Source organism: Streptomyces prunicolor, from assembly GCF_045162825.1.
Classification (GTDB): Bacteria; Actinomycetota; Actinomycetes; order Streptomycetales; family Streptomycetaceae; genus Streptomyces; species Streptomyces prunicolor.
In genome coordinates, this window is the sequence record NZ_CP108676.1 from 10908084 (window position 1) to 10948847 (window position 40764).

The window sequence follows — 40764 nt, forward strand, 5'->3', positions numbered from 1 at the left end:
AGGGCACCGTGCTGCCCGTGCCGGCCGAGCGGGTACGGCTGCGGGAGGCGGCCGGCCTGACGCCGGCCGCCGTTGCTCAGGTGCTCGGCGTGCGCGTGGCGAGCATCACCGCGTGGGAGGCGGGCCGGGCCGAGCCGAGAGGGGAGCGGTTGGAGGGCTACCGCAGGCTGCTTGAAGGCCTCGCACACCGCTACCCTGCGCCCGCCGCGCCTTCCGGCAGCGAGCCCGGCTCCCTGCCGGGGCCGCCCACACCGCAGCAGCCTGCCACTCCTGCGCCGGGGCCGTCGCCGTCCCGGGCTGCTTCCACAGCCCCCACATCCGACGCTGCGGCCACGGCCACCGAACACAACACCCCGCCCCGCCCCAGCCTTGCCCCGGCCGCCGCATCGAGACCGGCCACCACCGCCGGGCCGTCGTCTGCGTCGAGGCGCCCGGCCGTGAGGAAGACCGCCCCGGCGACCACCGCGGCCGCCGTCGACCCGCGGTTCGCCAACGGGCCGCTCGCGGTCGTCGACATCGACGACGACGGTGAGGTCCTCGCGTACTGCGTCGGCGGCCTGGTCCTGGACGTACCCGCCAAATCGGTTCCGGCCCTGGTCGACTGGACCCTGGCCGAGGCGAAGCTGGGGCAGCCCAAGCTCAGCGGTCCGGGCAAGGACGCCGACCCGCTGCTCGTGCTCACGAAGGCCGCGTGCGAGCGCTACGGTCTGCCCGCCGCCCTCACCGACGAGGAGCGGCTGGCCGGACGGCTCCCTGAGGGCCACAAGGTCATCAAGCAACTGGTGCGCGCCGGCTGGAAGCTGACCAAGCGGGGGTTCGGGCCGTGGGCGCGGATCTACCGCCCAGCGCAGGGTTCGGAGCGGGCCTGCGTGCAGCTGTGTATCCCGTCGTGGAACGCGCTCGATCCCCGCAGTTGGGGCCACGCCGCACAGCTCGCGCCGGCGGACCTCGCCCGGCTCCTGGGCGTGTACGCGACCCGGGTGATGACGCCGCGCGGTTCCACCGCCGTCACCGGGCTGGAGCTGATGACCGCGCTGCACCCGCCGACCCGTGCCTCCGCGCCGGACGCCGACGGCAAGCGGCACTCCGAGCACAACCCCGGCTCGCTGGGCAAGGACCCCGTCGACCCGGCGCCGTGCGAGGTTCCCGACGGGCACCCGCTGCTGGCGGACCTGCCCCGGTTCCACGTGCGCGGTCCGGCGGAGAAGCTGTTCGAGGAGGCCTACGACTGGGCGCGGCCGTTCACCGACGCCGAATACACCCGGCGGCACCTGGTGGGCATCGACGTGAACATGGCCTTCGCCGCCGGAGCCAACGGCCTGACCGTCGGCCTCTGTGCACCGACCCACGTCACGAACCCTGTTTTCGACGCGAAACTGCCCGGTTCGTGGCTGGTTGACCTGTCCCATGTCGACCTGTCCAGGGTGAAGGTCGGCAAGGACACGTGGGTGGACCTGGACGGCGGTCTGCTGCCGAGCCCGTTCACGCCGTCGGGTGAGCGTCCGACGGGTCCGGCCTGGTACGCGACGCCGACGGTGGCGTACGCGGTGGAGCTCGGCTACGACGTCACGCCGGTCGAGGCGTGGGTGCGCTACGAGAGCGGGCGTTACCTGGACTCCTGGTACAACCGGCTGCGCGACGCCTTCCTCGCCACGATGGCCGATCTCGGTGTCGACGCGGACCTGGCGCCAGCCGATTTCCTGACGGCGATGGACGGCTACCAGCAGCGTGACCCGGACCTGGCGATCGTCGTCTCCGCGATCAAGGCGACGGTGAAGGGCGGTCTGGGTAAGCTGCGTGAACGCCCGCGCGGGGAGGGCTGGAAGCCGGGCGAGCCGTGGCGGGCCCTGTCCCGCCCGACGTGGAATCCGCACATCCGCGCGGGGGTCATCTCCCGCACCCGCATCAACTTCCACCGGAAGATCATCAGGCATGCGGCGTTCACCAGGCAGTACCCCGTCGCGATCCTCTCCGACTGCGTCGTGTACGCGGTCGACGGCGCCAGCCCGCTGGACTTCCTCCCGTACAGGGACGGCAAGCCGCTGCCGGGCGGCTTCAAGCTCGGCATCAACCCCGGCCTGGTCAAGTGGGAGGGCACCCAGGAACTGCTGTGGGGTGAAGGCGTCCGCGAGCAGTTCGACGCCCCCGCACTCAACCTGGCCCGGTACATCAAGGACGGCACCGTCACCGGCGTCGACAACGGAGAGTAGGAGATGGCCATGTTCGGGGAGGGCCTGGACGCCGCGGTGCAGAAGGCGTTCACCCGCCCCGCGCCCAAGAGCGCGGGCGCGCGGATGCGGTACCTGGTCAAGCAGTTGGGGGGCACCAAGGCGGTCGCCCAGATGCTGCGGGTCTCCCAGCGCACCGTGGAGCGGTACGTGAAGGACCAGATCAAGAAGCCGCGCCCCGACCTCGCCGCCCGGCTGGAGCGTGAGGTGAAGGCCCGGTGGCAGCCGCAGATCCGGGCGAAGGCCCGCGCGAAGGCGGCGAGCACCGGCGGCATCGTCATCGACACCCGCGCCCGCCTCGGCTACACCGCACCGATCGGGACGACGGACCAGGACCGCATCCGGCACCTGACCGTCGCCCTGCCACCGCAGTACGCGGCTCGTCTCTTCGACGCCCAGGAGGCCGGCGCCACCGACCAGGAACTCAAGGAGATCGCGGCCGACGCGCTCAAGGAGGTGTACTTCCAGGACAACGGCCGCCGCGCCGGCAGCCTCGAGGAGGTCCGCTTCACCGACATCGAGCACCTGGAGTTCGACCTGTAGGCGCATCCTGAGCAGCCTGCAAGCACCGGCGAGGGCGACGGGGCGCTGGTGGTGATGGGATCTCCTTGATCCCGGCGGGCTCCCAGACGACCACTGTGTCGTGCATGTACGGCTTGACCGAGGCGATCGGCGGTCATGATGGCGGCATGAACGACGCACCCCGGGACACACCGCCCGCCCGGCCTGAGACAGCAGATCCCGGCCTGTCCGGAGAGGCGGTGGCGGGTGTACTGCGCCTCGCTGCTTCGCGCGAGCGCACTGTGGACGACCACATGTTCCGTGCGGGGCGGACCTCGTTTCGGCTGCAGTTGTTCACCGCCCCCGGGCAGCGGGCAGTGGCGGTGGCAACCCAGGCCGAGGATGAGAGTCCTAGCCTGACCAACGAGGCCGAGTTGTGCGCAGCGGAGGTATGGCAGCAGCACTGCCCCGGCCAGGAACTTCCGCCGGTGTGGATCGAGCGGCAGTTCCCGGGCGCGTTCGGTCAAGAACCCGCCTTCCAGCTGGTCACCTTCGGCGAGAGCGAGCAGTACCAGGTGCACCAGCCGCACTGGTGCACGATCAGCACCGAGCAGATCGTGCACCTGGTCGGCGGACCGGTCGCTGAAGACCGAGGCGAGGGATACCTGCCGCCCGAGCCGGAAGCAGAGCCGGAGCTGCGGTTCGAGGCGATCGAGTTGCGGCGCTTGGCGCAGCCCCTCCCGTTCCGCGAAGAATGCATGTCCGGTGGTTCGGGCGCTACATCCCGGGCGCGGAGCTGGACGGACCGTCTCTTGCGGCGGCGCTGCTGCTGGTACCACTCAGGCGACTGGCACCGCGTCAACGACATGGCGCTCACCGCGCTCTCGCGTGCGCGAGACGAGGATGTGAAAGCGGACGACATGAGGCGCTACGCCGATGCGTACGCTGCTGTGGCCGGCGCGAGCAAGTGGGAACGAGCAGCGCTCTATTCCCTGTACTGTCCGCCCGTCGCCATCCAGCCTTCTGGTGACGACTACATCAGCAACGGCTTCATTAACGGCCAGCACCGGGTTCAGGCGATGCGGGATGCCGGAGTAGGACGGACGGTCGTCCTGCGCCTCGTGTGGCCGGATAACCCTGCTGAATAGAACCCCGGTGTCTGTACCTCAAGCAGCGAGGGCGTCCTGCAACTCCTTTGCGGCGCGTTCGTGGTGGTGTTGGGCGGGGATCGCTTCGTGCAGGTCCAGGGCGCGGCGGCGGACCAGGCCGGTGCGGTAGCCGTCCGGGAGCGCGGTCAGCGCGGCGGCGGCGCGGCGGCAGGCCTGCTGGGTGTCGCCGTCGTGGTGGGAGCAGGCGGCGGTGTCGATGTTGAGCAGGGTCCGGGGCGTGCTGCTGGTCGGCGCGGACAGTTCCAGCGCCCGCTGCTGGCTCTCGAAGGCGCGGCGGGTGTCTCCGAGCGTGGTGAAGGCGTGGCTGAGGTGCACGTGGTGCTTCTGTTCGCCGTACGTCAGCCACGTGTCCGACCGCTCGCCTTCGGGGAGCCGGTTCATCAGGGCGTCGGCGGCCGCGAGCGCGGTGCGGGCCTGCTCGCTCTGGTGGTTGAGGGCGTAGGCGCGGGCGGCGACCGCGGCCGCCAACGTTGCCGCGGCGGTCGGCCGGGTGCCGGCGGCGCGGCGGGCCTGTTCGGCGAGTTCGACCGCCGCCTTCGGAGCGCCGTAGTTGAGCGGCACCATCGCCTCGCGTGCCCGGACCCAGGCGTACAGCTGATTGTCGCCGGATTCGGCGGCGGCCCGGGCGGCGGTGGCGAACCAGGCGCGGGACTCCGCTCGGTTGCCGACGTCGTGCAGGACGATCGCGGTCATCCCGGCCATTTGCCCGGCCGTCCGGCACAGCCTGGCCCGGACCGGTGCGGGCTGCGGGACGGCGAGCAGGGGGCGCAGAGTGGTGAAGTCGACGACCGTGTCGGCCAGGACGCGGGTGGGCTGCTGGTCGTGGTAGCCGTACCCGTAGCTCTCGGCAGCGGCCTCCAGGTCGGCCAGGTCCTGGGGCACGTTGGGGGAGAGGGTCTGGTCGACGTCGGTCCGGGCGGCGGTGAGCGCGGCGAGGGCCGGAGCGGTGAGGTTGGCGGCCAGTGCGCCGCGCAGCAGGTTGCGGCGCTTCATCGGATCATCTTCTCCATGGTCGGGCTCCGTCGTTTCGGCATCCTGTCTGTACCCGTCTACCTCAGCAGCGCTATCTGCGTGTGCCGCCGACCCGCGTAGCGCGCAAGTGCCTGATCCATGTCCTCGGGCGAAGTCTTGATTCGGTATTTCTCCAGGGTCAGGATGCGTAGTCCTCCGTGACGCCGGCGGAAGGGCAACCACGCCGATCGGGGTATGACAACGCCTGGACGCGGCCACAGGACAAGGGCGTTTTCCTCTGGATTGGAGAGGGTCACGACGCCGACACGATCCATGTCGCCCCATGGAATGTGCAGTCGGGCCCTGCCGAAGGCACTGAGTGTTATCCCTGTTGGGCCGACATGGAAAGACACATGGTGTCTGCCAGTGAGGAAGTAGGCGAGAAGTCCCAAGAAGAAGAGCGGACTCAGCAGCAGTCCGTCGACGACTTGGCCCCAGTCGGCCTTCGAGGGCAGGTGCGTGCTGATCATCGGAGGGGCGACGAAAAGTACCATGCCTATAAAAGCGGAGACTTTCGCTGGCTGGCGACCGCGGAGTGTTACCCCAACCCCGGGAGCTTTCGGTGCTTTGGCTGATATCCGCAGCCATGCTTCGGCAGGCATGGCGAGCTGTTCCTTATCCGCGAACCGCGACAGCGCGGCCTGCAAACTCTGTTGGTGATGCGTCACTTCTGGAAGCAGGCACAGCGTCAGGCATCCAGGCGCCAGCTTCGGGAGCAGCATGTTTGTACGGTCGACTCTCCCCTCCGCACTGGCAGAAGGACGGATCGCCAGCAGCCCAAGGTGCCGGGCGCCGCGCGGCCAGTTCACGATGCCGATTCGCTCGATCTCCGTCCACGCGTATGAGATCTCTAACTCGCCGCGGGTCAGGGTCAAACCAGCTGCTCCGACCACCAGCCTTGCCGGCCGTATGAACCGTGACGTGGCGAACCAGGCCGCAGTAAGGGAGAGCGCAAAGATGACCAGTGGCAGAAGAGCCACCGAGGTCTCAAAGGGCCGGACGAACAAGTGAGGAACTTGCCAACACAGGACCGTCGTGCCGAGCACCCCCACGGTCGCAAGGACGCGGCGGTCAGCGGTGAAGACCCGCTCCGCCTCCGAGATCGAAGTTTGGTGTACAGCGATGTTGGGGCTGGGGGTCCAAGCCGCGCCAGCGTAGGTGGCGAGCGCAGTTTCGACGGCTTCCGGTGTCGTCGCGAGTCTGCGTAGGTCGGCGAAGCGGAGTGTGTCCTCGGTGTCGTCCTGGCGGGGTCCCGGGGTGTTCGGGAGCGCGGTATGCGGGAATACGCCGGGCAGGGAGCGGACCATTAGGTCGTACCGGGGGCCGTGCAGCCGGGTTGCGGGCTTTCGGCGTAGCCAGCATCGGCTGACCCGGTGCCACGGATAGGAGAAGTGCTCGGAGGCCCCGTACCGCACCTCGAGACCGCCCGGTCTCAATACCAGCGAATAGTCAGTCGGGTTCCTTTTTCCAAGAGCCCAGTCCACCGCGATGAAGCTCAGGAATGACAGGCCCGCAACCCAATGGTGAGGGTTCGTCAGATCGAGGTGATCGTTACTTTTATCTTGGGTATCGCCTTTTTGAAGATTCAGCGCGATAGTCACCAGCAGGGTCAGATAGATCGGCAGTCCGATGCCCCACTTGCGCACACGAGCGAAGGTACGGTTCGGCCCGAAACGTATCTCTTCGCCCCTGGTGTCGCGAGAGGCCGTGTCCGTCTGGGCCTCCCCCGTATGGCTCTCGGGCACGGTTCCGACTCGCCTGTCTGCCGCCCGGTTGCGGACCAGCCCCAACCGGGCGTACCCGTCAGAGCCCTGCTGGCGCGGTTCTGGGTAGCCGTTGAGTGCCAAAGCCTTCGACAGGGGACCGTACAACTCGCTGAGCGTCAACAGCTCCGGTCTGCCTGGTAGACCGTCGCGGAGCAGACGGATGAGCTCACCACTGAAGGCGGTGTAGCGCTCGCCGGGAGGAGCGTACGAAGGGAGGTCACGTGCCGAAGACGTCAGAATGTGGGTTCCTCGGATGCGCCACGCCTCACCTGCCGTGGCCCGGATGCCCATCAGCGAGTCCAGCACTTGGCCGCTGTTGCAGCAATCCAGAATCAGCACCTTGTTGGGGCAGGGAGACGTCTCGAAGATTTCCCTCACGGCCTGGAACGGTATGGACGTCCACCGCAGATCACTCTCGTCCGTGTCAGTGAGTGCGAGGTGCAGTTCCGTCAGGTCCTCGTTGAGGACGCCATGCCCGGAAAAGTAGACGAGCAAGGTGTCGGTGGCGGTCATCGCGGCCTCGCGGATTGTGCCGCAGACCGAGCGCGGGTCCGTGGCATCCTGTACCACCGTGCACCGCTGGGGCGAGAAACTGCCGGAGGCGTCGGCGGTCAGCAGCTCCTGCAAGACCTCCAAGTTGTTGCGCACGGCGAGAAGGTCCGGCAATTTGCCGTCGATGTACCGGGACGTCCCAATGAGCACCGCACGGGAGCCTCGCGGGTCCGGTAGTCGGAGAGTCATAGCTGTTGCTGATCACGCAGCGCGGCGTCCAGGAGGGAACGGGCGTCATCGGCGGAGTCTGCGGTGACTTTCACGCTGCGGCCGTCGGGAAGCGAGAGCTCCACCGAGGCCGCCGACCGTCGGGCCCTGAGTAGCGCAGGAAGCGAGCGAATGAGTGCAGTGACGGCGCCGCTGCTCCCGATGGCGATGGCCAGCAGCTCGATGCCCGCCCCCATTTGTCCCTCCGCTGGGGGCTTGGACACCAGACGCACGTGACCACGCAGATCGGGTTCCGCATTTAGCTGGCGGCGCAGCCGGACCAGGTCAGCGCTGCTGATGCTGGCATGATCGGTGTCGCCCTCAAGTAGTTTGAGCGTCACGTCTAGCATGTCGTCCCCCGCCTGTCGGACCTCGATCATGTGCAGGACAGTGTGTAGTACGAGGCCTGAGCTGGCCCAGACCCCTGCCGCTTGATTGGCATTCCAGCTCTGGCCGAACAATCCGGGGCGCGTAGGCTGCCGGGACGTCATGTCGCAGAGGGGCAACGGTGTTGGCCAGCGCGACTCACGAGATCACCCTGTACTTCGAGGCGACCCACGCCATGCCGAGGCTTCCGCGGTGGCATTGGCCGGCCACGTCCCACCAGCACCGACGCACGACCCACCTGTTTCGCTGAGTCGCACAGCGGGCGCCGGTGAAACTCGCAGCGCTTGACGGTCCAGCGGTCTTATCGTTTCGGACATGGATGCAGAGCAGTTGAAAGGTTCATCCCACAGGTGGATGAATGCCGCACTGGCCGCCTTTGTCGAGGGCCCCGAGAGTTACGACTTCGCCGTCCACCACGCTGGAGTCGCTACGGAGCACCTACTCAAGGCATACCTCGCAGGGATGCATCCCGCTCTGATCGTCGACGGCAAGCACTTCGACTCGTTGCTCCATGCCACAGGCCTAGGCTCCCATGCAGGCCCATTGACCAAGATCAAGACCATCGGCCTTGTCGACGCCTACCTGAGGGTGGACAAACTCCTTCCCAAGAAGATTCCGATCAGTAAAGTGGATCTCGAACCCCTCGCGGACGCTCGCAACGGAGTTGCCCACAGTGCGATACACGACTCGGCGCAAGCCGAAGCAGTGTTCACACTCTGTCTGCGCTTGGTTGACCCAGTTCTCGAAGAACTGAAAGTTGATCCGAACAGCTACTGGGGCCCCTACCTGCTCCTGCACGACAAGCTGGTCGAAGAGCAGGTGCGACAGGAACGCGTCGCGGCGGAAGCTCTCCTGATTAAGGCACGTTCATTGTTCGAACAGCGCTTCGGGCACATGTCACGCAAGGAGCACGACGTAGTTCTGGCCGCGATCACCAGTAAGCCGCTGATCACTATGAGCCGGGAAGCCCCGATGGAGTGCCCGGCCTGCGGTTCTCAGGGGTGGGTGGCTGGCGAGGTGGAGGCCGTCCACCTCCACGACGAGGACGGCGGCCTCATGATTTCACAGGAGGAGGTCTTCCTCCACCCCCATAGGTTTCACTGCGCAGCGTGCGACCTCGATGTGGGCACGAAGCTTCTCTCGCACGTGGGCATCGCCTACGGCATCTTCTTGGATGCTGGCCCTGAGGACCACATCGACAACGAACCGCCAGTGGACGAAGACATCTGAGGGCGTTCAGGCCAGCCACTCTCATTCCGCAGGTTCCGTTAGTCGTAGTTACCAATAAACTGTGTGGCGTTTAACTAAGGCAGGGCGCATTGCCAAAGAAAAAGAAGCATGTGCGGCCGTCCAACGAGATCCCTTCCCGCAGCGGGCGCATCACCGCCCAGGAACTAGCGGACATTGGTTGGACGGCAGAGATGATCGCCTACCTGCGCAAGCGGCATCAGCAGCAGCAACCGCAGCCGATGCCGTCCTTCTTGCAGCGCGCCCCACAGGCGTTCGACGCTGCATGGCTCCGCCGAACAGCCACCGAGCCATCCGTGCGGCGCATGGTCGAGGAAGCCACCGCCAGACAGCGCGAACAGCGACGGCGTCAGGCGCAGAAGGACGAACAGCGAAGGGAGGAGCATCGCAGAAGGCAGGGGGAGAAAGCAGCGCGCCAAGCTGTGCAGCAGCCCCAAGCGGTCCGCGTCTACATTCCGCCGCCGGAGGAGCCCCGCGCACGGAAGAAGGAGCCCAAGCCCGCGCTGCCACCACAGCAGGATCGCCCCCGGGAAGACCCTGAACCCGTGCCCAGGCACCTGGCTGCCCCGCATCCGGCACCGGAAGCAAGCGAGACCCGCACACGCACGGAACTGCCCGGCCGTCTACGTGATACCGAGCCAGCATCTGCCTTACCGACTGCGCTCTCCACGCCGCCCCCAGCACCCGCACCTGAGCTTTCTGCGAAGCGAATTGCGACACTGGCTACGGCCAGTGCCACCAGCCGTAACTACCGGGAGCTCGTGAACGCCCTGGACTCCATGGGCAGCGTCAACGCCCGCCGGTCATCGACCATCAACCGGCGCCAGCGCTCGGCGCGGGCACGGGCTGCGGTACTGGCCCGCAGCGGAGGCTTGTGCGAGAACCCTGAGTGCACCTCGCCGGGCTTCCAGGCCGTCACCGATGTCGGGGAGCCCATCCTGGAGGTTGATCACGTGCACGATCTCGAGCTGGACGGCGCAGACCACCCGGTGAACATGGTGGCCCTGTGCCCCAACTGCCACGCCCTCAAGACCCGGGGCATGGATCGTGATGCGCTCCGGGAAGCGCTGGCGCGGGTGGCGCGGGAAAGGCACCTAGCGGCCTGGCAGACCTGAGCCGCCGGTACGTTCAAGGGCACGGAGCGCTATTCCGCAACTACTGATATCCGTCGTCCGGGCGTCCGGCGGAACGCGGGAGCCGCCACGTGGTCGGCAGCGTGGTCGCCCCGACCATGACCCCCACCACGCCTCCGGTCGTGCCGCGTCCAGCCCCGACCACGGCTGGTCAGCGCACCGCTGACGCCCCCAGGGCCGCGTCGCGGCTGGTTGCCTCTCGTATGGCCCCTCTTGGTGCCCCTCGTGTTGCTTCGACCGGTTGGCCGTTGGCGTTCGGACGCATGGCTGACCAGGTCGACAAGGGGCGGATACGCGCCGATGCGGTGGCCAACTACTTCGCTACGCAGGGTCTGCGGGTGCAGTGCAGACCCGTGCCGTCGTCTGCGGCGGCCGTGCGTCAGGTCTGCCGATGCCCGGACTCCGTCCAGCGGACTCGCCGACCGGGTTCATGGACGGGGCGCCACACGGGTGCGGAGGGGCCGTGCTGGAGCAGGTCGGCCAGCGGCGCCACGAGCACCTGGACCTCGTACGGGAAGCGGGCCAGCAGCCCGGCCCCGGCGCGCAGGGCGCTAATCCGGTTCTCGACACCGGCCGGTCCGGTGCCGTCCAGGACGAACAGGACGCGGGGGAAGAGCGGGTAGCGCCGCCGCCACTCCTCAACCGCCGGTTCCTGCAGGGTCGGCCGGCGCCCCGGGACCATGGGCACGTAGCGGTAGAGGCGCTCGTATGCGGTCAGCTTGGCGGCGAGGCGTTCGGGGCCCATGGTGGCCCGGTCGACTTCCACGAACGCCCGCAGCATCGCCCCGCCTGCGCCGTCGACGGGGCCGCGCCGGTAGTACAGGAGCGCGTCGGGGATGACCGCCTCGCCGCTCCCGATCGGATGGTGGACCTCGGGGAGCCAGTCCAACGGCTCGCACACGTCGCCGCGGCGACGGGCGTCCTCGAGGAAGGCGAGCGCGGTCTCGGTCACGGTCAGCGTGTGGCCGGCCTTCAGCCGTACGGTGGTGGGATCGGACACGGTTCTGGAGGGCCGGTGCCCGCGCATCTCGGGCCACTCCGAGGCGAGTTGCACGCCGTACGCGGTCGGGAACCAGACCCGGGTCCGTCCGGCCTGCGGCGTCCCTACGGTGGCGTCAGAGTCTGGCTCTGAAGCGGCTGAACATGTCCGGGATGAACTGGAGTAGAAGATCCTTGGCGTCCTCGGGGCGTTTCAGTTCGTCGTGGCCGAAGCGGAAGACCTCGTATCCCCTGAGCTTGAGATCTCGGTCGGCGGCGACCAGGTCCGCGTATTTGGCCGTGTCGGGGGTACGCCCTTCATCGCGCGTGTAGTGCTGCACTCCGTCGATCTCCAGGACGACACGCTGCCCGAAGGGCAGCAGCAGAAGGAAGTCCATGCGGGACCGGAGCAACGCTTCGGGGCCGCGTTCCTTGACGGTCTTGGGATCCCAGTGCAGCCATACCTCGGGCAGAAGAGCAAGGTCATCCGCGCAGAACGGGCGAGCCGTACGGTAGGCCGTGAAGAGGTTCCTCTGACCAGGTGAGTTGCCCGGCAGGCTTTTGAGGAGACGCTGGTAAAGATCTTCACCGGCGTCGCTCTCGCTGTTGAACCCGTGGGTGTCCTGCCACCAGCGGTGCAGGTCACGCCACCGCAGACCCTCGACAGGGATCTCCCGGTCATAGACAAGGGTGGCACCTGGTCGCCCACCGACGATCTCGATGTCGTTGTCCACCGAGGAATGGAAACGAATGTCCGGTTTCCCTCCCAGGGAAGCGAAAATGATGTTCTTCGGCTTCCGGTTGCTGTGCAGCCGCGTCGGCACCAGGGTGAACAGCGGATAGCCGCCATCGTTGCCGGTCGGCCGTAACTCGATCCCATGGGCGCGGATGTGATCGTTGATCGTGCTGGCTGTCTTCTCCTGCAGGTGCTCGTCCAGGAGAACGTCCGCTGAGACCAGGCCTTCCAGGAAGCGGGCGAACCTGGCGTCCCCTGCCTCGAACGCACCGAGGCTCTCGAAAAGCCGTTCGGCCGACCAGTCCTTCTTATCGCGATTGCGGAAGACGTGCTTTTCGATGAGGTCCTTCAGCGTCACCGGCCGCGTCCCGTTCAGCAGCAGCGCGCTGAGCTCGTCGAAGGAAAGGTCCGGTCCCTCGATCACCCAGAGGCGATCGAGCAGATGCAGGAAGCGGTCATGGTTCTGGGTGAGCTCCGAGAGAGACAGAGAGCGCGCTAGTTCCCGGCGGGCCTTCTTGGGTATGGCGGGTGGTGCGCCCTCCTCCCACAGCAGGTCCTCGAGCTGATGGCGGAGCGGCGGGCGAACAGGGAAGGGGAAGTCCTGCTGCTGCAGGAAGCGTTGGGCCAGTCGTGGCAGTTCCGTGTCGGGTACCTGCTGGAGGCTCAGTTCAACCCGGGTCGGCTTGCTGCCGGCGCTCTGGGGAATCACCGGCATACTCAGTCGCTCGAAGGCCTGACTCAGCACGGTGTGCGTCAGGTCGCTGAGAGGCGCGACGGCGGTGCCGAGCAGTGAGCGAAGCACTGAACGATCGCTGCTGCCAGCCATGGGCAGATGGTCGCAGAGAATGGGGGATTCCGGCAGTAGCCATGTCCAGGTGTTCCAGGGGCTGATCGGCTTCCGCGGCTGGTCTCATGTCAGCGAACCGGTGTCAGTGGCCCGGGTCTCGGCCGCATATTCCCTGACGATCGTTTGGACGAAGTGCTCGATCACCGGTGCGACAGCTTCCCCCGGTGCACCTTCCAGCAGCGCCAACAGGTCCTGGTACAGCTGACGTGCCAGTGTCTCCCTGTCTCGATCGCTGAGGTCTGGACGGCTCACGACCGGTCGCAGCCGTTGAGCGCGGATGATCATGCGTACAAGCGGCAGCAGGCCCGTCGTCTTGCCCATGCGCTTGCCGACAAGGCTCGCCAGTGGCGGGAGAATCCGACCAAGATGGGCCTCTGCGTAGCGAGCGAAGAGGCCGTCCGGGACCGCTTCGCGGCGGGCGAGGTGTACCGCCAGGACCCCCACGCTCGCATCCGCCAGGCGGACTGGAGACCGGCGCACCCAGGGGGCGCTGGGCTTGCTGGTCAGCTTGTCGTCCAGCCCCACGTGCCGGATGAGCGATCCAGCGTTGGCATGCGTGAAGTGGTTCGATGTCGGGGCATAGACCAGGTCGTACAGCTTGGACGCCCCGTCTTCTCCGAGTGTCCGATCGATGTGCTTGGCCATGTCGCGTACGCCGACAGGCCGGCCGGTGGTACCAAGCTTGCTGACCGCGTCCTTCAGGACATCGGGCGGAATCATCCCGTCAAAAAGTGCCATGGCTGCTGCAAGGCCAGTTCGGAGGCTGTCTTCCCTCAGATGGCTCACGGGATCTTCGGCGTAGAGACAGTAGACGCCGAGAATGCACGTCTCCAGAGCGGAGCGTGACATGAGTACGGCGGCTTCACGGTGGCGCCCGCGGGTGAGCCGCCGAGTCTCCCGTTGAAGCCAGAGAGTCCGGAGCATCGCGAGTTGTGCGACATGGAGGCCCGTCGTCTTGTCGTCTTCCGGCCACGATCGACACGTGATCAGAGCCTTCGCGGCTCGCCGCACCCGACGCCGCCGAGGTAGGTCCGGGTAGGGAAGTACGCCGCGCATGGTGAACCATGCGAGCTGTCTCAAGGTTGACGCCATGGGAAAAGCCTGGCAGTTCGTAGTGCGTCGGACACCTGGATTTACAGGGCGCCGGGCCAGCGTTCCGCACGGCTCGCGCCGCGCGGAACGCCAACCAGGTCGCCGGTGGTGCGGCAGCGTGGTCGAAGAGTGGTGCAGCAATGGCTCGCGCGCTCGAAGGATAAAACGCTCTAGGCCGACCACGACTCCCGCCCGCACCGCCCACAGCCCGACTGCGGCGGCTCAGCGCATTGCGCCGCGATCCTGGACTCCCTGATGCCGTGTCGCAGGATGTGGGAGACCTGGGAGACGGAATTGGGACGTGCCGCCATCGCCCGGCACAACTTCCAGTTGGCATGCATTCGGGGGCTGCGGCGGACCCCGTCGACCGAGGTGGAAGAACCGTACGGATGAGCCGAATGAGTGGGTGCGGTCCAACCGGGCCCGCCCGTCCAGCCGTTCATCGGCGGCGGACTCGATATGTGCAGCCTGACGGTCGGCTCAACGCCATCCCTCCCCGTGCTGTGGCTACGGTCACATCACTCAGTGTTGTGCGAGGGCTGGTCGCGGAGGACGGTGGTGACCGGCGCGGGGCCGACAAGAAAGAGCACCATGAGATCGAGCACTGATCGGGTCGCGGAACTCTTCGGCACGGACGAAGTCCGAAGCCTCCTCGCCACCAGCCTCCCTGACTTCAAGTCCTATGCCTTCTCCGAGCTGGCCCGCGCAGCACGCGACCGGCTCGCCGACACCCCGGCCCACAGCTTCGGCATTCTCGCGCGGGAACTGTGTCGCGCCGGCCTGGCCATCCACCACGCCCGCGACACCGGCCAGCATGCAGGAGAAGACGCAGCTCAGCTCGTCACATTCACCCGGACTGGCTGTGACTGGTGGGCAAGCATGGTGGACCACGATGGACCTGCCCTTGTCCGAGCCCACCTCGTCGATCCCTGCGAACAGCTGCTCTGCGCAAGCATCACTGATGAACGCGACGACGGCTACGCGGCGCTGCGCGGACTTGCCACCCGGCTCGGATCTCACAGCGGCTTCACGTCTCGCTGGACGCTGCACATCGACGACGGTGCGTAACACGCACGTCCATGCAGGAAGAGCACGGATCCGCTCGCTTCCCGTACGGTGCGCCGCCTTGCCCGGCGACGCGCGTACGGCTCACGGCAGCAGCTGGCCCCGACCAGATCGCCGACCAGGAAGGCTCGACCGCGGTCACGAAGCGACAACGCAGGTCCTGGTTGCCGCGCAGGCGGCGGTAACTCCACATAGGAGAAGGCGAGTTCACCGCCCGCGCCAACAACATCCTCGTGCGGTCTATCTGACGAGGCGTCCTGTCCGTACGACAGCAGAGGCTCCGGGCTTCCTCGCCTGGGGCCGCTGCATGTCGTCGCCCGGTCAACTCTCAGTAGGCCCTCGGGATGTGGTGTGCTCGGGAGACGGCGTTCACCGTCAGCCGCACAGGAAATCCGCTTCGTAGCGGCGAGGATTGCGGCGTACGGTCGTTTTGTGAAGCAGAAGAAGCCGGTTGCCCCGGCCCCGGATGAGCTCCGGGCAGAGGCGGCCGTCAACGAGATCCTGGGAACGCGGCGGGACGGCCACGACGATCAGACCGAGAACGGCATGGTCGACTTCCTGCTCGAACCCGCCGTCGACGGAGAGGGACCGAAGGTCGCTCTGGAGGTGTCCTCCACGATCGACCCGGACCGCCAGCACCTGTGGGCCGGTTTGAATCGCCAGTACGACCAGCCGGTTCCCGGACTGGACGGCGACTGGATCGTTGAGTTCACCTCCCAGGCCCACCTCAAGAAGATCTCTGCGCCTCTGGCGGCTCTCCTGCTGCGCCAGGAGCAGGCGAACCTGGACACGATCGGCCTGGACGGCTGGGACGACAGCACCCCGGACGATCGGTTGCCCACCTCACAGCACGCGGCCGACCTTCAAGAGCTCGCACAGCTTCAAGTCGTGCGGGCGGTCCGGATCCGCAGTGACAAGGCTTCGGGCCGGATTTTTCCTACCCAGTTGAACTTCTCCGTGGCCAGCAGCACCGTCGACACCATCTCGCCCTACGTCGACGCGTTCCTCGCTTCGAAGGGTAAGAACAAGGTGCAGAAGTTGGCCCGGCACCCCGACCGGGAGGGGCATCTCTTCCTGTGGGCCGATCCCGCCCATATGGACATCACCATGTCGCTGTCCCGAGGGTTCGTGCCCACGGACAGCCCGAACGTTCCGGCAGAGGTGCACACCATCTGGCTCGCCTCGTTCCACGCCAACCAGGCAGTGTTCCGATGGAACCGCTCGGGATGGTCGATTCTCGAAGTGACCGCGTGGAGCGGACAGATGTAGGTCATACCGTTCGTCGACTGCCCACCGCTGCCAGTGGTAGCCCACTACAAGCAACATCGGTCTCCGCGCCTTTCGAGGCGCGGAGACCGATGAGGGGCGGGCGGAGACCGTCTCAGTAGGAGTTCTCCCGCTCGGAGGGCGGTCCGTACTGTTCGAGGAGTCGGGAGGCCGACATCCCCTCTACGCCCCGAGTCCACACCCCACAGTAGGAAGAGAGAAGTGGGTGGGTTGGACAGGTCCCGGGAGGCGGGCGAGGGGACCGGGCGCCGCTGGTGTTGCTCGCGCGCGACGGTGGGGCCGCGTGCGACGGCGGGCAGGCAAGCTGCCCGGGCTGGGACGTGTCGGTCAGCGGATGTGCCCGCCATCCTCCTGCTGTTTGGTCGCTTGCTCGGCAAGAGAGCGGCTACTGCCCAGTCTCCAACCGCTTGCCCTTCTCCAGCAGCTTTGCCGCGCTCACGCGGTCTCCGTCGACAAACGGGTTGACGGAGACATCTAGGCCGAAGAGCGCGTAGATGCAGCGCAGAGCTTCGTAGGCGTCGCGTTCCGGGTCGCCCAGAGCCCTCCAACTGTGGTTCCAGTCATCGCTCGTGGCCATCTCGATATGGCCCACGAACGGGAAGACCGGGTCTTCACCGGACGCGAGCACGCGCCCAGGCGGTCGGGCGAAGTCCGAGGCGACGATCCGGTGCGTCCACACGCCTTCGACCAGCGGCAGAACGTGTCGGTTGATCAGCCGGAAATACTCCAAGGTGACCTCGGTGAGCACGAACACGTTGATCCTGCGCACACCGCTGCCGTCGTTGTAGCGCTCCATCGCCCAACCGAGCATCTCCCCGGTCGCCGACACGGCCCCGGTGACTCCGCCGTCCGACTCGACCTGCAGTCCACGGCGGGGAGCGTCGGTCAGTAGGAGACCACCTTCGCGGGGTGCCGGATGCGTGTATTCCGAGGACCAGTTGAAGGCGTGGGGGCTCCGAAGCGTGTCCTGGTTGCTCAGGATGTCTCGCAGGCCGCCGCCTGCGTACATGCCGGGGACAAGTCCGCGCGGGCGATCGGGGACACTCTGGAAGAAGAGCACCGGCGACTCCTCCAGCCCGAGGGCGGCGCGCAGGATCTCCCGAGCCTTCACGCGGTCGGCAGCCGGTTCGGGCGCCGGCACGGTGGTATCGGCCGCGCGCCGCGCACGCAGGCCGTCGTTCAGGAGCCGGTAGACCTCGTCTTGGGGGAGGAAGGCTGTGGTGTCGCCGTTGCGGATCGGGATGGTCCAGCTGTTCTTGATGAATTGCCCGTTGTCGGTGATGCCTCGGGTGACCATCGCCCACCGGTCTGATTCGGGCAGCGGCGGTACCTCGATCACGAAGTAGTGTCCGGATGTCTCCGGGGCGTTCTCGGGGTGGTCGTACCAGAAGAATTTGACCTTGATCAGCGGGCGCACGTACTCCGTGAGGATGTCCTTGTAGGAGTCGGTGTTCACCAGCTTCTTGTCGAAGGGCGTCGCCTTCTCCGCCACCTCGTAGAGCTCGTTCGGACGTTTCTTCGCCTTGAACCCGCACACGAGCAGGCCACCGCCTGCGTTCGCGAAGGCGGCGACGTCCTTCGCCAACTCGAACTTGCCCTTATCCGTGCTCAGGTCGTACGGCCCGTTGGGCGAGACGCTCTTGAAATCGACCCATTCGCTCTCCGGCGTGCCGTTGATCTCGCCCGGCTGTTGCGCGGCGAGATAGGAGACGAGTTGGACCATGCTGTCGGCGGCCATGCCGATGGACCCTACGCGCTTGTGGACGCAGGTGGAGGCGGATATTCACGGTAGACCGTCCCTCGACGGTCTACCGTTCCCCAGATGAACGACAGGCACGGGCCGCAGATCACTGGGGACGCTGTTCCTGGCGCGTCGCCACTCACCTCTGACGACGTCTCCGAACTTGTCCCGCTTCTCCTTGCCGAGGTGAAGCGGGCTTTCGCCAGCTCCCGTTGGGCGCTGATCAACTCCAGCACCGAACGGGTCAAGTGGCTGGTGTATGCCGGGGCAGCGCTGAGCCACTGCTGCCGGTTGCTGGCTGAGATGGAGAGGGCGGGCCGGGCTGATCAGGAGATGGCGGTGCGACTTCTGGGGCGGGCACATCTGGAGGCCTGGGTGGTGTGCCTGTACATCCAATTCGGCGAGTACCCGGCCCTGGAACGGCTCGGCCAGGCCGAGCTGCGCCATCTGAACGGACTCCAGCAGGAGGCCGACGCCATCGATGCCATGCTGGCGGCCGATCGCAAGGAGGCCCGGAGACGGCGGAAGAAGGTGGAGAAGGCGAACACCGGCATAGCTCGGTGGAACGCGGCCAACCCCGCCGAAGTGGCCAAGCCGTTGCGCGAGTTGCCGCATGTGCCGCAACTGAAGCCGATCGGCATCGACCTCAGCGAGGCGATCGCGGAGTTCGGATCTTTGATGGCCCAGGAGCTGACGGTTTCCGAGATGGTGGACACTCTCACCAAGTGGGGGCCGACACACGGCTTCGCCACGGAGAGCTTTCGCACCCTCTACTTCTACTACCGCCTGCTGTCCGGACTCGGCACTCACGCCACCATGACCGTTCTCGACCAGTACGTGCCCACCCGACCGAGCGACTCGTTCGTCAGGGTGAGGGCGGCCCCAAGCCTTGGGACGGCGGCCGACCAACTGCGGTGCACCGCGTTGTATGCGACCGCCTATGCGACGGGATACGTACTCAGTGCGCAGGGGTGCGATACACCCATCGCCGACCGGATCGAGGCCACGCTCTACCCCGACCCTGCTGGCCGTTCCGCGTGGTCCCCCGGGACTAAGTCCGTCTAGAAAACGGCCGCCACGGCCGTCGGCACAACGGTCGTGGCGCACCTCGTGCCGGATTCGGACGTGACCATCATGAACCCACGCCCGGTACAACCGGCTTCGCCCAGGGTACTCCCAGCTCCGCGAGGGTGGCGTGTTGTTCTGCGATGAGTTTGTCTCGCCTGGCACGCGTGTTGGAGATCCATACGCCCAGTTTCACGGTCACGGGCTCGGTCTCGCTGTCGGCCGTGATCTGTTCGCTGTGTCCGCGGGGTACGGGCCGGTGAGCGCCTTCTCGTTCCACCCACTGTGCGAGGGCCGCCAGGCCTCGCTGGAACGCCTGTTCCGCCTTGCGCGGACCCTTCGCCGTACGTTTCGCCGCTGGGGCGGGAAAGGGTGTCTGAAGTGGTTGTATGCCCAGCTGGGACAGCCGCTCCTGCTGCTCGGTGGACAGCTGCGCCCAGGTGCCCGGATTCTTCTGCTGTTTGAGCCACTTGCCGATGTCATCGCCGTCCATCAGCACGCCGGGTGCGATGTCGGGGAGGGGGCCGTCGGCGTCGACCAGGTCGGCGAGCACCCGGCAGTGCCGCTGCCAGTCGAGCGGCCACGGGCAGTCCCAGTCCGGGTCGATCGCGTTCAACTGCGCCGCGCGTTCCGCCGCCCGCTCCGGGTCCTTGCCCAGGCCGTTCTTCTGGCCCTTGCGACGGAGGTTGGCCATGTGCTGCCCGACCGGCACCATCGCGTCGCCCCAGACCGCGTCCTGCCGGGGTGCGAGGTGTCCGGTGGACCGCCGGTAGGAGCGGAGCGCGGCGAGCTTGTTCTCCCACGCCTCCTCACCGGGCTCCCACACCATCCCGGCCTCGGGGGGTCCAGGAGCTCCTTGCGCCGTTCCTCCAGCTCCCCGGCGCGCAGCGCCTTCCGTTGCTGGTGTGTCACGACCAGCAGTATGCGAGGCCTGTGTGAGCTACTTGAGAGCCCTTGGTCTGCGGCATCTCGACTAGAGCCGGAAAACTTTCTGGAACCTCTGACCTGCTACTTCTCTGATTGAAGGCTCTCTGATCTGGTACGCAGCAACTCAGTCCGGACACACATCAACTGCTCTCGGACGCGGTATGAAGCAGCGGCCGGGGAGGGTTTTCGGGGGGCCTTTGCTATGCCGGTGGGGGGCGAGAGCCTATGCGCCGCCCTGCGACCGGTAGGTGTGAGAGCTTTCGGCTCGGCCCTGTTTGCGGCGATGATCTGCTGAGCGTGCCGATGGCCGCGTGTGTGGTGCCCCGACGCCTGGGAGATTGTTTCCGTGCCTGACCTACCCGCCCCGAGCTCGACGGGCGTCCGTATTGCAGGGGACCGCTACCAGTGGCTGGTCGCCTGGCAGGGGTGTGTCGCCGCAGTACGCGATGCGGCGCTGCGCGCGCCCAACCCGGTGGTGGCGGTCGGCGTCGAGGTCGACGATGCGGGCAACTTGGACGACGTCGTCTTGTACCGGCAGGCACCACCGCACACCTACATGCAGGTCAAGTACGCGGCGGACGGCTCCACCCCGGTCAACGAGGACTATCTGCTCAAGCCGAGTGATCGCGGTGGCCCGTCGATCCTGCGGAAGATGGCGCAGGCCTGGCAGCAGCTCACCAAGGACGGTGCACCGGTCGATCTCGCGTTGCTGAGCAACCGGTCCCCGGACGCGGAGGATCCGCTGGTCTCGCTGAGGGACTCCCGCACCCAGCTGCTGGTGCCGAAGGCGGCCCAGCAGGGCCCGAAGTCGAAGAAGGGGCAGGCACGGACGCGGTGGGCCGACGGCGCCGGGCTGAGCGAGGAGATGCTGCTGGACCTGCTTCGAGTGTTGCGCTTCGATCTGGCACGGGACGTGATGCATCTTCATGAGCACCTGCAGATGCTGATGTTCGCAGCCGGCCTGCGGTTCGATGAGGAGGCCATGCATGCCGGCGCCGACTGGGTCGCCCGCCAAGTCGCCGACGGGCAGCGCCGGTTGTCCCTGGCGGACATCCGGGAGGCGATCCAGGCTCTGCGGCTTGCGGCGGGTTCGTCACGTGCGGTGGTGTCCATCGCCACCCTGAAGCCGGACCCGATGGCCGAGGACGCCGACTACGCGGTGGACTGGGCGGAGCGCTTTGAAGGCGCCTCGGCCTATCTGAAGAGGCGCCCGCTGGCCCCGGCAACCTGGGCTCAGCTGCAGGAGGACATCGAAGCCGCACCGTATCGGATGCCGCCCGGCACCACCGCGGTTGCCGTCACCGGCAGCCTGCGTCTGGCACCCGCGTTTGTGGTCGGTGCGGCCTTCCGCATGGTGACCGGCGCCGACCTGGCCGTGGTCCAGCGCGGCCAGTTGTGGTCATCGGCCGAGCCCTACGAGACCCCGCTGCCGCCGGCCGTCGACGAGCACACCCTCGATCTCGGGCCCGACCTCGCTGTCGCCATCGCGGTCGCCACCGACCCGGCGCAGGATGTGCTGGATTTCCTGACTGAGCAGCAGATCCCTGTCTCCCGGCTGCTGGTGCTGCGCCCGCCCGGTGGGGCCAAGGACAACTCCATCCCGGATGCCGCAACGGCCAATGCCCTCGCCGTCGGCATCCGGGAACACCTCCGCCGTGCCTGCCGCGCTCACCCCGCGATCCACCTCTTCCAGGCCGGCCCCATGGGCCTGTCCCTGCTGCTGGGCAACCGGTGGAACCGGCTGCGCCCGACCACCGTGTACGAAGACGTCAACGCGCATCAGGTGTACGAGAAGGCGTTCGTCATCGACGCATGACGGCCCGGTAGACCACTACGATCCCGCTGCCGAAGGCGGGGCCGTGCCCTGTGCCAGCCGCAGGTCGTGGTGGATCAGAGATATCCGGTCGCGGGCCGTCAGCCAGCCCAGCGCGACAGCGATCGGCAGCGGGCCGTGGAAGAACAGCAGCCCCTCCACCGCGGTGGTGCCGCCGAGCAGCTGTGCCCACTCCTGCCGCGCAGCCTGCCAGCACTCCCAGACGTACGTGGTCACCGCGGCGTAGACACCGGGATCTTCGGGCACGTACGCGTTGCCGGTGTCGATGACGAGATAGGCGCCGCACGGGCCGTCCGTGCTGCCCGGGCCCGCGGGCGGGAGGCGGTAGCCGGTGTGGTGCCCCGGCCCGTAGGAATCCTGCCCGGTCATCGCCACATGGCGTGCGTCATCAACCATGGAGCCGGCCGACGCCAGACGCACGATCAGCGCGATCCGGTGACGCTGCTGTCCGGCTGCTGTGCAGGGATCTCCACCAGTTGCGGACGGCCGCGTGTGGGGGCCGCCAGAAGCCCGGTCACCTGCGACCGCTGCTGGTCAGTGAGCGCAGTACGCAGCGAGCTGCCGAGGTCGACTCCCGGGACCACGGAGCGCCCGGCCTGCTGAGACAGATGCATCACGGCCAGCGACAGCTGTGCATCGTCGGCCAGGCGCCGGCCCAGAAGGAAGCCGTCCTGCAGATGAGCGAGCACGTACAGCGCGACCTCGGGCTCCGCTCTGTCGGCCGTTCGCAGCTCCTCAATCTGCGCGTCGATGAGTCTGGCCACGAAGTCGGCGACATCCGAACGGCCTTGCACAGAGCGCTCGCCGGGCCACAGGACCGCGCGATCGATGACCAGTGTCGTGCTGTGCGCGGTGCGGGAAGCGGTCTTGAGCGCCACTACCCGCGAGGCCTGGGTGCGGTCCGCCGGGTACAGGCTGACCACCACGCCGAGCCCACGGGGACGCTGCAGCACCCATCCCGCCAGTACCAGGACGAGGGCGCCGGCGAAGACCGCGACAAACACCCACTGCCGCCTGGTCCACTGCTCCAGGATGCTCGGTACGACACCGAGCGCGACGGCCGTGGAGGCCGCCATCAGCACCGTGCCGCCGCCTTCCCGGGAGAGCAGCAGCCGCCTCAGCTGCCCATACCACCTCACATGTGCCTCCGCCCTCCGGTCGAAGTTTCCTCTGCAGTGTCCCGCTGTACGCCTGCAGACGCCGAGGATGCCAGGAGCGATCTTTCCTCTGGCCGTCCACCACGTCCTTCTGCCGTCGGCCGAAGCCCGCTTTGAGCCCTATAGACACTGGCCCGGACCAGGCGGCTCCCCAGCGTGAGGCAGCAGCCCCTGAAGGCGCCTCCCACCTGTACAAAGCGCGCCGATCCGATGCGCAGGAACATCGCCGCAAATGATCAGCTAGTCCTGGTGCAGGAGGGTTTGTCAGTGGCGGGTCTTACTGTGGTAAACGAGCAGCCACCGATGCCTGTTTGCGGCCGCCGCACCCCACCCGGGAGCCAGCGGCCACGGCGTGCACCCGGGCTGAACGACGCGCCCGAGGAGGCACACCGCATGGGGATCGACGAGGCATTCGACGCACTGCAGAAGGCCGTCAACGAGGACATCGACAAGACCGGACTGGCTCGCGAGCGCCGGGACCTCTTCAAGACCGCCCTGCTGAGCGAGCCCGATGTCCTGGACACCTTCGGCTCGGGCTCCCTGAGCCGCAGCACGCAGCTCAAGCCCATCCACGACGTCGACATCATCGCTGTCTACGACCAGGCTGAACAGCCCGAGTGGGGGAGCGAGGGCTCAAGCGCAGAGGATGCTCTCAAGCACGTCCGCACCCGAGTAAACCGACTGCTGAGCCAGAGCGACGGCACTCACGCCAACGAGGTCCGGCATACCCTCCTGCGTAACCATGCGGTCAAGTGCTTCCTTGACGATCCCGAGGATCCCGATGCCTTCACGGTCGACGTGATGCCCGCACTGCGCCAGCCCGACGACACGCTGCTCATTCCCGAGAAGCTCAGCACTCGTTGGGTGCCCGCCAATCCGGAGTACCTCATCGAGCAGGTCGCCGATCACCAGCGTGACTGGTCGCACTTCCGCCCTCTGGTGAGGGTCCTCAAACAATGGCGGCTCGACGCCCCGGTCGAGGGAGGCATCAAGTCCCTCGTCATGGAAGTCCTCGCCCTCAACTGCATGCCCAGGACCGGCAACCGGCCCCAGGCGCTCAGGACCTTCTTCACCGCGGCTGCGGTCCGCGTCAACGAGGGTGTCTGGGACCCGGCCGGCCTGTGCGGGGAGATCCAGCCGGACCTGGACCGTACGGGCCTGTCCGCCGCGTTCACCAACGCGGCGGACATCGCCGAGCGGGCCTGCGCGGCCGCGACCGAGGGCGACACCGACGACGCGCTGCGACTGTGGCAGGAGATCTTCGGAGACGACTTCCCGGCATCCGCTGCACCGGCCAAGCCTGCCTCGCTGATCACCGGGACCCCCGCGCTCATCACCCGGCGGCCCATCAAGGACGCACCCCAGGGATGACCACCGCACACACGCCCAACGACCGCATGCCCACCACCTGGTGGGCATGCGAACCGCGCAGGCTGCGCCGCGACCACGAGGAGATCACCGCTCAGTTCTCCGGCCTCGTCTGGAACGACGACGGGGCCGGAAGCTGGGAGGGCAGGTTGCCCCGCTGGCCCTTCGACCGGCCTGAGCCCGAGCATCTCACCGCCTGGATCGGCGACGAAGGACTCCTGCTGCGTCTGGAATACAGCCAGGCCTACCCCATGGTGGCGCCCCGGCTCGTCCCCGTGGACCCGCTGCCCGAACCGTACGAGTGGACCCAGACCCGCTGGCACGTCAACGGCGACGCCGCCCTGTGCCTCCTGCGCGAGGACACCCTGTGGACGGGCCGCGACTCGGTCGTTGACCTGCTTCTCAAGGCAGCGGGCTGGCGAGTCGAGTACGCCCTCATGAAGCGCAGCGTGATCGAGCGGATGACCGACAACGGCATCGTCGACGACGACCGCTTCGACCACTTCCTCACGAGGCCTCCGAGCCCGCACGACAACACCGAGCACAGCGATCACGACACGGGCGGACAGGACGATCCAGCGTGCTGATCCTCATCCCGCAGGCTGCCGCGACCATCATGCGTTGCTCCGGGCCGTGGGGTCGGCTGTCCCTGCGCATCAACCATCCCGAACGCTTCGCTGTCGTGCGCGGTCTCTCCGAACGCGGCGAAGGCATTCTTCCGGTGGAACCGCCGCCCGAGCAGCGCCTGCTCGGCAGCTATCCGGCCGTTTCCACTGGCTGGTGGTGCCGCGTCCATGCGGACCTCCACCTGGTCTGGCTTGCCTTGCGTGCCAGACGCGGCATGCTCATGAAGCTCGACGCCTTCAGGGCAGCCGTGCCCAACGGCTACAAGGCGCCCGGAGATCCTGGTTACTGGGCCATCACCCATGCCCCGGGCCTGAAGGACGCCTATCCCGAACACGATCTGCCGGATCTCGTCGCCTGGCACGTCACCCGTGAAGGCGCCCAGCCGATCTCCGTGTCGGTCGAGCCCGACGTCCTCGGGATCCGCCAGCTTGAGGACCATTGGCCCGTCCAAGAGCTACAGAGCACGCGGATCATGCTGATCGGAGCGGGAAGCATCGGCTCGGCCACCGCGCACGCACTCGCCGGCTACGGTGTCGGCCATCTCACCCTCATCGACCCAGATCGGCTCGACTGGCACAACCTCGTCCGGCACACCAGTGCCCGCCGGCACATCGGCCGATTCAAGGTCACCACCCTGGCCGAGGAACTCGCCTCGCTGCGGCCCGACACCGCCGTCACCTCGCTGCCCCTGAACGTCATCGAGCACGCCGACCGCATCCGGGCCCTCCTCGCGGACACCCACCTCGTCGTATGCACGGCAGACGGGGTGGCCCCGCGCCGTGTCACCGGTCACCTGGCCCGTCGTGCTGGCCTCACCGCAGTGCTCGCATGCGTTCTGCAGGACGGTGCCCTCGGCGAGATCCTGCGACTGCGCCCCTGGCCCCGGCACGGCTGCCTCACCTGCTGGCGCCAGAGCCTCGCCGAGGCAGGCGGCCTCGACCCCGAGCCCGCCCTGGACGCCGGGTACGGCACCGGCACCCGCCACCGGCCGATGAGCGCCGTCGGCTCCGACCTTCACCTGGTCGCGCAGCTCGCCGCCAAAACCGCCGTCGCCACCGTCCTCGAACGTGCCGGACACCCCGACCAGCGACTGCCGGGAGAACACGCCCTGCTTGGCCTGCGCCGCCAGCCAGACTGGGCCCCGCCCTTCGACCTCGGCCACAGCGCCGAACTGCGCTGGCTCCCCGCCACACCACCGAGATCCGGCTGCCCCACCTGCGAAGCACCATGACCCAGCAGCCCGTCACCACCGTGCACCTCACCGCTCCGGCCGCCCGGGTCATCACCACCGAACTGCGCACGGCTGACCACACCACAGAGACCGGAGGCATCCTGCTGGGACACCACACTCACGACACCGTCACTGTCCACCACGCTGGAACCCCCGGCCCCGCCGCCGTGCGCACCCCCACCTACTTCCTCCGCGACCTGGCACACGCCCAGGCACTGGCCGACGAGGCGTTCGCGAGCGACGGCAGCATCTGGGTCGGCGAGTGGCACACCCACCCCACCAGCCGCCCCACCCCCAGCGCTCGCGACGCCGCCACGTACAGGCAACTTCTCGACGACCCGGAACTGGGCTTCCGCAGCGTCATCGCGGTGATTTTCACGCCCCACGAGGGCCGTTGGGAGGGCGCGGCCTGGGCATGCCGCCTCGGCAGCATTGCGCCGGTAGAACTGCGGCTCTCCCGCCCTGCCGGATGAATCTAGGACGACGAGGAGGACTGACTCACGCCGCGTCAGCGTGGCGGGCCAGCCTGACCGAGGAGATGAGCAGACCTCACGGCCTCCACGCCCCGCTCGCGGTGATGTCGACGCCTTCTCCGAGCACGCGAACGCTCGCGAGGAACGCGCGGTGGACCCGGCGGCCGGCCGCGTCGATGCCGTTGGCGACTGCCGCAGCACCTCGCGCCGTTCGGACACGAGGTGGTCGCCGCACAGCCACGCCGACCACCCCCGGTCCGGCGGACGTGGCGGCCAGCCTCCAGTTCGTAGAACTCCGCGTCGATCGACGACGCGGGGAGCCGGTCCGCGGCCGCCAGGTCGTCGTCGCAGGCGTCGTTGAGGTACAGCTCTGCGGCCGTCTCCGGCATCTTCTCCGCGAAAGCTGCCGCCTCCTCGGCTGACGCGACCTCCTGGCCTTCGGCCTTCGCCTGCACCAGCTCCCGCACCTTCTCCGCGATGGCGAGGGTGCTCGTGGCCCGCCCCACTCAATCGAGTCAAAATTCGCCGCAACGCCCGTCCGCCCCGGCTCACTGCCTAGCGTCAGGCCGGGATCAACCAGGTCGGCAGGGCTCTGGGGAGAGCGCTGCTTGAGCCGTTACTCGAACGAATGGACCCGACTGCGATGGCGACAACATTAGGCATGACAGCTGCACCGGAACTGGCAGTGCTGCGGGCTCTGGAGCGAGCGGGAAACCGGATGTCCCCACGCTCCGAGCGGGCCAGACTCAAAGGTGTCCCGCCGTGGGAGATCTACATCCACCTGCCAGCCGACCCTAGCCGCCTCGACGACCTGCTCACCGGTGCCTGGGATCTACCCGCAGTAGCGGGATTTTCGGAAGATCTCATCTCTGCTCTGGACTCCTACACCCGAACTCTGCTGGTCTCCGGCCACGCATTCGACCGAGACGATTTGCAGCGAGTCCTGGCACGCCTCTGATAGCGCTAGTCGGGCAGGTCGACGATGAGACGTTGGACCGGTTCGAGACTCTTCTTCACGAGCCCAGCGCATCCTCCTGAGCAACCCGTGTGGAGCCGGCGCAGAGCAGTGGTCTTCCGGGAAGAGCCTCCCGGAAGACCGCCTGTGCTAGTGATCGTCTTCGCATGGGTAGTGTCCCCACTGCAGGGAACCATGGGTGCGGTCGATCACAATCTCCCCGTGGTTGAGGGTGTATGGGGTTGTTGCCATCTCCGGATCGGCCTTGATGATCGCGAGAGCGGACCCAGCGACGTTCATGTCGATGACGCCCTCGGCGCCCAGAAGCATCTGGTCGAGGTACGCGGCGTAGTGCCGGGCCGCGCCCGGGCGCCGGTCCAGAGCGAAGCGGGCCGCACGGAGTTCTGGTTCGGTGAGTTCACCGGCTTCGCGGCGGCGCTGGCAACCGCGGCATAGATGGATCAGATGCCAGGGGTTGGGGGCTTCCGGCTGCAGGCCGGTCTTACGGAGGAACGCCGGGGGCTTCGTCGCGGCGGGGTCTTCCAGGGCGACGATGTCGTGGGGCTGCGGGAGCTGCCGGGTCGGGTGGGACATTGAGCACTCCGGGCTGAGCGCGAACAGGAGCCTTCGGGTGGCGTCGGACATGCGGGGCGGCGCACCCTGGTCGGCAAGTGCCTCCTCTTCGTACTTGGCCTGGTGCCAGAGCCGTTCGAACCGACGGAGGGTCTTCTCGATACCGGTCGCTTGGCTGATCCCCACACCCCAGTCGCGGACCCACAACGTCAACCGGCCGACGATGGCCATCGTCAGACGCTGTTCGGGCACCTTGGCCAGGCGGAACGCGTTGTGGACGCTAGTGGGGCTCTTGGCGACCGCCTCGGCCAGCTCCCGGACACTGAGCAGCCCGGCCCGGCGATGCAGGGTGTGCAGCTCCTGGTTGAGGTCTCGACGAGCACCGGGTGGCAGGTCCGGCCGTTCGATGACTCCCATATGGCTCTTGCCCTTCTCTCATGCGGATTCGTCGTATCAGCGGGCAGCGGGGTTACGTCATCCAGCGCGAGCGATTCGACGTCGGCGCCATTCGAGCCGGGCCCACCGGGCGCCCCAGGCAGCCAGTGCGACGAAGAGGCCGGACGCGACGTTCTCAACGATGTTCATGGGGAAACCCTCCCAACGCGTATGGCGCGAATGGACAGATCTGAACAGCAAGTTCGCTACCCTCCCCGATCGACAGCAGGAGGCCCCGGGCGACGTCCCCGGGGCCTCACCTGCGATGGGCAGGGTGCAGGTTCAGTGGTCGTTGGTATGCGGCGGCGTTTGGACGCGCCGTCCTGTTTGAACTGGACCTCGACGCCCAGACGCTGACCTCTACTTGGCCCTGGGTTCGCTGGGGGCGCCACCCTGCCAATGCTGCCGCCTCTGTGCCGCGGCTACGGATGTGGGCTGGTCACGGCTGGTCCGCAGTTCGCCTTGGGTTACGGGCTGTGGGCCCATGAGGGGACGGGGTAGGTGTGGACGTCGCCGAGTGCGAGGCGGAGTGGTCCGAGGAGGCGGTGGGCGAGGCCGGGGGAGAGGTCTTCGATTGCGAGGGCCGTGGCGGCGAAGCACACGGCTTTTTGTTCGTCGGAGAAGTCCCGTACGCGTTTGCTGTGGGAGCGGGCTGTTCGGTCCAGTGCTGTTTCGGTGTGCTTGATCAGGGCGTTCTTCAGCGTGGCCCGGTCGGCGGTCGCGGCGTGGTCCTGTGCCTCGTACCAGGCGGGGTCTTCGCGGTCGGTCGGCCATGCCTTGTTGTAGGAGCGGCGCAGGGTGAGGACTTCGTCCCAGGTCAGCTTCTCCAGTCGGGCGAGGAGTGCTGCTGCTGTTCGCCCTTGGGGTCCCAGCGCCCACCAGGCCGGTGCCCGGAACCATATTCTTTGGCCCCAGGTCCGTCCGGAGCGCTCCTCGTCGTCGTTCGGGGCGAGACTCATGATCCACAGCCCGAACGGGATCTCGGTCGTGAACGGCAGGTAGGACGCGCCTGATGCATGCGGTGCTGCGCGATGCCATGGCTGCTTGCGGCGCCGCAGCGGCACGCCGGGTGTTTCCTCGATGAGGATGCTGCGGCGGTCGCGCAGACAGGCGGCGTAGTCGATCGGGTCGTCTTCGAAGCCGCGGCCTGAAGGGCGTGTGACTTTCCAGCCCCAGTCGGCCGGCAGACGGTTCGGGTCCACTTTCGCCGCTGTCCAGTCTTCCCACCCAAGGCCAGGCACCTGATTCCCCTCCGTGACGACACTGGAGCCCCATCTTGGAGCACCCCGGACCCGCCGGTCCTGCGGGTCGTCTGTGCCCCGCAGACGGCTGTCAGCCGTGTTCGGTCTGCTCTGCGGCCCAGGCGTAGCCCAGCTCGGCGAAAACGGCTCGCTGGTCCGCGTTCAGACGCTCCCGCCTGGTCTTCTGGTTGCTCAAAAACACCCCTAGCTTCACCACCGAACCGTCCGGCAGTTCTTCAACGTGTGTTCTTCCCACGACAGTTCTGCCTTCGCGGGCGATGTACTGCGCGAGGGCCTGGACACCGCGTTGGAAGGCTGATGTTTTCCCGGATGCCTTCGAGCCGTCTGTGGTTGCTGGTGCGGGCTGTTCGGCGGGTTTCACTCCCAGGCTTGCGAGTCTGCGCTGCTGCTTCTCGGAGAGCTGGAACCAGTCGTGGGACTGTCGTTGCAGCCATCGTCCGAGGTCGTCGCCCTCGAACAGGACGCCCGGCTGGATGGCTGGCAGTACAGCGCCGGCCTCGGTGTCGGCGAGGTCGGCGAGGACGCGGTAGTTGCGCTGCCAGTCCAGCGGCCACGGGCAGTCCCAGTCCTCATCGATGGCGGTCAGCTGCGCTGCCCGTGCCGTGGCGCGTTCGGGGTTTTTGCCGAGGCCGTGGGTGCGGCGGAGGTTGGCCATGTGTTCCCCGACCGGGGCCAGTTCGCTGTCGGCGTTGCCCCAGAGGGCGTCGCGTCGGGGGGCGAGGTGGCCGTGGGCGCGGTGGTAGGAGCGCAGGACGGCGAGTTTGGTCTCCCAGGCTTCCTCGCCGGGTTCCCACACCATTCCGGCCTCGTCGAGGAGTTCCTGGCGGTGGTCGTCGAGTTCACCGGCGCGGTAGGTGCGCCGCTGCTGGTGGACCCAGCGCCCCAAGGGGAAACGTCCGGTGACGCCCACCGTCGTTTCGGTGTCGTACGGGACGGCGTACAGCCCTGTGATCCCGTTCTCTTTCCGCCAGCGCAGCAGGGCCTGATAGCCCTCCAACCACACCAGCGACTCCGGCCGGTAGACCCGCGTGCGCAGGAATGCCGCGATCGTGGCCGCGTCGCGGGGGCTGGAGAAGTTCAGCAGCACGGACTCCACCGCCCCCTGCGTGCCGTCCCGCTTCTCGGCACCGTCGCCTTCGCCGCCGGCCCCGACGATACGCCCGTCCCCGTCGCGGACGAGGTGGTGCGGCTTGGCCCGCGGCTGCCTGGTCAGGGCGTGGGAGGCGAGCTGTTCGACGAGGCGTTCCGAGTGTGAGCGCAGGCCCTGGAGGACGGCTGTGAGGGGGCGGAACGAGGCGGAGGCGATCATGTCGCCGGGGTCCTCGCCGGGTTCCAGGAAGACGGGCACGATGATGCGCGCGACCTTGGCCGTGCCGTCGGGGTTCGGCCGGAGGGCCCGGCCGATGTTCTGGACGATCTCGATCTGGGAGCTGCGGGTGTCGGCGAAGCAGATCGCCTCGACACCGCGTTCGCCGGTGATGTCGACGCCCTCGCCCAGGACCCGCACGCTGGCGAGGAAGGCCCGGTGCACGCGCCTGTTGTCGGCGTCGATGCCGTTTGCGAACTGGCGCAGGACTTCGCGGCGTTCGGCGACGAGGTGGTCGCCGCACAGCCATGCCGCCCACACCCGCTCCGGGGGGACATGGCGGTCGGCCTCCAGCTCGTAGAACTTCGCGTCGATCGACGACTCCGGCAGGGTGTCCGCGCCGGCCAGGGCCTCGCCGGAGACCTCGGCCGCATACAGCCGGGCTGCCGTCTGCGGCATCTTCTCCGCGAACGCGGCGGCTTCCTCGACCCGCTGGTGGAACGTCATGACCGTGCGGAGGTTGCGCGCGGCGGCGTGCTCCAGGAGAGCGGTCTGCAGCAGCGCCAGGCGCCGGCCGCGCAGCGCCTCCTCCGACAGCCCGAGGACGGGGGAGGGGTCGTGGATCTCCAGCACGTCGATCTCGAACCCGGCGAGGATGCCCCGCTCGATCGCCTCCGACAGCCCGAGCTCGAACAGCCACTCCCCGTACGGCCCGTCGGGGTCGCTGGCCATCGTCGCGATCTCCAGCTCCCCGCCGTCCGCGCCCTTCTGCGGCCGGGGGGAGGCGAGGATGCGCGGGGTCGCGGTCAGATAGAGCCGGAAGTCCGCCGGGATCCGGGAGTTGTCGTGGATCGCCGCCCACGGCCGCCCGAGATCACCAGTGGTTGAGTGGGCTTCGTCGACAACGGCGAGGTCGAAGCCGCCCATCGCCTGTCCGTACAGCCGCTCCCCGCCCGCCAGAGCGGCCTCCAGCGGCCCGCGCACCTTCGCCCGGCCCGTGACGTCCTCGGGAACCTCACGGTCCACGAGCGAGGCGTACGTGGCGAACACGACCACCGGCCCGCGCCCCGCCCACAGCGCGAGCTGGATCGGGTGGGTGGTCGTCCGCACGCCGAGCTGCTCCAGGACGTAGTCCTTCTCCAGCGAGCACACGGCGACCATCGGCCCGTGGTGGCCGACCCTCCGCCAGGCCTGGGCGGTCTGCACGAGCAGGTCGAGGGTGGGGACCATGACGAGGATCCGCCCGCCGCGGAAGCACTCCCGCGCCGCCCACGCGGCGGTGATCGTCTTCCCGGAGCCGGTCGCGGAGACGACGGTCCCGCGCAGCCCTTGCGCCGGTACCGATGACCTTGTGGGGAATCCCGCCCACGCGCGGATGCGCGCGTTCGCTTCCACCTGGTGTTCCTGCAGGCTGATCATCACTCAGCTCCCGTCTGGCCGACGGGCTTTGGGCGGTCCTGCGGCGTCGGGTTCTCGGCCGGTGGCTGATGGAGGAGCGGGTTCTGCTGTTTGCGGCGCCGGCGGTGTTCGCGCTGTGCCTGGGCGCGGGCGCATTCGCGGGTGCAGTACTTGATGCCGCTGGTGCGGTTCTGCCCGTATGCGGCACGGCCGCGCTGGCGTACGAAGCTGCGGCGGCAGGTCTCATTCGCGCACTCGCGGATCGTGGCGTCCTCGGCGAGGTGGTTGTAGAGCTGGAGGAACGCCACAGCGAGGACGGTGGGGTAACGGTCGCCCAGACTGCCGATGCCGATACTGAACCGCTTCAGCGCGGCGTTCAGCTCATCCACCAGGTCGCTGATCCTCATTCCCAGGACGAGCTCGCGCATATGGTCCAGGTCGCGTGGCCACACCTCGTCCCGATGCGTGTTCTCGGACTGCCACTGCGCCAGTTGTTCCTCGGAGACTTCCGGCGCGATGAGCGCGTCGAGTCCGCCCTCGCGGCGCAGGGCCAGCCAGGTGGTGATGGCCGTCTGGGCCTGCGTCACGTAGAGCGTGGCTAGTTCGCCGTGCAGGGCGAACGGCGCGCGGGGGTGTTCGCGCTCGGTGAGCTCCTTGAGCCGCTCGTCCTCGTCCTCGTCCCAGCTGCCGGTGTTGATGCTCCCGCCGAGGTGTCCGTAAGTGCGCATCAAGGCGGCCACGGCGTCGAGGTCTTCGGGGTTGACCTCCATGAACTCGCGCAGGTAGAAGTCCTCCAGCATGGGGACGGTGTGCGCGCGGGAAGGGAGCTGCGGGGTCCAGACGATCCACTCGCCGTCGGCCCGCGCCCCGCGAAGAGGCATCAACTCCGGTGTCGGCACGGGCGTCCCGGGCCAGAGCGTAGGACGAAAGCGTGGGTCAACGTATGCCGCCATGAGGAGCATCATAGCGTCCAGGAGGGTAGGACGAACTATGAGTCCTTCGTATCACGCGCAGGGATCGCGGAACGTACCCGAGGGGGAACCGGAGTTGACGCAGTGGCAGGACCGTCAGGTGATAGGCGACATGCACGAACGTCGGGTGGCAGCCGCGCTGCGAGCCCGCGGCTGGACCGTCCAGCCCTGCGGGCAGGGCACCTACCCGCCCGCTGTACAGGAGGCTCTGCGCCGGACCCGCTCCGCCCTGCGGCACTTCCCCGACCTGATCGCCGCCCGCGGCGCCGACCTGATCACCATCGACGCCAAAGACCGCATGCCCAGCACCGACACCGACCGCTACGCCGTCAGCGCCGACACCGTGACCGCCGGTCTCTTCTTCACCGCGGCCCACGCCCCGACCCCGCTGTACTACGTCTTCGGCGACCTGAAGGTCCTCACCCCGGCCGAGGTGGTCCACTACACCGCCCACGCCCTGCGCCACCGCAGCGGTGCCTTCCACCTCGTACGCACAGAGCAAGCACACCGCTTCGACGACGTCTTCGGATCGGCCCGCGCAGCAACTGCGGCATGACCGCCACCGCGCTGCTGCTCGCCAAGGACGCTTGTCTGGCCTTGCGCTCAGAGCGGCGACGTCAGCGAGCCCGAACCAGCCCCAAGGCCATCACGTGTACGCCGACACTCGCGGACCTGCTGGGCTGCGAAGGGACGTGGGAGACCGTCGCCCGCCGGAGCGGCCCTGCTCGCCCGCCACCCGGAGACCGCGACGGCGCTGGAAGTGCTACTCGCCGACGGCTGACCCGGCGCAGGTGCTCACCAGAGCACGGATCGCCGGTGCGGGCAACGCCGGGTTGGCGGCCGCATGGTGGACCAGCTCCTCGTCGTCGAGGAGGTCCGCCAGCCGGGACGACGGAAGGTTCGGGTGGCGTGCGAACGCGGCCCGGACGCCGGGGTCGGGGTCCCGGGTGAGCTGCTCCACGGCGGCCTGGGGGACCTTGGGGTCGCGGGCGGCCAGCGCCCGGACGGCGGGATCCTCGTCGTCGGCGTGGACGGCCAGTCCGTCACTGGGGAAGTGCGGGCGGGTGAGGAGGCGGTCGCGCTGATGGCCGGTGTACTCCAGGAAGCTGCGCAGGAGCAGGGCCGCCGGGGCGTCGGGGTGGTTCTGGGCCAGCAGGACGCGCACGCCCAGGTCGTCGTCGACGGCCAGCCGGGCCACCAGGTCGGCCGGCAGGGTGTGCACCCGCGCAGCGTTTCTGCGCAGCATCGGATGACCGGACAGCGCGTCCCGGCGGACGGCCTCGGGGTCCGGGGGCGTCAACGGCTCGGGACGGAACAGGAAGAGCCCGTCCAAGGGGACTGTGTAGTCGATTCCGGCCCGCTCCTCCTCGCTCCACGCGGGGTGCACGGAAACCGCCAGCCGCACGCCTGGGTCGGGATCCGTAGCGAGGGCTTGCCGCTCCGCAGGATTGAGGTCCGGGTGGCGAGCGATCGCCCTGCGCACGTCCGGCACGGGGTCGGCGGCGAGGGTGCGGCGCTCGACGGGGCCGAGGTCGGTGCGGCCGGCGATCTCCGCACGGATCTCCGGGTCCGGATCGGCGGCCAGGAGCCTCACTACGTCGGGCGGCAGCGTCGGGTTCCCGGCGATCATCGATCGGTCCTGCGGGCCGGCCGGCGCGGTGAGGACCGCGTCCACGACCGCCCTGCTGAGTGCCCGGTGCATCAGGATGTCGGTGCGGCCGTGACACGGTCTGTCGGGCAGGACGCTCTCGACCCACACCGGGTCCTCGTCGCGCAGATGCTGCTGAGCCCTCGACCGGACCTCGTCGTCGGGGTCCGTCAGCAGCGCGGCCCGTGTCTCGGCGGGCAGCCACGTCCACATGCCGACGCCCCAGGCGCGGACTTTCGGATCCGGGTGCGTGGGCATGGACCGGCGCAGCCCGGGCGAGAACTGCCGGTAGAGGGAACCGAGGTGCTCCTGCTCGTAGCTGTTGATCATGTGCACGACGGCGTCGTCGGGCAACGGCGGCCCGTCGTACCCCGGCCCGGGTCCCTCGGCGAGGTGGGCGCGGACGAACCAGTGCGGATCGTCCAGGAGCTGTGCCCGCTGGGCCGGATCGACATGGGGGTTGCGGGCGAAGAAGCTGCGGGTGCGATGGTCGGGGTGCGCGATCACGGCGTCGACGACCGCCGACGGCAGGACCCGGTCCCGGCACAGCACCATCCGTACGGCGAGCGGGGCCTCGTCCAGCAGGTGCAGCAGGACCTCCAGCGGAGCGGCGGGATTCAGCGCCAGCCCGGCGAGCCGCCGGGTGGGCAGGTCGGCGTCCTGCCAGATCTCGTCAGGTGTCGGCACGCCTCGAACCCCCAAGGAAAGACCACGGAATGGGCCCCTTGCCACAGGACAGGGGGCCCATGACCCTAGCCGCTCACTGCTGCCCCACCGGTGGCGGACTCCGATCGTGACGATGCCGCGGACCAGCGTTGCGGCACTGTTGTCGTGGACGACCTGTCCGTCGGACGTCTTCCGGATCTTGATGCGGAAGGTGTCCGGGCCGTCCGTCGCCGTGATCCGGAAGCTGTAGCCGCTCTTGCCGTTCACCGTGCCGGAGCCCTGGGAGGACGGCCCGGGAGCCGGAGACTACGAGCCAGTCGGTCTGGGCGGACCGGAACTCCGCGTGGGCCGAATCGAGGTCGAAGGCGACCGCCCCGGCCGGGGCGGGGCGGAGACCCCGGGGAGGTAACCGACGGCGGGGGAGAAGAACGCCTTGCCGACGGTTCCCGCGCCCACAACCGGGCGGACCGCCCGGTTGTACACGGGACTCCAGCGCGCATGCGCCGCTGTGATCGTCTTGCCCGAGTCGGTTGCGGACACGATCGTGCCCCCGTGCCCCGGCCGCGCGCAGGGCGCAGGGCGCAGGGCGCAAGGAGCTGTGAGAGCGGAGTGGCTTCGGTACGTGCCGGGCGATCCATTCGTCGGGGCTTCAGGTGCGCGGGCGGGGGCTGCGGGTGATGGCCTCGGGTGGGAAGTGTTCGGTGCCGAGGACTTCGGTGGCTCCGCTGATGTGGATGGTCAGATCGGGCATGCCTCGCAGCGGCGTCAGGCCGACGTGCCGGTGTCCCCCGTAGCAGCGGATACTCAGTCTCTTGAGCCGGGGAAGTGTCCTGCGGATGAGGGCTAGATCGTCTCCCTCTGTCCACGTGCCCAGGTGGAGCTCTTCTATCTGTGGGGCGGGCGGGAACTGCTCGAACATGGATAGACCGGGGCCGACCGGTAGTACGAGCTCGCGCAGATTGGGCAGTGCCGCCACTTGCACGAAGTCGTTGATGGGTCCGTGCAGGTTCAGGCTGGTGAGGTGTGGCCAGCGGGTGATGCCCTGCAGCGTGCGGAGGTGTCCGGATGTCTTGGACCCTAGAAACAGGCTGGTCAACTCTGCACACACGGGAAGCGCCCCGAGATCCTGGCACGGGAGTGCCATGTCGAGGCCCAGGGCCCGGAGTCCGGTCACGGCCTCGAGGTCTTCGATTCGCACCGCGTCGCAATCCGAGAGTTGAAGGCGGTCAATGGAGGGGGACTCGGCCAGGTATGTGAGGTCCGTGATGTTCGGGCACCTGATGAGGTAGAGGTTCCTCAAAGCTGTGTAGGGGCGGAGGAAGTCCAGGTTCTGCAGGGTGGAATTGTGGTTGAAGCTCAGCGACCGGATTTTCTTCGGGTCAAGCGCGGCGGTCATGGCACTGCTGGGGAAGTCTCCGACGAAGGCCGTCCACTGGGGAGTTTGCAGTTGGTGGAGGGCAGCCAACTGTTCCGTTGACGTCACGGTCACGTCGGAGAGACCGGGAATATGAGCGAGGACTTCGCGGATGTAGTCATGAGTGTCGAAGCGGTCCCAGGCATTCTGCAGTACCCCCTGAATGTTCTCCTGGGTGCTGGCGCGGAACTTCTTCATGACGGTGAGGGCGGCGTCGCCGCCGAGGAGACGTGCGGTGTGTACAACGGCTTCGGCTTCGTCGTCCTCGAGGCCGTCGGGGCCCGGAAGCAAATCAAGGATCACCGGACCGACCGTGACCAGGGCTCGGGCTTCCTCGCTGCTGCGTGGGGGCAGCAGCGCTGTGGTGCGGTCCTGGACTTCCTGGCGCACCACGGGGTCGATTTCTGTGGCGTGTTCCAGACAGGCAGTGGCGAGCAGGTGCAGGCGGGTGCGGTGCTTGGGGGTGCGATCTCCGCGGGCGATGAGGCGGCGTAGGAGGGTGGCGCGTTCATGAGGGCGGGCGTGAGCGACGGCCATGCGCAGGACGTCTTCCCATTGGTCGTCGTGGGCGTGCCGGACGAGCAGGGGCAGGTCGCGGGCTTCGACGCAGGCTTTGGCGCCGAGGTAGTCCTGGAAGGTGCGGTGGACGAAGTCGATGGTTTCGGCGGTTGGGGTGCGTAGCAAACCGGAGCGAGCGACGAGGTGGCCGAGGACACCGGCCCCGTCGGCCTGACTGGCGAGGTGGGGCATGGCGGGCAGGGCGTCGTCGATGAGGGTGTGGGCGGTGTCGTGGTCGAGTTCGGTCTGGCCGTTGCGGATGAGCCAGTAGGCCAGGCGTTGCAGGAGCTGGATGCTCTGGTGTTCGGTGAGGGTGAGGCCTTCGGGGGCGTCGATGTCGCGTTCGCGGTCGCGGCGGTGGAGCAGCATCGACAGAGCCGCTTCGTACAGTTCCATGCGGCCGCGGGGCAGGTGGCCGCGGCGGTCACGGTGCAGGGCGCACACCAGGGCGCACAACAGCGGGGTGGTGGTCAGCCGGGCTAGGTCGCGCTGGGAGCGCACCGTGTCCTTCAGCGCTTCGTCCAGGGCAGCCAGGTGCGCGCGTTCTTGAGGGTCGTTGGTGCCGGCGGCGGCTGCGGTGTGCCAGCGGGTGACGAAGACCGCGACATCCCGGGTGCTCATCGGACGTACTGTCAGCTCGGTGAAGTCGCTGTCGGCGAGCCAGCCCTCGGGGACGGCGGAGGGCCGGGTGGTGACCAGGTAGGCGGCCTGCGGGTAGGCGGCCAGCAGTTCGCGGAGCCACTGCCGTGTGTGGGTCCGCTGCGTCTGGGGGACTTCGTCGATGCCGTCGATGAGCAGCAGGGCGAGGCCGTCGGCCAGTACCTGGTCGGCCCAGCCGGGCGGTTGCGCGGCGTGGAGTGGGCAGCCGACTGCGGCCAGGTACTCCTGCGGGGCGGGCAGTTCTCCGCGGCGGATCAGGGTGCGCAGCGGCAGCACGAACGGCAGGCAGCTGTCCAGGTGGGCGAGTTCGCCTGGCAGGTTCCTGCGGGCTGTGGCCAGGGCGAGCCACTGCAGCAGGGTGGTCTTGCCGCTGCCGGCCAGCCCCCGCACCAGGGTCCGTCGCCGTCCGGCCAAGGCCTGCTCGGCCCGCTCCACCCGCACCTCCATGCCGCCATCAGGCCCGGCTCCGATCCCGCGCGGGCCGTTGGGCAGGGCGGCGCTGTGGGCTGGGGTGGAGAGTTCGAGGCTGAGGTAGGCGGCGTCCAGCGGCCAGCACGCCCGCTCCGGCCGGGACAGATCCAGCCCGATCACCGACAACTGCCCGTGCCGCTGCTCTACATACCGCCGGTACCGGACCTCGAACTGGGCATCCGCACCCCCGCCCGCATCGCCCAGTGCTCTGGCTTCGGGCGGGGCGGGCGGTAAGGCCTGGCGGCGCAGCTCCAGCAGCGGGACGGCATCTGTGCGCAGGGCGCGAGCCAGGGCCACCACCGTCGCCTCGCTGGGCACGGTCGCCCCGTTCAGCGCCCGGCTGGCAGTGGTGTGGCCCAGTTCCGCCCGCTGCTCCAGTCCCGCCATCGACAACCGCCGCTCCACCCGCAGCCGCCGCAGCCGCTCCTTCAACTCGTCCAGCGCCGCCGACCGACCCCCGTCCGTCTGCACCCAAACCCCTCCCCGATCAGCCCCGGTCGCGTTCCGACCCGTTCATCTTCATCCACCCGAACGCCACCGCACGCCCACCCAGCCATCTTTCCTTCCTGACCGGCACACGCCCGACGGAACGGAAGAAACCGTGTCTCCTTCGCCGACCTCCCTGACCCTGCTCGCCCTCACGCTGCTCACTGCGGTCCTCCTGGCGCTGCTGGCCGCCGTCACCGCCGGACTGCTGGCCCGCTGGGACGGCGCCTCCCTGCCAGCCGCCCTGCTGCGCGCCGGAGTGGCCTTTGGCGGCACGATCACCCTGCTCATCGCGCTGCTCGCCCTGGTGGTCAGCACGCTCACCTAGCCCGCTGTGGAGTTCGAGTACGTCGATCTCGAAGCCCGAGAGGATTCCCCGCCAGGTCGAAGCCGGTCATCTGCTGCCCGTACAGATGCTCTCCGCCAGCCAGAGCCGCCTCCAGTGGCCCGCGGACCTTGGCCTGTCCCGTCACGTCCTCAGGGTCGTCCCGGTCGACCAGGGAGGCGTACGTGGCGAACACGATGACCGGCCCGTGCCCGGCCCACAGGGCGAGCCGAATGGGGTTGGTGGTGCTCCAGGACAGCGTCCTCTCCAGGGAGCACACCGCGACCATCGGGGAGCGGTGGCAGACGGTCCGCCACGCCTCAGCGGTCTGCACCAACAGGTCCAGGGTGGGAACCATGACCAGGATCCGGCCGTCCCGGAAGCAGTCCAGCGTGGCCACGGCGGCCGTGTAGGTCTTCCCGGAGCTGGTCGCGGACACGACCGTGGCACGGCTCTCGTGTTCCGGCACAGGAATATTCGAAGGGAATCCAACCGACTTACGGATACGCGAATTCGCGTCACCTGATGTTCACGAAGCCGAATTGCAGGAATCGAGAAAGCTCCGTCTGATATCCCGGGGTCGCGAAGGGAGGGGGCGTGCTGTTGTTCCGCCAATCCTACATGCCGCATCTCACTGATACACGCACTACACTGAAGCCCCCTCAGTCGAGTACCAGTCACCCCTGTCGCCGGCTGGACCCGCGCAGCGGGTCCAGGTCCTGAGAGGCGCAGCCGGAAGGACCCGGGGTGGGGGACCCACCCCAGTTGGGAAGTGCGCAGCACGCCCCAACTCTCCATACTGCATGAGGAATTGGCAGTACCTGACATACGATCAACCAGGCCGTGCGAAGCACGGACTGACGGCCCGCAACGCGGGCCGTACCCTCGGCCGTTGAAGCGAAGCGGAAACGAGCAAGCCCAGCGAAGCCGGGCACGGTGAGCGAAGCGAACCGCAACACCCGCGAAGCGGGGGTGTTCACTTGCACATCGCGCAGCGATGTGTTAC

Annotated in this window: 31 protein-coding genes and 3 pseudogenes (1 of these 34 cut by a window edge); 15 read left to right on the forward strand and 19 right to left on the reverse strand. The window is 68.1% G+C overall.

Annotated features, from left to right (window positions below; all coding sequences use genetic code 11):
• From tap to OG588_RS49300, 3 genes are all read left to right on the forward strand, one after another.
• On the forward strand, nt 1-2210 hold the 3' portion of the coding sequence (gene tap, locus OG588_RS49290; protein ID WP_405945449.1) for a telomere-associated protein Tap. The gene continues 61 nt to the left of window position 1, outside the view; only the last 2210 of its 2271 coding nucleotides appear in the window; its start codon lies off the left edge, out of view; its stop codon occupies nt 2208-2210.
• Between the two features lie 3 nt (nt 2211-2213).
• On the forward strand, nt 2214-2771 hold the full coding sequence (tpg, locus tag OG588_RS49295; RefSeq protein ID WP_405945448.1) for a telomere-protecting terminal protein Tpg: 558 nt from the start codon (nt 2214-2216) through the stop codon (nt 2769-2771).
• Nucleotides 2772-2875: 104 nt separating this feature from the next.
• Nucleotides 2876-3877 (forward strand): hypothetical protein, encoded by a 1002-nt coding sequence (locus OG588_RS49300; RefSeq protein WP_405945447.1) that lies wholly within the window; start codon nt 2876-2878, stop codon nt 3875-3877.
• An 18-nt stretch (nt 3878-3895) separates the two neighbouring features.
• On the opposite strand, the gene OG588_RS49305 is transcribed toward OG588_RS49300, so the two are convergent.
• From OG588_RS49305 to OG588_RS49315, 3 genes are read right to left on the reverse strand one after another with little or no spacing between them, the layout of a single operon-like run.
• The gene (locus OG588_RS49305) at nt 3896-4891 is read right to left on the reverse strand and encodes a hypothetical protein (RefSeq protein WP_405945446.1); all 996 of its coding nucleotides are present in this window, start codon (nt 4889-4891) and stop codon (nt 3896-3898) included.
• Between the two features lie 56 nt (nt 4892-4947).
• On the reverse strand, nt 4948-7416 hold the full coding sequence (locus OG588_RS49310; RefSeq protein WP_405945445.1) for a caspase domain-containing protein: 2469 nt from the start codon (nt 7414-7416) through the stop codon (nt 4948-4950).
• Nucleotides 7413-7814: a hypothetical protein gene (locus tag OG588_RS49315; RefSeq protein WP_405945444.1), complete on the reverse strand. Its 402-nt coding sequence runs from the start codon at nt 7812-7814 to the stop codon at nt 7413-7415. Before OG588_RS49315 ends, OG588_RS49310 begins: the two co-directional genes overlap by 4 nt.
• A gap of 322 nt (nt 7815-8136) precedes the next feature.
• Between OG588_RS49315 and OG588_RS49320 the strand changes: the two genes are divergently transcribed.
• Entirely contained in the window at nt 8137-9051 is a 915-nt protein-coding gene (locus OG588_RS49320) for a hypothetical protein (RefSeq protein ID WP_405945443.1), read from the forward strand.
• A 164-nt stretch (nt 9052-9215) separates the two neighbouring features.
• On the opposite strand, the gene OG588_RS49325 is transcribed toward OG588_RS49320, so the two are convergent.
• Entirely contained in the window at nt 9216-9506 is a 291-nt protein-coding gene (locus OG588_RS49325) for a hypothetical protein (protein WP_405945442.1), read from the reverse strand.
• 324 nt (nt 9507-9830) lie between these two features.
• Between OG588_RS49325 and OG588_RS49330 the strand changes: the two genes are divergently transcribed.
• Nucleotides 9831-10184, forward strand: coding sequence for an HNH endonuclease (locus OG588_RS49330; RefSeq protein ID WP_405945441.1), 354 nt, complete (start codon nt 9831-9833; stop codon nt 10182-10184).
• Nucleotides 10185-10581: 397 nt separating this feature from the next.
• Here the strand turns inward: OG588_RS49330 and OG588_RS49335 are convergent, their stop codons facing one another.
• The 3 genes from OG588_RS49335 to OG588_RS49345 all read right to left on the reverse strand — a co-directional run bounded on the left by OG588_RS49335 (nt 10582) and on the right by OG588_RS49345 (nt 13612).
• Complete coding sequence (locus OG588_RS49335; RefSeq protein WP_405953026.1) at nt 10582-11373, reverse strand: replication-relaxation family protein; 792 nt, start codon at nt 11371-11373, stop codon at nt 10582-10584.
• A complete protein-coding gene (locus OG588_RS49340; RefSeq protein ID WP_405945440.1) occupies nt 11318-12742 on the reverse strand; it encodes a hypothetical protein in 1425 nt (474 codons plus the stop codon). The genes OG588_RS49335 and OG588_RS49340 overlap by 56 nt, the downstream gene beginning before the upstream one ends.
• Nucleotides 12743-12826: 84 nt before the next feature.
• Nucleotides 12827-13612: a hypothetical protein gene (locus OG588_RS49345; protein ID WP_405945439.1), complete on the reverse strand. Its 786-nt coding sequence runs from the start codon at nt 13610-13612 to the stop codon at nt 12827-12829.
• Nucleotides 13613-14446: 834 nt separating this feature from the next.
• On the opposite strand from OG588_RS49345, the gene OG588_RS49350 reads away from it, so the two are divergent.
• Both OG588_RS49350 and OG588_RS49355 read left to right on the forward strand, forming a co-directional pair.
• Nucleotides 14447-14923: a hypothetical protein gene (locus tag OG588_RS49350; protein ID WP_405945438.1), complete on the forward strand. Its 477-nt coding sequence runs from the start codon at nt 14447-14449 to the stop codon at nt 14921-14923.
• Nucleotides 14924-15352: 429 nt separating this feature from the next.
• On the forward strand, nt 15353-16189 hold the full coding sequence (locus tag OG588_RS49355) for a hypothetical protein (RefSeq protein ID WP_405945437.1): 837 nt from the start codon (nt 15353-15355) through the stop codon (nt 16187-16189).
• A gap of 403 nt (nt 16190-16592) precedes the next feature.
• Here the strand turns inward: OG588_RS49355 and OG588_RS49360 are convergent, their stop codons facing one another.
• Nucleotides 16593-17945 (reverse strand): helix-turn-helix domain-containing protein, encoded by a 1353-nt coding sequence (locus tag OG588_RS49360; RefSeq protein WP_405945436.1) that lies wholly within the window; start codon nt 17943-17945, stop codon nt 16593-16595.
• Nucleotides 17946-18029: 84 nt separating this feature from the next.
• Between OG588_RS49360 and OG588_RS49365 the strand changes: the two genes are divergently transcribed.
• Entirely contained in the window at nt 18030-19013 is a 984-nt protein-coding gene (locus OG588_RS49365; protein ID WP_405945435.1) for a hypothetical protein, read from the forward strand.
• A 67-nt stretch (nt 19014-19080) separates the two neighbouring features.
• On the opposite strand, the pseudogene OG588_RS49370 reads toward OG588_RS49365, so the two are convergent.
• A pseudogene (locus OG588_RS49370) lies at nt 19081-19919 on the reverse strand (helicase associated domain-containing protein); the annotation flags it as partial.
• Nucleotides 19920-20286: 367 nt separating this feature from the next.
• Here OG588_RS49370 and OG588_RS49375 point away from each other — a divergent pair.
• Nucleotides 20287-21756: an SAVED domain-containing protein gene (locus tag OG588_RS49375; RefSeq protein ID WP_405945434.1), complete on the forward strand. Its 1470-nt coding sequence runs from the start codon at nt 20287-20289 to the stop codon at nt 21754-21756.
• A gap of 15 nt (nt 21757-21771) precedes the next feature.
• Here the strand turns inward: OG588_RS49375 and OG588_RS49380 are convergent, their stop codons facing one another.
• The gene (locus OG588_RS49380; protein WP_405945433.1) at nt 21772-22143 is read right to left on the reverse strand and encodes a hypothetical protein; all 372 of its coding nucleotides are present in this window, start codon (nt 22141-22143) and stop codon (nt 21772-21774) included.
• A 53-nt stretch (nt 22144-22196) separates the two neighbouring features.
• A complete protein-coding gene (locus OG588_RS49385; protein ID WP_405945432.1) occupies nt 22197-22856 on the reverse strand; it encodes a hypothetical protein in 660 nt (219 codons plus the stop codon).
• Nucleotides 22857-23324: 468 nt separating this feature from the next.
• Between OG588_RS49385 and OG588_RS49390 the strand changes: the two genes are divergently transcribed.
• The 4 genes from OG588_RS49390 to OG588_RS49405 are packed head-to-tail and all read left to right on the forward strand — an operon-like array spanning nt 23325 to nt 26630.
• Nucleotides 23325-24302, forward strand: a complete 978-nt coding sequence (locus OG588_RS49390; RefSeq protein ID WP_405945431.1) for an SMODS domain-containing nucleotidyltransferase — start codon at nt 23325-23327, stop codon at nt 24300-24302.
• Nucleotides 24299-24886 (forward strand): hypothetical protein, encoded by a 588-nt coding sequence (locus OG588_RS49395; RefSeq protein WP_405945430.1) that lies wholly within the window; start codon nt 24299-24301, stop codon nt 24884-24886. The genes OG588_RS49390 and OG588_RS49395 overlap by 4 nt, the downstream gene beginning before the upstream one ends.
• Complete coding sequence (locus OG588_RS49400) at nt 24880-26157, forward strand: HesA/MoeB/ThiF family protein (protein ID WP_405945429.1); 1278 nt, start codon at nt 24880-24882, stop codon at nt 26155-26157. Before OG588_RS49395 ends, OG588_RS49400 begins: the two co-directional genes overlap by 7 nt.
• Nucleotides 26154-26630 carry a Mov34/MPN/PAD-1 family protein gene (locus tag OG588_RS49405; RefSeq protein WP_405945428.1) on the forward strand — a complete coding sequence of 159 codons (477 nt, stop codon included), beginning with the start codon at nt 26154-26156 and terminating at the stop codon, nt 26628-26630. The genes OG588_RS49400 and OG588_RS49405 overlap by 4 nt, the downstream gene beginning before the upstream one ends.
• Nucleotides 26631-26686: 56 nt before the next feature.
• Here the strand turns inward: OG588_RS49405 and OG588_RS49410 are convergent.
• The 5 genes and pseudogenes from OG588_RS49410 to OG588_RS49430 all read right to left on the reverse strand — a co-directional run.
• Nucleotides 26687-27046, reverse strand: a pseudogene (locus OG588_RS49410) (helicase); the annotation flags it as partial.
• 689 nt (nt 27047-27735) lie between these two features.
• Nucleotides 27736-28575 carry a hypothetical protein gene (locus OG588_RS49415; RefSeq protein ID WP_405945427.1) on the reverse strand — a complete coding sequence of 280 codons (840 nt, stop codon included), beginning with the start codon at nt 28573-28575 and terminating at the stop codon, nt 27736-27738.
• Between the two features lie 485 nt (nt 28576-29060).
• Entirely contained in the window at nt 29061-29795 is a 735-nt protein-coding gene (locus OG588_RS49420; RefSeq protein ID WP_405945426.1) for a hypothetical protein, read from the reverse strand.
• A 130-nt stretch (nt 29796-29925) separates the two neighbouring features.
• Nucleotides 29926-32580, reverse strand: a complete 2655-nt coding sequence (locus OG588_RS49425; protein ID WP_405945425.1) for a Helicase associated domain protein — start codon at nt 32578-32580, stop codon at nt 29926-29928.
• A complete protein-coding gene (locus OG588_RS49430; protein ID WP_405945424.1) occupies nt 32580-33440 on the reverse strand; it encodes a hypothetical protein in 861 nt (286 codons plus the stop codon). The genes OG588_RS49425 and OG588_RS49430 overlap by 1 nt, the downstream gene beginning before the upstream one ends.
• Nucleotides 33441-33642: 202 nt before the next feature.
• Between OG588_RS49430 and OG588_RS49435 the strand changes: the two genes are divergently transcribed.
• Nucleotides 33643-34086 (forward strand): hypothetical protein, encoded by a 444-nt coding sequence (locus tag OG588_RS49435; RefSeq protein WP_405945423.1) that lies wholly within the window; start codon nt 33643-33645, stop codon nt 34084-34086.
• Between the two features lie 207 nt (nt 34087-34293).
• Here the strand turns inward: OG588_RS49435 and OG588_RS49440 are convergent, their stop codons facing one another.
• Nucleotides 34294-35865, reverse strand: a complete 1572-nt coding sequence (locus OG588_RS49440) for a hypothetical protein (RefSeq protein ID WP_405945422.1) — start codon at nt 35863-35865, stop codon at nt 34294-34296.
• A 628-nt stretch (nt 35866-36493) separates the two neighbouring features.
• On the reverse strand, nt 36494-39418 hold the full coding sequence (locus tag OG588_RS49445) for an NACHT domain-containing protein (RefSeq protein WP_405945421.1): 2925 nt from the start codon (nt 39416-39418) through the stop codon (nt 36494-36496).
• A 130-nt stretch (nt 39419-39548) separates the two neighbouring features.
• On the opposite strand from OG588_RS49445, the gene OG588_RS49450 reads away from it, so the two are divergent.
• A complete protein-coding gene (locus tag OG588_RS49450) occupies nt 39549-39761 on the forward strand; it encodes a hypothetical protein (RefSeq protein ID WP_405945420.1) in 213 nt (70 codons plus the stop codon).
• A gap of 49 nt (nt 39762-39810) precedes the next feature.
• On the opposite strand, the pseudogene OG588_RS49455 reads toward OG588_RS49450, so the two are convergent.
• Nucleotides 39811-40310, reverse strand: a pseudogene (locus OG588_RS49455) (DEAD/DEAH box helicase family protein); the annotation flags it as partial.
• Nucleotides 40311-40764: the final 454 nt, after the last annotated feature.

Coding starts and splice junctions, on each gene's coding strand:
- OG588_RS49320 (WP_405945443.1), top strand. CDS start 8,137: ATGGATGCAGAGCAGTTGAAAGGTTCATCCCACAGGTGGATGAATGCC.
- OG588_RS49395 (WP_405945430.1), top strand. CDS start 24,299: ATGACCACCGCACACACGCCCAACGACCGCATGCCCACCACCTGGTGG.
- OG588_RS49380 (WP_405945433.1), bottom strand. CDS start 22,143: ATGACCGGGCAGGATTCCTACGGGCCGGGGCACCACACCGGCTACCGC.
- OG588_RS49425 (WP_405945425.1), bottom strand. CDS start 32,580: ATGATCAGCCTGCAGGAACACCAGGTGGAAGCGAACGCGCGCATCCGC.
- OG588_RS49415 (WP_405945427.1), bottom strand. CDS start 28,575: ATGGGAGTCATCGAACGGCCGGACCTGCCACCCGGTGCTCGTCGAGAC.
- OG588_RS49390 (WP_405945431.1), top strand. CDS start 23,325: ATGGGGATCGACGAGGCATTCGACGCACTGCAGAAGGCCGTCAACGAG.
- OG588_RS49305 (WP_405945446.1), bottom strand. CDS start 4,891: ATGAAGCGCCGCAACCTGCTGCGCGGCGCACTGGCCGCCAACCTCACC.
- OG588_RS49340 (WP_405945440.1), bottom strand. CDS start 12,742: ATGGCTGGCAGCAGCGATCGTTCAGTGCTTCGCTCACTGCTCGGCACC.
- OG588_RS49345 (WP_405945439.1), bottom strand. CDS start 13,612: ATGTCACGCTCCGCTCTGGAGACGTGCATTCTCGGCGTCTACTGTCTC.
- OG588_RS49430 (WP_405945424.1), bottom strand. CDS start 33,440: ATGCCTCTTCGCGGGGCGCGGGCCGACGGCGAGTGGATCGTCTGGACC.
- OG588_RS49315 (WP_405945444.1), bottom strand. CDS start 7,814: ATGATCGAGGTCCGACAGGCGGGGGACGACATGCTAGACGTGACGCTC.
- OG588_RS49310 (WP_405945445.1), bottom strand. CDS start 7,416: ATGACTCTCCGACTACCGGACCCGCGAGGCTCCCGTGCGGTGCTCATT.
- OG588_RS49300 (WP_405945447.1), top strand. CDS start 2,876: ATGTACGGCTTGACCGAGGCGATCGGCGGTCATGATGGCGGCATGAAC.
- OG588_RS49365 (WP_405945435.1), top strand. CDS start 18,030: ATGAACGACAGGCACGGGCCGCAGATCACTGGGGACGCTGTTCCTGGC.
- OG588_RS49360 (WP_405945436.1), bottom strand. CDS start 17,945: ATGGCCGCCGACAGCATGGTCCAACTCGTCTCCTATCTCGCCGCGCAA.
- OG588_RS49405 (WP_405945428.1), top strand. CDS start 26,154: ATGACCCAGCAGCCCGTCACCACCGTGCACCTCACCGCTCCGGCCGCC.
- OG588_RS49435 (WP_405945423.1), top strand. CDS start 33,643: ATGCACGAACGTCGGGTGGCAGCCGCGCTGCGAGCCCGCGGCTGGACC.
- OG588_RS49350 (WP_405945438.1), top strand. CDS start 14,447: ATGAGATCGAGCACTGATCGGGTCGCGGAACTCTTCGGCACGGACGAA.
- tpg (WP_405945448.1), top strand. CDS start 2,214: ATGGCCATGTTCGGGGAGGGCCTGGACGCCGCGGTGCAGAAGGCGTTC.